The organism is Micromonospora sp. DT201, from assembly GCF_049841575.1.
Classification (GTDB): domain Bacteria; phylum Actinomycetota; class Actinomycetes; order Mycobacteriales; family Micromonosporaceae; genus Micromonospora.
This window is the reverse complement of sequence record NZ_JBNCKP010000008.1, coordinates 1-57,671: the sequence shown is the minus strand read 5'-3', so window position 1 is coordinate 57,671 and position 57,671 is coordinate 1. Positions and strand designations below refer to the sequence as shown.

Below are 57,671 nucleotides of genomic sequence, written 5' to 3'. Positions count from 1 at the left end.
CTACGGTGATGTCGCCCCCCGGGAAGGAGATGTCATGACCGCAGCCTCGATCCTGCCGGAGCGGCACGAGTGGACGGTCGACGACCTCGGCGAACTGCCGAAGGACCTTCCGTACGAACTGATCAACGGACGGCTGATCGTGCCGTCCCCCACACCGCTGCATCAGTTCATCTGCGGTCGCGTCATGTTCGCCCTGGAACTCGCCTGCCCGGACGACTTCTTCGTCAGCATGGACCAGTCGCTGTCGATCGACCGCCGTAACGAGCCACGACCGGACGTGGTGGTCATCCGTGTCGAGCAGGCCAACCGGTCACCCGTGCCGGTGCAGGATGCCCTGCTCGCGGTCGAGGTGATCTCGCCGGACTCCACTATTCGTGACAGGCACGAGAAGGTTCGCATCTACGCCAACGCGGGCGTCGCCGCGTACTGGGTGATCGACCCGTTGCGGGAGAAGATCACTTTCACCGAGCTGCTGCTCAGCCCCAAGGGCGGTTACGAACCCAGCGTGGAGACCGATGGCCTTGTCACCATCGACCGCCCATGGAAGGTGATATTGGACCTGCCGGCGTGGACGCGCCGCCGACAGGAGGTCCTCGAACGGGCGAAGAGGTGATCGGGTAGGACTGTGCGCATGGCTCTTCATGTGCGCGGCGTGCTGCTCCCCGACGACGAGGTCCGGGATCTCTGGCTGGTCGGCGACCGGGTGACCTTCACCCCGGTGCCTGGTGCGGAGACTGTCGTGGACGACGGCTTCGTGCTGCCAGGGCTGGTCGACGCGCACTGCCACATCGGCATCGCCCGTGGCGGCGCCCCGATCACCTCCCTCGACCAGGCCCGCGAGTTGGCCCATCTTGACCGGGACGCCGGTGTGCTGGCGATCCGCGACGCCGGTTCGCCGTACCCGTACCCCGAACTCGACGACGAGCCGGACCTGCCGCGACTGGCCCGTGCCGGCCGGCACGTCGCACCGCCGAAGCGCTACCTGCGCGACATCGGGGTGGAGGTCGGCGCGGCCGAGGTCGCCGCGACGGTGGCCGCACAGGCGCGGGCCGGCAACGGCTGGGTGAAACTGGTTGGCGACTGGATCGACCGGGGCGTGGGCGACCTGGCGCCGGCGTGGGACGCCGACACCCTCACCGCGGCCGTGCGGGCCGCGCACGACGCCGGGGTACGCGCTGCCGTGCACACCTTCTCCGAGTCCGCTGTCGAGATCATGGTGCGGGCCGGGGTGGACTCGGTGGAGCACGGCACCGGGCTGAGCCTCGACCTGATCGACGAGATGGCCCGCCAGGGCACCGCGCTGATCCCCACGATGATCAATATCGCCACCTTCGGGCACATCGCCGATCAGGCGCGGGCCAAGTTCCCGGGGTACGCCGAGCACATGATCGCGCTACGCGACGGTTTCCCCGAGGTGGTGCGTGCCGCGTACGAGGCAGGCGTGCCTATCTACGTGGGCACCGACGCCGGTGGCGGCATCGACCACGGGCTGGCCGCAGAGGAGATGCTGCTGCTGCACGAGCAGGCCGGCATGGCGCCGATCGACGTGCTCGCCGCCGCGTCCTGGGGCGCCCGGGAGTGGCTCGGCTTCCCCGGGCTGGTCGAGGGCGGCCTCGCCGACCTGACCGTCTACCCCGAGGACCCCCGCCGCGACCTGCGCGTCGTCCGCGCCCCCACCCGCACGATCCTGCGCGGCCAAGTAATCCGCTGAAGCTGCCCCGGGTCTGGCCTGTGCCCGGGTCTGGCCTGTGCCCGGGTCTGGCCTGTGCCCGGGTCTGGCCTGCCTTCCTTCGTCCTGCCCCCGCGCCTGCCCTGCCCTACGCCCTGCCCTACGCCCTGCCCCGTCCCCGCCCGCTGAGTGATCCACTCCGCTTCGCCGATGTGGCGGTCTCTCGCCCACACGGATACCGCCACATCGGCGACGTGGAGTCGATCACGCCCGAGTCGCCCCCTCGACGACCCTGGGGCGAGCCCAGGGAGGCGACCTGCCCCACCCCCAGGGAACAAACCGGACAGGATCGCGTTCGATCCATGGCTGTAGTGGTATCGACGACATGGGATGCCACTACAGCCAGGTTCGAGCGCGATCTTGCTGCCTGCGCCGCGTGCGTGCGTACGCGTCGGCCCGTACGTCGGCGCCGTGTGCGACGAGCGCGGCACGGACGTTGCCGACAAACCGTTCCGCCTCGGCGCGGGCGAGCGCCTCGGCCAGCCCCGCCTTGCTGCCGAACTCGTTGTAGACGGTCTGCCGGCTCACCCCGGCCGTGGTGGCCACTCCGCCCATCCGGACCGGATTTCGCCCGACGGCGCTGGTCCGGGCATGGGCCGCGTCCACGAGCGTGTCCCGCAGCCGCTGGTGCGAGGAGGGGGCGGCGCAGCGCACGAGCGGGTCGCGACACACGACGGCGACTCCCGGACGCGATGGCCGCACGCATGGCGCATAGGATGTGCGGTCATGGCTCGCGTGCTCACTCCCCGTGCGGAGGATTTCCCCCGCTGGTACCAGGACCTGATCGCCAAGGCAAAGCTGGCCGACAACGGCCCTGTCCGCGGCACCATGGTCATCCGACCGGCCGGCTACGCCATCTGGGAGCGTATGCAGGCTGAGATGGACGCCCGGATCAAGGCGGCGGGTGCGGAGAACGCGTACTTCCCGCTGTTCATCCCGGAGAGCTATCTCAAGCGCGAAGCCCAGCACGTCGAGGGCTTCTCGCCGGAGCTGGCGGTCGTCACCCACGGTGGCGGCAAGCCGCTCGCCGAGCCGGTGGTGGTACGCCCCACCAGTGAGACGGTCATCGGCGAGTTCATGGCCAAGTGGATCGACTCGTACCGGGATCTGCCGCTGCTGCTCAACCAGTGGGCCAACGTGGTCCGGTGGGAGCTGCGCCCGCGGATCTTCCTGCGTACCAGCGAGTTCCTCTGGCAGGAGGGGCACACCGCGCACGCCACCCGCGAGGACGCCCGGGCGTACGCGCGGCGGATCCTGCACGAGGCGTACGAGGACCTGATGGTCAACGTGATCGGCATTCCGGTCGTGGTGGGCCTGAAGACGACGCGTGAGCGGTTTGCCGGCGCGACCGCCACGTACACGTGCGAAGGCATGATGGGTGACGGCAAGGCGTTGCAGTTGGGCACCAGCCACGAGCTGGGCCAGAACTTCGCCAAGGCGTTCGACATCAGCTACTCCTCCAAGGAGGGTGGCCGGGAGCACGCCTGGACCACCTCCTGGGGCACGTCCACCCGGATGCTCGGTGGCCTGATCATGGCGCACGGCGACGACAACGGCCTGCGCGTGCCGCCGAAGCTGGCGCCGATCCAGGCGTACGTCATGGTGGTCAAGGACGGCGACGGCGTGGGCGAGGCGGCGGCCAAGCTGCGCGACGGCCTGCGCGATGCCGGTGTCCGGGTCGCGCTCGACGACCGGACCGACACCCCGTTCGGCCGCCGGGCCGTCGACGCCGAGCTGCGCGGCTATCCGGTACGCGTCGAGGTGGGCCCCCGCGACCTGGCCGTCGGTAACGCGGTGGTGGTGCGGCGGACGGACGGCTCGAAGTCCCCGACGCCGGTGGCCGATGTGGTCGGTGCGGTGCTGGCCGCTCTGGAGACCGACCAGCAGGTGCTGCACGACCAGGCGCTGGCCAACCGCGAGTCGCGCACGGTGGAGGTGGCGACCCTCGCCGAGGCGATCGAGGCAGCCGCGACCGGCTGGGCCCGGGTGCCGTGGTCGGCGGTCGGCGTGGCCGGCGAGGCCGAGGCGAACGGTCAGGGCGTCACGGTGCGCTGCCTGCTGCGCGCCGACGGCTCGGTGCCGGACTCCGAGGACGAGCCCGACCTGATCGCCATTCTCGCCCGCGCCTACTGAGGTTTTCACCAGCCGGAAGGTGGCTGCGGTGCGCTTCGAGCCCGGTCGGCTGATCATGCATCGGAACGTGCGGCACGGTCGGATCGGCTGGGTCCGACCGTGCCGGGTGGTCAGCGACGACGAGCGGGGCCTGCTGGTGTGGGTCGCCCGGGACTCGCCGGTGGCTCACGAGGTGACCGAGGCTGGCCTCGGGATGCGGGCGATGCCGTTCGCCCAGTGGATCTCGTCGACGTACCGGCTGGCGCGTGGGCGCTGGAATGGCCCGCCGTTGCTGAAGTTCCTGCCCACCGGGGCGGCCCACTCGGTCTGGTGGTTCCGTGATGGGCAGGGGCGCTTCCTGAACTGGTACGTCAACCTGGAGGAGCCGGGCGTCCGGTGGGACGACGGGCCGGTGGCCGGGGTGGACGTGGTGGACCAGGACCTGGACGTGGTCGTCCACCCGGACCTCAGTTGGCAGTGGAAGGACGAGGACGAGTTCGTCGAGCGGCTCGCCTTTCCGGAGGACTACTGGGTCACCGACGAGGCTGCGGTACGCGCCGAGGGAAAGCGGGTGATCGGCCTCGCCGAGGCGGGCGTGTTCCCGTTCGACGGCACCTGGTGTGACTACGCCCCGCCGCCGGACTGGGGCGTACCGGACGGGCTGCCCGCCGGATGGGACCGCCCACCAGTCCGCTGACCTGTGTTGATTACTCTGTGTCGTCCTGCGGACATAGTGAGTGCGTGAGCGGTCTGGCGGCCTAGGGTTCAGGCAACGTCACCCCCAGTAATGGGAGGCCCGATGGCCGACCAGATCAACACCTTCTCCGACCTGCAGGCCCGCGCGGGCGTGATCCTCGCCCGGCTGAATGCCGCTCCCGCCGTCGCGATAGCGGCAGCCACGAACCCGCTGCTCGCCGTCGAGCACCTCGGCTACGAGTTCAACCCCGACACCCGTACCGGCATCGGCGACCGCATCCGGCTCGGACCCACCGCCGCCGAGAAGCTTGCCGAGCTGCGTACCGCTATCGCCCGGCTTGTCGATCGCCAGGTCGACCCCGATGACGGCCCCGCCGTCCGCAGGCTCCTGATCGACCTGGGCGTGCTCCCGTGCTCCGACGGCGAGGAGCCGGACACCGACCCGCCGCGCTGGCAGCCCGGCGGTGCCGGCCCCGACCCGCTGGAACCGTTACGGGACCGGCACCCGGTCATGGATCCGCTGCTGGAATACCGACGGATCTCCGCCCGCCGGCCGCGGTTCGCGCCCCCGCAAGCCTTCGCCGCGATCCTCAGCGGTGCGGTGACCACACCGCTGACGGCCGTGACTGGCCGACTCCAGTCGCCAGCGCCGGACCCGGAACCCGACACCCACCCCCGCTGACCAACGGGCGGCCCGTCGCGCGGCGACGGCCCCGAGCACCTCCTGACGTCCGGCCCGGCATCCGGCCGTCCACACCCTCCGGCCTCCACCACACCGGCCCCGAAGGGGGACCAATGGCCGACACCCATGGCTTCGAGGTCGTCATCGAGGCGACCCCGCCCGTTCTCCGCAAGGCCCTACAGGGTGCCTGGAAGTCGGCCGAATGCGGCGACACCAGCACCGACGAGGGACGTATCCCGCAATACCTGCCGGTCCCGGCCGGCCTCGGGATCGGCGGGTTCACCACGGCCGGCGGCCAGGTGGAGATCCCCCGCGACCAGCTCGACGCCACCCCACGACCCGACATCGACGGTTGTGAACTCACCTTCGGCCTGATCATCCAGGTGACCGTCGCCGACCCGCCGGTGCCCTCCGCGCAACTGCTGGACCTCACCGCCACCGCGCACGCCGCCGTGCCGATCGGAGTGCTGCCCGACTCGAAGAATGTGGGGTTGCGCTTCGACAGCCTGCCCCGCAGCGCGGTCACCGCGACCCTGACCAGCGGCGACCCTCTCGCCCCGAAGCTCGTCCAGATCCTCGGCGAATACATCCATTTCGCGTACGAGAACGGCGGCCCCGGGGGCGTGCTGCATCCCGGGATCCCGGCGATCCCACACGAGCAGGACGACACCGGGGTGGTCCTGGGTCTCGGCGTCGGCAGTTACACCCTCGACACCCACCTGGAGATCTACGACGACCAGGCCGACCCCGCCCACCGGATCGACGTCAGTCAGCCCGATCCGGGGCACGTCCTCATCAGCATGCCGATCTACCTGCGGATGTTCCACATCGTGGGCAGTGGTGCGGCACCCGCGCTGGCCGACCCGATGGCTGTGGAAACGCGGCTCGCCATCACGGTGCCGCTGGAGACCCCGCCGGGGGCGTACACGTTGCGCTTCGACACCGCGACCGTGGTCGCGGGGCCGATCAACCCGGCGCCCGGCATCGAGGGCACCCACTTCACCACCAACAACGCCACCCTCTTCGGGTTCCTCGACAACGCGCTGCAAGCCCAGCTGAATCAGCAGGGGGTGGCGCTGGTGCACGGCTTCGGGTCGCAGAGCGTCGTGGTGCCCACCGTGGCGCAGATCGAGACGGCAATCGGCGACCTGCTCTTCAACGACCTGGCCGGGCGGGGCTTCCTGGCCCTGTGGACGCCGGAGGTCGGTGGCGAGGTGTTCGAGGCCGAGAACGTCGCCAGCCGGGTCTTCGCCGATCTACTGGTGATCGCGATCAACGCCGGCGAGGGCGCCGACATCGGGGCGATGACCAACGTCGTACCGGCCGGTCGGGACTTCGCCATCCTGCTCGACGGAACGATCGTGCAGGAGAACATCGACTCCGCCCGGGTCACCAACGGTTGGGCGGACAGCGACCTGCCGCGCCGCGTCGACCAGGGCGACGACAAGGCGGACGTCCGCGAGTTGGACGTCGTACTGCGCGACGGGTCGATCCGGATGACCGGCGAGCTGACAGTCATCGACGCGATCCTCGGCAGCATCGACGTCGACGCCAGCTTCCGGGCCGACGTGGGACTGCACTGGACCCCGAGCGGCGACCTCAACCCCGACGGCGTCCAGCGGATGGACAACCACCTGATCGGCGAACCGGACGTCGACCCCGAGGAGTCGGTCCTGTTCTGGGTCATCGCCATCATCTTGGCGATCATCAGCTTCGGCGCCGGGAGCATCCTGATCGCGATCATCATCATCGTGGTCGCCGCGGTCATCACGGCCGTGGTCAACAACATCGGCGGGTCACGCCTCGTCGATCCGATCACCGGAGCGGTCAGCGGCATCACCGGCTGGCCGCCCGAGCTGGCCCGGATCGGGCGGGTCAGGGCCGTCTTCTTCGACCCGGTCGTGATCAACGCCGACGGGCTCGTCCTCGCCGGTGACCTGGAGGTGCTCAGCTCCTGTGAGAGCACCGAGGTGCTCGCCGCCCGCAGCAGCGGACCGTACACCGGGACGGCCCAGTCGGCCCTGCTGTTGGCCGCCGGGCACACCAGCGCCGCGGCCGGCTACACCTGGCTGACCGGCGACGGCGCGGCACCGGCCGCCACCGCGGACGTCAACCACGTCTACGCGGCCAGCGGCACCTATCTGGCGGCGCACTCGTTGACGATCAACCAGCCCGGCGGCGCCACCAGCCGTCACTTCGCTCTGGTGTACGTCGCCAACGTGCCGCCCACGGTCGACGCCGGCCCGGATCTCACCGTCGACGAGGGTGAGGTGGTCACGCTCGTCGGCCGGTTCAGTGACGTCGAGTACGCCGACACCCACGAGACCACCTGGAACTTCGGCGACGCCCAACCCACCGAGTCGGGCACGGTCGTGGAAACCAACACCCCGCCCCGAGCTGAGGGCACCAGCACGGTCGAGCACGCCTGGTGCGACAACGGTGTGTACGAGGTGACCCTGCGGGTCCGGGACCAGAACGGTGGGATGGCGACGGACACCCGGACCGTGACGGTGCGCAACGTCCCGCCGGTGGTCGATGCCGGCCCCGACCTGTTCACCTACCCCTGCACAGTCCTCACTCTCACCGCCCGGTTCACCGATCCAGGCTGGTGCGACACGCACACCGCGGTCTGGGATTTCGGCGACTGCACCCCGCCGCTGCCGGCCGTGGTCGACGAGACGCACGAGCCGCCGGTCGGCCGGGGGACCGCCGTGCTGTCCCACCGTTACCCGGACTGCGGCACGTTCCTGACCCGGTGCACGGTGACCGACGACGACGGCGGGACAGGGTTCGACGAGTTGGTGGTCCGGGCCGTCGACGTGGTCAACCGGCATTTCGAGGACGGGTTCGCCCAGCGCACCACCGGGCAGGTCGCCAACGGCTGGGAGCCGTACGTGCTGGCCGGCTCGACGTCCGGCGGCACCGGCCAACACGCCGCGAGCAACTTCGTGGTGCACGGTGGTCGCCGCGCTCAGGGGCTGGTGCCTGGTCCGCAGCAGCGGGTCGGTGTCCGTCAGCAGATCGGGGCCAACCCGGGCTGGGCCTACCAGCTCACCGCCTGGTACGACCTCGACCAGGCCGACCCGGCGACGGCGCGGCTCGGCGTCGACCCCACCGGCGGCACCGACCCGACGTCCGCCGCCGTCGTCTGGAGCGACGGCACGAGCGCCCAGCTGTGGAACCCGCTGACGGTACGCGTCGCCGCGCAGGCCGCCGCGGTGACCGTCTTCCTGGAGGCGGCGGCCGACGGGCGTGAACCCCGAAGGGGCGGCGGACGGGTGTGGTTCGACGACGTGGACCTGCTGGCCGTGCAGCCGTACTGCCCGACGGAGCCGCCGCCGCCAAGGCCGCGCGACTGCCTCGACTTCGCCGACCGCCAGCCCGGCACGCAGTACCCCGCGGAGTGGACGGACCACGAGTTCCTCATCCGTTCCCTGGACGGCGCCGGCCGGGTGGTCGTCGAGGTCGGGCCGCCCACCGGCGGTGCGGCCCTCCAACTCGGCGCCGGCGTCGAGGTCGCCCTGCCCCACCCGGCGGACCGGGTCGTCGTCACCCTGGCCAACCAGGGCGGCAAACCGGTCGAGCTGACCGCGTTCGACGACGACGGTACGCAGCTCGACCGCGTGGACGTGCCGGCGAACTCGCCGCCGGGCCCGGCGACGGTGACGCTCACCGGTCCCGGCATCGTCGCCGTCCGGATCGTCGGGCGGTCGGCGGAGGGGCTGCTGGTCCGGCTCTGCGCCGAGTACGCCGACGACTCCGAGCCCGACGACGACTCCGGGCCCGACGACGACTCCGGGCCCGCCGACGACTCCGAGCCCGACGACGACTCCGCTGACGAACACGGTGACCCCACGTCGCACCCGGTTCCGATCGACCCCGGTGTCAGCGGCCCGACGCGCCGTTCCGAATCGCCGTTCCGTGGTGGCTGCTGTGGCTGAACCCAACTCGCTCGACGCCGTCCGTGCCGTGCTGGCCACGCACCGCGCTGATCTCACCCGGCGGTTCGCCGCCGTCGGCACCGGCATCGGCCGGCCCGACCCGGCCGGCCCGTACGTCATCACCGTCTACGTCACCGACCCCGTGTTGGTGGCCCTCACCAGCGAGCGCGTCGACGGTGTCGCGCTGCGCTTCGTGCTCACCGGGCCGTTCGAGGCCCGCCGAACCTGATCCATCACCCCGTTCCATCCGTCAGGAGGCGGCCATGTCCAATCCGAACGACGACAGTTACGTCAAGGCCCGGGCCTTGGCTCGGGCGGCTCGTCAAGGGCCACTGGCCGGGCTGCTCGGCGACCCGAACGTCAGTGGGCTCGCCTACGGCCGACGGGAGGTCAGTGGCCGCCGCACGGACGAGCCGGCGCTGGTGGTGTACGTGGTGCGCAAGGTGCCGAGGCAGTTCCTACCCACCACCCGGCTGCTGCCACGGCGGGTCTACTTCGGGCCCGACTTCGTCGAGGTCGACGTGGTGGAGACTGGCCCGTTCTTCGCCCAGGAGTTCACCGCGCGGGAACGTCCGGCGCCCAACGGGGTGAGCGTCGCGCACATCGACGTCACGGCCGGCACGCTTGGCGCGCTGGTCACCGACAACACCGACGGTTCGCTCTGCATCCTGAGCAACAACCACGTGCTTGCCAATTCCAACGCCGGGGCGATCGGCGACGCGATCGTGCAACCCGGCTCGTACGACGGCGGCACCGCTCCGGCCGACACCATCGCCACGCTCAAGCGATTCGTCATGATCAACCCGGCGGGCAACCGGGTGGACTGCGCGATCGGCCAGGTCTCCCAGCCCAACGACGTGATCGACCAGGTCAAGGACAACATCTTCCCGGTGGCCAACAGTGACCATCCGGCGATCGGTCTGCTCTTCGCCGGCTCGTGCAACCGGACTTTGATCAACCCCATCGACGAGGTGCTGCGCCAGCTCGACGTGACCTTCCTGGGCGGCGCGGGTGCCATCGCCGGCGTCGACATCGGCAGCAACGTGGAGAAGGTCGGCCGGACCACGGAGTACACCACCTCCACGGTGACCGAGTTGGACGTCAGCGCGAGCATCGACTACGGCCCCGGCGTCGGTGTGGCCACCTTCGAGAATCAGATCGCCACGGCCCACCTGTCCGAGGGTGGCGACTCCGGGTCGGTGGTCTACCTGGGCGGCGAGGGTGGCAACGAGAGTGCCTGCGGCTGCGCTTCCAGCAGCACCGCCCGCCGGGTCCTGGACCGTGACGTCGACCTCGACGTGGCGGTCGAGAAGGAGTTCCGGCAGCGCTACCTGCAGCAGACCCGGGTCGGCCGGTTCGCTGTCGACACCTACTTCGCCAACGAGGATCGGCTGGTGGCCCGGGCTCGGGCGTCGAAGCTCTCCGACGCCGACCGGCGGCACCTGCAGAAGCTCTACGACACCTACGCCGAGACGGCCCGCGCGGCACTGCTCCAGCCGCAGCGCTCCGAGGCGACACTCACCGCCGAGCACCTCGACGAGGCCCGCAAGACGCTGCGCCGCTTCGCGGACCGGTTGACCGCCGAGGAGCTCTCCGCTGCCGAGGAGGTGCTGGCGCTGGCGAACGACGCCGTCGGTCGTACTCCGGTGGAGATCCTGCGGATGCTCGACGACGAGCAACTGCTGCACAAGGCCCAGGAGTTGGTCGAGCGGGTGCCCACTCTGTGCGCTCCGGGCAGTGGACGACGCGGCGACGGTGGCTGTGGCTGCGGTGGCGGTGCGAGCGGCGGTGACGTCGGCCAACCGTCGGCTGACAAGCCCACCAAGCCGAAGCCGAAGCGGAAGCGGTGACGGTGGGCAACGCAACCGACCCGGACTGGCTGGCCAGCGCGCGTACCCGGGAGGCGCTGGCCGGCCTGGACCGGCGGATGCGGGAGGCCGTTGCTGCGTCGGACCCGGCGTTGTGGGCGATGGCGACGGCACTGCAACGCCGGGGCGGCAAGCGGATCCGGCCCGCGCTGCTGCTGGTCGCGGCTGAATTCGGCACCGTCCGTCCGGCGCACCTGCTCGACGCCGCCGCGGCGTTGGAGTTGCTGCACCTCGCCTCGCTCTACCACGACGACGTGATGGACCGGGCCGTCACGCGCCGGCACGGCCCCAGCGTCAACGCCGAATGGGGCGAGCCGGCGGCCGTGGTCGCCGGGACCTTCCTGGTGGCCCGGGCGATCGCCCTGCTCGCCGCCTTCGACGACCGGTACGGCCGGGAGGCGGCCGCCGCGCTGGTCGCGCTCTGCACAGGCCAGCTCCGCGAGACGGAGAACGCGTTCTACCTCGGCCTGACCGAGGCGGAGCACCTGGAGATCATCGCCGGCAAGACGGCGACCCTGTTCGAGTTGCCCTGCCGGTTGGGTGCGCTGCTCGCCGGGGCGCCGCCGGCGACCGTCGAGGCGCTGGCCGGGTACGGCCACGACCTCGGAGTCGCCTTCCAGCTCACCGACGACGCGCTCGACGTGCGCGGCAGCTACGCGGCACTCGGCAAACGGCCGCTGACGGACGTGCGGGAAGGGGTGTACACCATGTCGGTGCTGCGGCTGCTGGCCCGCGACACTTCGGAGGCCGGGCGGGTGCGCGACCTCCTGGAGGTACGCGAACCGACCCCGGCGGAGCTGGCCGAGGTGGCTGAGCTGGTCGTCGCCTCGGGTGCCGTGGACGAGGTCCTCGCCGAGGCCCGGAGCCGGGCCGCCCAGGCAGCCCGGCGGCTGGACCCACTGCCGCCCGGCCCAGCCCGGGACTCGCTGGTCCGACTCGCCGACTACGCCGTCACGCGGGCGGGTTGAGATGGTCACCCCGGACACGCCGACTCCGACGATGGTCCCGGACCGGCTCGACGGCTTCGACGCGGTCGTGGTGGGCGCCGGTCCGGGCGGTGCGGCCGCGGCGTACCGGCTGGCAGTGCTGGGCCGCCGGGTTCTGCTGATCGACCGCCGCGAGTTCCCCCGCGACAAGTGCTGCGGCGACGGCCTGACCCGCAGCGCCGTGCGGCTGCTCGCGGACATGGAGGTGCTCGACGAGTTGACGGGTGCCCAGCGGGTCGGCGGGGTGCGGATCCGGATGCGCGGGCGGGGCGGTCGCGACTTCCACTACGAGGACCTCGACGGCACCGGGTACGGCATGGTGGTGCCCCGGCTGGAGTTGGACGCGGTGCTGTGCCGGCGAGCGGTGCGCGCCGGTGCGGTGCTCTGGACCGGAGCCCGCGCGACCCGGCTGCTCGGCGGCGCCGCCGGGGTCCACGGCGTGCAGGTGGAGTACGAGGGCCACCGGTTCGCGCTGCGTGCACCGGCGGTGGTCGCCGCCGACGGGGCCTCCTCGCGGCTGGCTCACCAGGCCGGGTTGCGGAGCCCGGACCGGGAGTGGACCGGGTTCGCCGCTCGGGGCTACTTCACTCAGGTGACGGACCTCGACGAGTTGCTGGAGATCCACCTTCCGCTGGCGGACGTCACGGACCGGCGGGTGCTGCCCTCCTACGGCTGGGTGTTCCCGGTCGGCGACGGGACGGCAAACGTCGGCGTGGGCCTGTTCGACCCGGCCCACCGGGAGAACGTCCGATTGCTGTACGAGCGTTTCGTCACCGAACTGGCGGCGACCGACCACCGGTTCCGGGCGGCCCGTCCGGCCGGACCGATGACCGGTGCGCCGCTGCGGCTGGACTTCGACCCGTCCCGGTGTGGTGTGCCGGGGCTGCTGCTGGTCGGCGACGCGGCGGGGCTGGTGAGCCCGTTCACCGGCGAGGGCATCAGCTTCGCCCTGGAGTCGGGCCTGCTCGCCGCCGACCGGATCGACACAGCACTTCGCCGCGCCGAAACGGGACCGGTGGATCCAGCCCCGTACGCCCGGCAGTTGGCGGCCCGGCAGGCCGGCTACTTCGAGACCGGCCGGTACTCGGTGCGCCGCTACCTGCTGGCCTGGCGGGTCCTCGACGCCACCTTCGACGACGACCGCCCACTGTTCGCCCTCTGCCGCCGGCTGGCGCTCTTTCCGGACGGGGCGCGGGCGGGTGTCCTGCTGGACCCGCTGCCCCAGCCGGCTCCGGACCTCGCCCGCGACCTGCGGCGGGATCTCATGGCGGTGGGAGAGTTGCTGGCCGGCTGCGTTCGGGAGGACTGGCCGATGTTCGTCCGGCTCGGCGGGGTGGACGAGGACCTGTCGACCCTCTCGCTGCGTCCGGCGGTGCTGCTGCTGGTCGCCGCAGCGGTCGGGGGCCGTGAGCATCCGCTTCGGCACGCCCTCGCCGCAGCGGTGGACCTGGGTCTGCTCGCCGGGTTGGCGGTGGACAGCGCCCGGGAGGAGCCCAGGTCGACCGGGCCCCGACCGACGCCCTGGGGCAACCGGTTCGCCGTCCTGGTCGCGGACTTCCTGTTGGCCCGCGCGTACGAGTTCGCCGCGCAGGGCGGTGGCCCGGTGGTCGCCGAGTTCGCCGAGGCGCTGACGGTGGCCTGTGAGGGGCGGGCTCTGGAGTTGCGCGACGACCCACCGTCGGGCGGGGGTGCCGGTGGTGCCGTCCTGGTCGGGCGTGCCGCCATCGCGTTCGAGTTGCCGTGTCGGCTCGGCGGCCGGCTCGGAGGGGCCCGGGCACCGGTGGTGAACGCGCTCGCCACGTACGGTCGTGAGGTTGGCGCGGCCTACGCCCTCGGCGAGCAGCTTCGGGAGTTGGCCGGGGCGTCCCGGTGGGGTGGGTCGGCGCAGCCCGGGACGGTTGCGCGCGACGACCCACGGGTGGTCGGGCTGCTCGGCCTGGTCGCCGAGCATGCCCAACGGGCGCGAGAGGCGCTGCGGGTGGTGCCCGCCGGACCGGCCCGCGAGCTGCTGGCTCGGCTGGCCACCCCCGGGCTGCCGGGCCCCGTGGACCCCGAAAGCAGGGTGATGTCGGTCACGTAGCGACATCGGGCGGGCCTGCCGGGGGCTCCGGTGCGAGTGATCGGCGCTCCATCTGGCAGAATGGGTCGCTGGTATCCGGCGCGCGTCCGGCGCCCTCTAACCCGGGCACGTCGCTAGTCCACCGAGTAGTCTCCGGCCCAACCCCACGGGCCCGGTCGGCGCTCACCCATGCACACCGCCCGCACGGGCCGGTGAGATCGCAACAGGAGCGAAACAACTGTGGCCGTAAAGATCCGGCTCCTGCGGATGGGCAAGATCCGCAACCCGCAGTACCGCATCGTCATCGCCGACTCGCGCACCAAGCGCGACGGCCGGGCGATCGAGTTCGTCGGGGTTTACCAGCCCAAGGAAGACCCCTCGATCATCGAGGTCAAGTCGGAGCGGGTCCAGTACTGGCTGTCCGTCGGCGCTCAGCCGAGCGAGGCGGTGCAGCGGCTGCTGGAGCTGACCGGTGACTGGCAGAAGTACAAGGGCCTGCCGGCCCCGCCGCCGCTCCTGGTTGCCCCCGAGCGGGCCGACCGCAAGGCGGCGTACGAGGCTGAGGCGAAGGCCGCCGCCGGGCTCGCCCCGGAGACCCCGGCCAAGCCGGCCAAGAAGGCCGCCAAGGCTGCCGAGGCTGCGAAGACCGAGGCTCCGGCCGAGGCGCCGAAGACCGAGGCTCCGGCCGAGGCTCCCGCCGCTGCCGACGCCGGTGAGCAGGCCTGACATGCCTCTGCGTCCGGCGTTGGAGCACCTGGTCAAGGGCATCGTCGACCACCCGGACGACGTCCGGGTGCGGATGGTCGATTCCCGTCGGGGCAAGCGGCTTGAAGTCCGCGTGCACCCCGAGGACCTCGGCACTGTGATTGGGCGGTCCGGTCGGACCGCCAAGGCGCTGCGCCAGGTGATCGGCTCCATCGGCGGGCGCGGTGTACGCGTCGACATCGTCGACTCGTACTGATGCAGCTCGTCATCGGCAGGATCGGCAAGCCGCACGGTGTCCGCGGTGAGGTCACCGTGGAAGTGCGGACCGACGAGCCCGAAGCGCGGTTCGCCCCCGGCACAGTGCTGCGCACTGAGCCGGGGGCGACGCCCCCGCCTGCATCCCCGCGCAGCCCCGTGCTGCGCACTGAGCCGGGGGCGACGCCCCCACCTGCGACCCCGCGCAGCAGCACTGAGCCGGGGGCGACGCCCGCTCCTGCGGCTGGGCCCGGGGTGCTGTTCCGGGTTCCGGCGGCGCTGACCATCGAGGAAGCCCGCTTCCACCAGGGGCGGATGCTCGTCGCCTTCGAGGGGATCCTGGACCGCAATGGTGCCGAGGCACTGCGCGGGACCCTGCTCGTGGTGGACAGCGCTGACGTGGAGCCTCCGGAGGACCCGGAGGAGTTCCACGACCACCAACTGGTCGGGTTGGCTGTGGTGACCCCGGCCGGCGAACGGCTGGGCGAGGTGGTCCGCATCGACCACGCGCCCTCCTCCGACCTGCTGGTGCTGCGACGCCCCGAGGGGCGTACCGCGTTGATCCCGTTCGTCCGGGCGATCGTTCCGGAGGTCGACCTCGCCGGTGGACGGGTGATCGTCGACCCGCCGGCCGGACTGCTCGATCTTTAGGACCGCCCCCATGCGCGTCGACGTCGTGTCGATCTTTCCGGAATACTTCGCCCCGCTGGACCTGTCGCTGATCGGGCGGGCGCGGGCCAACGGCGTACTCCAGCTTGCCGTGCACGACCTGCGGACCTGGACCCACGACGTGCACCGCACGGTCGACGACACCCCCTACGGCGGTGGGCCGGGGATGGTGATGCGCCCGGAGCCGTGGGGGGAGGCGCTGGACGCGCTCGCGCCAGCCGAGGCCCCGCCGCCCCGGCTGCTGGTGCCGTCGCCGGCCGGTGCGCCGTTCACGCAGGCCATGGCGTACGAGTTGGCCGCCGAGTCGCATCTGCTCTTCGCCTGCGGCCGCTACGAGGGGATCGACCAGCGCGTGCTGGCGCACGCCGCCACCCGGATGCCGGTCACCGAGGTTTCGCTCGGTGACTACGTGCTGTTCGGCGGCGAGGTCGCGGTCCTGGTGATGCTGGAGGCGGTCACCCGGCTACTGCCGGGGGTGCTGGGCAACGCGGGCTCGTTGGACGAGGAGTCGCACGCCCACGGGCTGCTGGAGGCCCCGATCTACACCAAGCCGCCGAGCTGGCGTGGGCACGACGTGCCGGAGGTGCTCCGCTCCGGTGACCACGGCAAGATCGCCCGCTGGCGGCGCGAGGAGGGTCTGCTGCGCACCGCGGCCCGGCGCCCGGACCTGCTCGCCGCACTGCCCGCCGAACGGCTCGACAAACGGGACATCGCGGCTCTGGACCGGGCCGGATTTCAGCAGCCACCGGGGGATGTGGCAAAGTAGGGGGGTTGCCGCATCCGTCCGCGCCCGCGGGCGGCTGCGAGGATCCCCGACCGGGGTCGGCTCGCCGACCATCACCCGGGGATCAGAATCACCCACCCGCGCACCGAGTGACGGTGCGCCGTGAGCCTTACGAGGACGCAGCGATGAACATCCTGGACGCCCTTGACGCCCAGTCGAAGCGGACCGACCTTCCCGACTTCCGGGCCGGTGACACCGTCAAGGTGCACGCCCGCGTCGTCGAGGGCAACCGGTCCCGTGTCCAGATCTTCCAGGGCGTCGTGATCCGTCGCCAGGGTGACGGTCTGCGCGAGACCTTCTCGGTCCGCAAGGTCAGCTTCGGTGTCGGTGTCGAGCGGACCTACCCGCTCAACGGCCCGGGCATCGACCGGATCGAGATCGTGACCCGCGGTGACGTGCGTCGCGCCAAGCTGTACTACCTGCGCGAGCTGCGCGGCAAGAAGGCCAAGATCAAGGAGAAGCGGGAGAAGCAGCCCAGCTGACTTCCCGCTCGCCACGCCGCCTGAGCTGCGCGTATGCCGTAACGACCAGACCGCATTACCCTGGTCGTCACGGGCGCAGCAAGGCGGCGGGTCCGCCCACGGGGCGGGCAGCCGTCCACTACCGCCCGTGGAGCCTCGACGAGGCTCCCGGGCGGTAGTGTTTCTGTGGACCGGGGAGTGGCGTGTGCAGACGCTTGACGAGGACGGCACCGTAGATCCGTGGCGCCGGCGGGCCCGCCGCACCCGGCGGCAGATGCCCCTCTGGCAGGAGCTTCCGCTGCTGCTGGTCGTCGCGTTCTGCCTCGCGGTGCTGATCCGCACCTTCCTGCTCCAGGCGTTCTTCATCCCGTCCGGCTCGATGGAGGACACCCTCCTCATCGGGGACCGGGTGCTGGTCAACAAGGTCGTCTACGACGTCCGTGACCCGGTCCGCGGCGAGGTGGTGGTCTTCCGGGGCACCGACCGCTGGGCACCGCAGGTCGACGAGCAGCCGGAGCCGGGCTTCGCCGGCAAACTGACACGGACCGTCGGCGATTTGGTCGGAGTGAGCCGCCCCGGTGAGAAGGACTTCATCAAGCGGGTGATCGGCCTCCCCGGCGACCGCGTCAAGTGCTGCGACAGCCAGGGTCGGGTGACCGTCAACGGCACACCGCTCGACGAGCCGTACGTCCTGCGCGACTCTCCACTCGACCTGCCGCCCAACCCGTCGGAGTGCCGCTCCCGGCGCTTCGACGAGGTCGTCGTACCGCCCGGTCAGATCTTCGTGATGGGCGACCACCGCGAGGTCTCCCAGGACGCACGCTGCCAGGGCCCGGTGCCGATCGACAACGTGGTCGGCCGGGCCTTCATGGTGGTCTGGCCCTCCTCGCGGTGGGACTCGCTGCCGGTGCCGTCGACCTTCGACGACGTGTCCGGGCCGGCTGCGGCATCCTCGGGCACGCCCCCGGTGCGACCGACCCCGCAGGGCGGTGTGCTGCTGATTCTCCCGCTGGCAGCCGCACTACGTGGTTCCCGCGCGTTCCGGGCGATGACGTCCAGTTCGGCAACGTAGGCTCCTTGGCGTGATTGACGAGCAGACCGACAAGCCGCGCAGCTCCTTCTGGAAGGAACTGCCGATCCTGCTGGGTGTGGCGATCCTGGTCGCGGTGCTGGTCCGCGCCTTTGTGCTGCAGACCTTCTTCATCCCCTCCCCCTCCATGGAGAACACTCTCAAGATCGATGACCGGGTGCTGGTCAACAAGCTGGTCTACGACTTCCGCTCGCCGCACCGTGGCGAGGTGATCGTTTTCAAGGCTCCGATCGAGTGGAGCGGCAACCCCGACGGTGAGGACTTCATCAAGCGGGTTATCGGCACCCCCGGCGACCACGTGGTCTGCTGCGACCCGCAGGAACGGCTGATGATCAACGGCAAGTCGCTGGACGAGCCGTACATCTTCTCGATGGATGGGATCCGCGACAAGCCGGCCGACCAGGAGTTCGACATCACCGTGCCGAAGGGCCGGCTGTGGGTGATGGGTGACCACCGCTCGGCCTCCGGTGACTCGTTGGAGCACTGGCAGCAGTCCGGGCAGAACATCACCGAGGCCACGATCCCCGAAGACGACGTGGTCGGCCGGGCGTTCACCGTCTTCTGGCCGGTCAATCGGGCCACCTGGCTGACGGTGCCCGATGAGTTCGACGGCATTCCCAAGCCGTAGACCGACGGGGCGTGGGCGATCCACCGTCGGTCTGGCAGGCTGGGGCGGTGACCGTGAGCGCGAGGAGTGAGCTTGCGAGCCCCGCAGGCGAGAACAGTGCCAACCGTGTCTACACCCCTCGACGCGCGGCCCGCGTGCTGCTCGTCGACGCGGCCGGCCAGGTCCTCCTGTTCGAGGGCCTCGACCCGGCTCGACCAGGGCACCGCTACTGGTTCACCCCGGGCGGCGGGCTCGATCCGGGGGAGTCCCCGGCGGCGGGCGCAGCCCGGGAGTTGGCTGAGGAGACCGGGCTTCGGCCCGACCCGGCCGAGTTGGGCGAGCCGGTCTGGTCCGACACGACCGAGTTCTCCTTCGACGGCGTGTGGTATCGCCAGGAGCAGGACTTCTTCCTCCTCCGGGTGCAGGCCTGGCAGGTGGACACGGCCGGTTTCGACGACATCGAGCAGCGCAGCATTGCCGGCCACCGCTGGTGGCTTCCCGACGAGCTGGCGGCCAGCGGTGAGCGGTTCTACCCCGCGGAGCTAACCGCCCTGCTGGCCCGGCTGGGGCAGCAGGGCGCCACCGGCCGGGGCGAGGCGCCGTGCTGACCCCACCTCGTACCGTCGTGCGCCGTGAGGCCGGGTTGTACGCCCTGGAACGGGCGCTGCAACGGCGCGGCTTCCGGCACGTCGCCGGAGCCGACGAGGCGGGCCGGGGCGCCTGCGCCGGTCCCCTGGTCGCCGCCGCCGCGGTGCTGCCCGAAGGCCGGCGCGGCGAGATCGAAGGGCTGGCCGACTCGAAGCTGCTCACCCCGGCCAGCCGGGAACGGGTGTACGCGGAGGTCGTGGACCGCGCACTCGCGTACGCCGTGGTGGTCATCCCCGCTGAGGAGGTCGACGCCCGAGGGCTGCACGTGTGCAACCTGGCCGCGATGCGCCGGGCGCTCGCCTCGCTCACCACGCGACCGGAATACGTGCTGACCGACGGCTTTGGGGTGGACGGCCTGGGGGCGCCGGGGCTGGCGGTGTGGAAGGGCGACCGGGTTGCCGCATGCGTGGCGGCGGCCAGCGTGCTCGCCAAGGTCACCAGGGACCGGCTCATGGTGGAGATGGACGGGGTGTTCCCGGCGTACGGCTTCGCCGAGCACAAGGGCTACATCACCCCGGAGCACTCTGCGGCGCTGCGCGAGCACGGGCCGTGCCGGGAGCACCGGTTCTCGTACGTCAATGTCGCCGCGGTCTCGGGCCGCGACGGCCGACCGCCGCGCGCCCGACGGCCCGGCGGTAACGGCCCGGATGAGCCGATGGAGCGCGCCTGGGCGTCAGGGGGTACCGTCGGCGTGGCGTCGGGCGAGCAGCCTCGGCCTACGGCGCCGGTGGGGGAAGATGTGGCCATGGAAGGCGGAGTGCGATGAGCGCGGAAGATCTCGAGAAGTACGAGACCGAGATGGAGCTGCAGCTCTACCGGGAGTACCGCGACATTGTCCGCCAATTCTCGTACGTGGTGGAGACAGAGCGTCGGTTCTACCTGGCCAACCAGGTCGACCTGCACGTGCGCAACTCTGACGGCGAGGTCTACTTCGAGGTCGAGATGCACGACGCCTGGGTATGGGACATGTACCGTCCTGCCCGCTTCGTGAAGAACGTCCGGGTGATGACCTTCAAGGACGTCAACGTCGAGGAGCTGGAGAAGCCCGACATCTCGCTCCCCGCCGACTCCGGCTTCGGCGGCTGACCGCGGCCGTGCCGCCCAGCCGCACCACGGGCCCCCCACCCGTGGTGTAGCACCCGCCGGCGATCACTCGGCCGGCACCACGACCTCGACCCGCTGCACCAGATTGTTGGCGAAGCCGCCACGGTTCCACGGCTGCTCGACCGGCTGGGTCCGCCCGGACGCGTCGGTCGCCCGCGCGCCGAGCACGTACCGACCGGGTGTCGCGACCCACTCGTGCCGCCAGCGCCGCCAGGCGAAATCCCCGCCGTCCGCCGGGTCCAGCTCGGCGGGGGCCCAGCTCTCCCCGCCGTCGGTGGTCACCTCCACGGCCACCACCGGCGCATGCCCCGACCAGGCCCGACCATCCAGCGTGCACGGACCGGGCCGCACCACCCGGCGACGGGACATGAAGTCGGGAAAGCCGGGCGGTCGGACCAGCGCCCGCGGCTCGATCCGGGTGACCGCCACGCCCGGGTCGTCGGCGTCACGGCGCACCCGGTAGGCCACCGCGTTCTGGTAACCCTCGAACGCTTCGGTCCGGACCTCGATGGAGTGGACCCACTTGACGTGCGCCATCCCGTACCAGCCTGGCACGATCAGCCGCAGCGGCGCACCGTGCTGCGGCAGCAGGGGAGCGCCGTTCATCTCGTACGCCAGCAGCACCTCCTCGCGCAGCGCGTCGGCGACCGGCAGCGCCCGCTGGTAATCCTGCTCGACTCCGCGTTCGACTCCGTGATCAGCGCCGGTGAAGACGACATCCACCGCGTCCGGCCCGAGGCCCGCCTCGCGCAGCAGCGGTGCGAGGGGGGTGCCGGTCCACTCGGCGTTACCGACGGCCTCGACCAGCCAGGGCTGGCTCACCGGCCGGGGGTGCAGCAGGGCTCGACCGTTGCCGGCGCACTCCAGGGTCACCTGGTGAGTGACCCGCGGTCGCTCGCGCAGCTCGTCGAGAGTGACCGTCAGCGGCTTGTCCACCGCGCCGCCGATGGTCAGCGTGTGCGTCGCCGGGTCAACCTCCGGGATGTCGTAGTGGATCAGCAGATAGTGCAGCCCGGCCGGAGTGACGTCGTAGCGCAGCGCCTCCAACGGGATGCCGTGGTTGCGGGCGGCGAGCTGCAACTCCTCGGCGCTGATCGCCTCGTCCGGCTCGGCGAGGCGGGACGGCCCGCTCACCTCGGCCACCGTCGGCCCGTTGGGGGGCTGCGTCCGGTCGTCGACACTGGTCATGCGGGCCTCCCCGGTCCTAACGGCGGCACCCGCCGTACGCGGCCCAGCCTAGGCCCTCCGCGTCGGCCCGAACACGACGCGGGCGGCAGCGGCCGGGGGCGGCCGAGGTGCCGATGTACGCAGACACCCGCCTTGAGCTGACCGAACCGCTCCTGCTGGGCAGCGTCCACCAACCCGGGGCATAACAGATCATCGACGACTCTGGTTCGTCGTCCACAGCACCTCCGGTTATCCACAGCTGGGTCGGCCGGCCTGGCGGACGACCCGGCCTCGGCACGAGGCTGCCGTCATGAGAACGCCATCCGCCCCGCGTATCGGGTCCATCAGCCACACCGTGCTGCGCTGCGCCGCGTTCCCACTCGCGCTGACCGTTCTGCTCTGCGGGCTGGCCGTGCTGGTCGCGGCGGTGCCCGGGCAACCACCGTCGCGAGCAGTGCCGGTGGCGGCGCTGGAGCCCGCCCCGGTGGCTGTCCCGGTGCCTGCTGCGGTGCCCGCCTCGGTGGCTGCCTCGGCAGGTGACGGGCCGGGGCGGTTCCGCTGGCCGGTCGACGGCCCGCCCCGCCCGGTGCGCCGGTTCGACCCGCCGCCCCAGCCGTGGCTGGCCGGGCACCGGGGCGTCGACCTCGCCGCGCCGGCCGGAGCGGTGATCCGCAGCGCCGGGCCTGGCACCGTGCTCTTCGCCGGCCTGGTCGCCGGCCGACCGGTGATCACCGTGGGGCACGCCGACGGGCTGCGGACCACCCACGAGCCGGTCCGACCAGCCGTACGCCCCGGCCAGCCGGTCACCGCCGGTGCGCCGCTGGGCGAGCTACTGCCCGGGCATCCAGGTTGCCCGGCCGAAGCGTGCCTGCACTGGGGCCTGCGCCGGGGCACGGATTACCTGGACCCGCTGGCCCTGCTCGGCCTCGGCCCGGTGCGACTGCTCCCGGTCGACAGAGTCGGCGTCGGTGGTGTCAGCGCTGGGCGAGCAGTGCCGGCAGCCGCACGGCCAGCCGTTCGTACTCGTCGGCGGTGTTGTAGACCTGACCGGCGAGCCGCAGCCACCCCCGGCCGTCCCAGCTCATCACCGCGACCTCGGTGGCGAGCCGCTCACCGATCCGCGTCTGCAACGCCCGCGCCGCGTCGATGGTGGCGGCCGTCCCGCCCGGCAGCGGGATGAGGCGCAGAGACACCCCCGGCCCGCCCGGGTCGGGCAGTTGGGCGGGAGGCACCCCCAGAGCGTCCCCCACCACCCGCTGGCCGTACGCGGCGAGCGCGGCGTTGTGCGCCCGCACCCGGTCGACACCGAGGGTGCGCAGCGTGAACAACCCCGCCGGGGCGGCCAACCAGGACGTGTAGTCGAGAGTCGCCTGCCACTCGATCCGGGCCGGGAAACCCGACTCCTGCTCCCAGGAGACCACCAGCGGCTCGATCCGGTCCCGCCACTGCGGTGCCACCGCCAGCAGGGCGGTCCCGCGCGGGGCGTACGCCCACTTGTGCAGGTTGCCAGCCCAGAAGTCGGCGCCGATGCTGCTCACCGCGGTGCCCAGCATGCCCGGGGCGTGCGCGGCGTCCACCAGGACCGGCACGCCGTGTTCGTGGGCCACCCCGACGATGGCGGCGGCCGGGAAGAGCCTCGCGGTCGCCGAGGTGAGCTGGTCGACGATGAGCAGCCGGGTCCGTCCGGGGCGCAGGCCGGCGCGGATGGTCTGCACGATCTGCTCGTCGGTGGCGGCCAACGGGATCGACAGGACGCGGCTGACCGCCCCGGTACGGCGGCATTCGCGCTGGATGGACAGGCTCACGGCCCCGTACCCGTGGTCGGTGCTGAGCACCTCGTCACCGGGTTGCAGACCCAGCGACTGGAGCACCACGGCGACGCCGGTGGTGGTGTTGCCCACCATGGCGCTGCCGTCGGGGTCAGCACCCAGGAACCCGGCGAGGTGCCGACGGGTGTGCGCGATGCGGTCGACCAACCCCTGGGTGAAGAAGCGCAGGGGGTTGGCCTCCATCTCGTCGCGCAGCCGCTGCTGGGCTCGCTGCACACCGACCGGGACCGCGCCGAACGAGCCGTGGTTGAGATGGCTGACCGCCGGGTCCAGGGAGAAGAGCAGGCGGGCGCCCGGGATCGGCTCAGGGGGTTGCGGGACGCTCACTTGATGATCGTAACCGGGGTCCCTCGCCCTCCGGCGCTTGATCAGGCGCGCGGGTGCGCCTGCCGGTAGGCGGCGCGCAGCCGCTCCACCGAGACGTGCGTGTAGATCTGGGTGCTGGCCAACGACGAGTGGCCCAGCAGCTCCTGCACGGCGCGCAGATCCGCACCACCCTCCAACAGGTGGGTGGCGGCGGAGTGGCGCAGGCCGTGCGGGCTGGTCCGGGGTAGGCCTGCGGCCTCGGCGTACCCGCCAACGATCTGCCGCGCGGTCGTCGGGTTGAGCCGGCCGCCGCGCGCGCCGAGCAGCAGTGCGTCTCCCGAACGGTCGGCAACAAGCGTTGGTCGACCCTGTCGCAGCCAGTCGTCCAGCGCCCTCTGCGCGGGCACCCCGTACGGCACCGACCGCTCGCGCCCACCCTTGCCGAACACCCGGATCACCCGCCGGCCGTGGTCGACGTCACCGACATCCAGCCCGCAGGCCTCGCTGATCCGCACCCCGGTGGCGTAGAGCAGCTCCAACAGCACCCGGTCACGCAGCGGCACCGCCTCGGTCGCGGGCTCTTTCGCTGCGCCCGATGCCGACCCGTCTGGTGGTGGGTCCGCGGCCGGTGCCTGCCGGGCCGGCGCCTCGACCAGAGCGGCGGCCTGGTCGGCGCGCAGCACGCTGGGCAGCTCCCGGTGCGCCCGAGGGCTGGCCAGCGCGGCACCCACGTCGGCGGGGAGCAGCCCGGCCCGGTGCGCCCAGGCGCTGAACGCCCGCGCCGACGCGGCCCGCCGGGCCAACGACGTGCGGGCCGCACCGACGGTGCGCTGTCGCGCCAGCCAGCTGCGCAGCACCGACAGGTCCACGTCGGCCAGGTCGACGCAGCCCATCCGCACGGCGTGGTCGAGCAGCGAGACGAGATCCGTGACGTACGCGCGGACGGTGTGCGCCGAGCGGTTACGAACCCGGGACAGGTGCTCGGCGAAATCGTCGACCGCGTCGCGCAGCGCTGGCGGTAGCGCCTGGTGCATGGCCCGGGTGCCCCGCTCCGGCCGGCTCATCGCAGCCGCTGTTGTCGCGTCGGCGCGCCGCCCGGTCGATCGGCCCGGGCAACCCCAATGACAGCTGGCACGGCACCAGCCTACGGCCGATCGTCGTCCGTTACCGGCCACGATGATGCCGGTGTTCGGCGACCCTCGACTAGCGGCGGTTGGTCTTCTTGGCCAGGAGCGCGATCAGACCGCCAACGAGTGCGATGGATGCGACGAGGCAAAACAGGACGGCGATGTGCCACGGCTTGATAGCAATCATGACCGCGCACAGTACCGGCAGTATCGGGCTGGCTGGGAGCCCGAACAGCTACCGCGGGTGATCGGCTCCGGACGATCACCAAACCGGCCTGCCGCGACGCGTCCGTCTGCGGCCCTTAATCCGACGCGTCCGTTTCCGTCGCCGCTGTAGCCGGTTTCTCGCGCTTCGGTTTGGCGGGCGGGGCGAGGGCATAGCCGTCGTCGCGACGGACCACCATGGACAACTCCTCCAGCAGGGACAGCTTGCGCAACGCCGTCCGCACGTCGACACCAGCTCGGGAAGCGAGCCGGTCCACGCCCATCGCCCCTCGGCGGGGCAGCGCCTCCAGCAGCGACCGCGCGTCGTCGTCGAGCCCATCGGCGGGCCGCTGCGGGCCACGCGCCAGCGGGGCCAGGTCCGCGCCGATCCGGCCAACCTCCTCAAGCACGTGCGCCACCCCGGTGACCAGCCGCGCCTTGGCGGGGAACTCGCGGAGCAACTCGTGCGCGCCGACGGACATCGCCGAGGTCACCGGCCCGGGCACCACCATCGCCACCCGATTGGTGTAGATGGCCCGCCGAGCGGTCTGCGTCGCACCACTGCGGGCTGACGCCTCCACCACGACGGTGCCCAGGGTGCCTCCGGCGATCACCCGGTTGCGGATCAGGAACCGGGGCCGCAACGGTTCGGCGCCGGGCGGCCACTCACTGACCAGCAGCCCGGTGTCAGCGATCCGGTCGAAGAGCGCGGCGTTGCCCATCGGGTACGGCCTGTCCAGCCCACAGGCGAGCACAGAGACGGTCAGGCCGCCCGCGTTGAGGGCACCCCGGTGGGCTGCAGCATCTATGCCGAACGCGCCACCGGAGACGACCGTCCAGTCCCGTTCAGCCAGCCCGTACCCCAGCTCGGTCGCGACGTGCTGGCCGTAGCTGGTGGCCGCCCGCGCTCCGACCACGGCCACCGAGCGCTCCAGGGCCTCGCCCAGCGGCCAGCTCCCGCGTACCCAGAAGCAGAGCGGAGGGGCGGTCTCACCGTCCACCCGGCGGGTGACGTCCGGCAGGTGCAGTGTGGCCAGGCCGGCCACCCGCGCCGGCCACTCCTCGTCGTCCGGTGTGACCAGCCGGGCACCCAGCCGCTCCGCTCGGTCCAACGCCTCGGCCGCCACCGCCCGTGCGTCGCCGGCCGCCGACCGGGCGGCCACCGTGGTGTGCAACCAGCCGTCCGGGCTGCCGCCGTCGAGCAGCAGGTCCAGGGTCGCCACCGGGCCGAGCCGTTCGACCAGTCGGTGCACCGCGCGGGTGCCCGGCTCGGCCAACCAGGTCAGTGCGACCCGGGCCAGCCTGCGTTCCTCGTCGGCGCTCACGTCGCCTCCCCTGTCCGTAGTTGAAGCGCTTCCCGAACGTCGTCGAGGTCCGGCCGGTCCCGGCCGTCCAGGTCGGCGATGGTCCAGGCCATCCGGATCACCCGGTCGAAGCCACGTGCCGACAGCGAGCCGGAGTCGAGCCGGCCACGAAGCTCGGCGGTGACCCGGGCGGGCAGCCGCCACGGCGGTCGGCGCAGGTGCGGGCCTTCCACCTCGGCGTTGAGCCGCCGGCCGAGTCCGGCCCAGCGGGTGGCAGCCGCCTGCCGGGCCGCCGCCACCCGGGCGGCGACCGTCGCCGAGGGCTCGGCCTCGCCGCCGGGTGCCATCAGCTCCGCCGCCCGCACCGGCATCAACCGCACCTGTACGTCGATGCGGTCGAGCAGCGGCCCGCTGAGCCGGCCCAGGTAGCGGCGGCGGGCCAGCGGGGTGCACTCGCAGTGCGCATCCCCGGACGGCTTGGCGCACGGGCAAGGGTTGGCGGCCAGCACCAATTGGGTACGGGCCGGGTAGACGGTGCCGCCCCCGCTGCGACTCAGCTGGATGCGGCCCTGCTCCAGCGGCTGGCGCAGCGCCTCCAATGCCCCCTTGCTGAACTCGGGGGCTTCGTCCAGGAAGAGCACACCGCGGTGCGCCAACGACACCGCGCCGGGTCGGGCCAACCCCGAGCCGCCACCGACCAGCGACGGCACGGTCGCGGTGTGGTGCGGTGCCTGAAACGGTGGGCGGCGCAGCAGTCGACCGCCCGGCGGCAGCAGCCCGGCGACCGAGTGCAGCGCGGTGACTTCCAGTGCCGAGTCGTCATCCAGCTCGGGCAGGATCGACGGCAGCCGTTCGGCGAGCATCGTCTTGCCTGCGCCCGGAGGACCCAGTAGTGCCACGTGGTGCCCGCCGGCGGCGGCCACCTCCAACGCGCGCCGGCCCATCTGCTGCCCGGCGACCTCGGCGAGATCCGGCCCGTCGGCGGCCGGTGCCGGGGTGGCCGTCGGCGGCTCGATCAGCGGGGTGCCGTCGCGAACGAAGGCGACCAGCCGGTGCAGGGTGTCCACCGCTCGCACTCGTACCCCGGGGATGACCGCGGCCTCGGCGGCGTTGCCGACCGGGACGATCACCCGGCTGACGCCGGCCTGGGCTGCCGCGGCGACCATCGGGAGCACACCGCGCACCGGCCGGACCGTCCCGTCGAGCCCCAGCTCGCCGAGGACCACCACCCCGTCCAGGGGAAGCAGCGGCAGCTCACCCGAGCCGCCCAGTAGCGCTGCGGCGATGGCCAGATCGAAGGCCGAGCCGAACTTCGGCAGCGTCGCGGGCAGCAGGTTGAGGGTGATCCGCCGGTTGGGCCAGCGCTGGCCGGAGTTGACCACGGCCGCGCGGACGCGGTCACGGGCCTCGTGCAGGGCGGTGTCCGGCAGGCCGGAGATCACCACCGCCGGTAGGCCTGCGGCGAGGTCGGCCTCCACCTCGACCAGATGGCCGGTGACCCCGACCAGCCCCACGCAGAGCACTTTCGCGTAGCTCATGGCGCGTCACCGATCCTTCGGGGTGCGCATCTCAGAACGCACCCTTGAGGTGGTCCACCTGGGCCGGACCGGCGTCGGGCAGCCGCACCGACAGCACATCGAAACGCACCTCGTCAGCGGTCGTGCCGGTCTCGCTCAGCCAACGCGCGGCGAGCCCCCGCAGCCGGCGGGCCTTCGCCGGCACGACCGCCTCGGCCGGGGTGCCGAAGTCGTCACTCCGCCGGGTCTTCACCTCACAGAAGGCGAGCACCGGGCCGTCCCACGCGATGATGTCGATCTCCCCGGTCGAGCAGCGCCAGTTTCGGGCGATCGGGCGCAGCCCTGCCTCGGTCAGGTGCCGGGCGGCGCACCGCTCGCCGTACGCGCCGACCGCCTGGTTCCGCTTTGTCATGGCCGGCACGGTGCCTGCCGCCGTACCAACTCCGCGACCCCGGTGATGGCCGGTCTGTGGACAACGGGTGTGCTGTGGACAACCGGACGATCATGCCCGTGCTGTGTTAATGGCGCCGGTGTTGGCGGACGGCCGGGCTGAAATGGCGCGGGCGCAGTCGGTCGCATACGGTGCCTGCCGTGGACGGACGACGGAGCTTTCCGGAAGATCAGGAGTCGCGCTGGTACCCCGACGAGCAGGGTCGCGGTTACGGCGAGTCGGAGTGGCGTGGCGCGGGCGACCCGCGGTACCGGGAGGGCGAGATCCCCGAGCAGCGCGGCACCGACGAGGGCCGCTCCGCTGACGACACCGGCGTTGGCCGACGCCGGGAGCCGGACTCCGGCCGCTTCGGCGCGGTCGATGCGGGTCGCTTCGGCGGTACGCCCGAATCCGACTCGGGGCGCCTGAGCGCGGTGGACCTTGGTCGCTTCAACTCGCCCGAACCGGATTCCGGTCGCTTCGGCGCCCTGGATGCCCAGCCCGGCCGGTTCGGTGCGAGCGAGGCCGACTCCGGACGGTTCGGCGCGGTGGACCCCTTGAGTGACGCACGGCCGGAGGCCGACGGTTACCGGGCGACGCGTTCACGGCAGACGGACCGGGACCCCTCGGAGATCTCCGGTGAGCTGCCCGGACGCCGGGCCGCCCGGGAGACAACCGGGACGGGTTCCCCGTTGAGCACCGGCGCGTCGGAGGCCACCCGTGACGCCTCGCTGGCGGCCGACCCGTCGGCTGGTGTGCTCGCCGACCAGACCCGCCCGGCGCCGCTCGGTGGGTATCCGATCATCGAGCCGACCCGGGGCAGCGGTCAGGCGGCGCACCCGCTGGAGATGCCGACCGGCCCGATGCCGGAGATCGGCCCCCGTCCGGACCTGCCCGCAGCAGCGCCGACGGTGTACCCGCCAGCCGCCGACGGCGTCTACCGGACCCGCCGGCCCGTGTTGGCCGTACTCTTCGCCCTGCTGGTGTTGATCTTCGAGATTCCCGCGTTGCGAGTGCTGCTGGCGGGCACGACCGGTGACCCGGTGGACGCCGGGAACGTGGTGGTGGGCATCGCCCTGGTCGCTGGTCTGCCGATCTTCGCGACCGGGCTGTACGGGCTACGAACCGGCGGTTTGGCGCTCTCCGACGGTGGGCGGGGCTGGCTGCGCCCGCCGACGGCCTATCTGACCGTCGGCCTGGTGCTCTTCGTGGCCGCCGCGCTCGCCGCCAACTGACCCGCGCTCGCCGCCAACTGACCCGCGCTCGCCGCCAACTGACCCGCGCTCGCCGCCAACTGACCCGCGCTCGCAGCCGGCTGGCCTGCGCTCGCCGCCAACTGACCTGCCGACGGCCCGTCGCAGGGTTGATCAACTCCGTATCGGCGTTGTGGCGGTAACGCGCCGCCCGGATACCCCAACATCGGCGATGTTGAGTCGATCAGCCCCGCGACGGGTGGTCTGGCGATGAAGCGGACGGCACGCGTGGGTGCTCTGTCCGGTATCGGGCGCTCTGGCCGCTGACCGGCGGCACCCGTGGCCCGGTAATCCCGGCGCGATCACGCGGGGGGAGCGGGGGAGCGGGGGCAGCGGCACCTCGCGCGTACCCCGGGGCGGCTGAACGGGTGAGGGGCGTACACTGGCCAACTGGCGACCGCCTCGTGCGGTCGACCTCGCGCGCCCTCTTCACGAAATCGTCGTGGAGCGACGGCCTCCCTGGTCCCGATCTTGATCGGGTCCACCATGGGTCGGCGACCAAGCGCCAGGACGCCCGGCCACCGGCCGGGCGTGACAACCAGGGATCTTGAGGAGTACCCCAATCATGGCCGTCGTGACCATGCGTCAGCTGCTGGAGAGCGGTGTCCACTTCGGGCACCAGACCCGGCGCTGGAACCCGAAGATGAAGCGCTTCATCATGACCGAGCGCAACGGCATCTACATCATCGACCTGCGCCAGACCCTCGAATACATCGAGAAGGCGTACGAGTTCGTGCGTGGGACCGTCGCCGAGGGTGGCAGCATCCTGTTCGTCGGCACCAAGAAGCAGGCCCAGGAGGCTATCGCCGAGCAGGCGACCCGGGTCGGCCAGCCGTACGTCAACCACCGCTGGCTCGGTGGCATGCTGACCAACTTCCAGACGGTGTACAAGCGGCTCCAGCGGATGAAGGAGCTGGAGGGCCTGGGCGACCTCAGCGGCACCGCCGCCGGTTACACCAAGAAGGAGACCCTGCAGCTCTCCCGCGAGAAGATCAAGCTGACCCGCACCCTCGGTGGTCTGCGGGACATGCAGAAGCTTCCGGCCGCGGTCTGGATCGTCGACACCAAGAAGGAGCACATCGCCGTCGACGAGGCCCGCAAGCTGGGCATCCCGGTGATCGCGGTCCTGGACACCAACTGTGACCCGGACGAGGTCGACTTCCCGATCCCGGGCAACGACGACGCGATCCGTTCGGCCGAGCTGCTGACCAAGGTCGTCGCCGCTGCCGTGGCGGATGGTCTGATCGCGCGTTCCGGCCGTCGCCGGGGCAACGACGAGAAGCCCGAGGGTGTCGCGAGCGACGAGCCGCTGACCGAGTGGGAGCGCGAGCTGCTCGAGCCGAAGAAGGCTGACGAGTCGGCCGCCCCGGCCGAGCAGCCCGCCGCCGCCGAGCAGCCCGCCGCCGCCGCCACCGAGCAGCCGGCGCAGGCCGCCACCGAGCAGCCGGCGGCCGCTACCGCGGAGTGATCGCACCGTCGCTGCCCCACCGTCCGTTTTCGGAAACCGGGGGGCAGCGACGGTACGCCGGGCACAATCCGCCCGGATCCGGGTAACCGGCACCTCTGACCATCCACACGCCGTCTCAACATCGAAGAGAGAGCCATGTCCCAAATCACCGCCGCGGACGTCAAGAAGCTCCGCGACCTCACCGGCGCCGGCATGATGGACAGCAAGAAGGCGCTGACCGAGGCCGAGGGCGACTTCGACAAGGCCATCGAGATCCTGCGCGTCAAGGGCGCCAAGGACGTCGGCAAGCGGGCCGGCCGTACGGCCGCCAACGGCCTGGTCGCCCACTCCGGCAAGGCACTGCTCGAGCTCAACTGCGAGACCGACTTCGTCGCCAAGACCGAGTCGTTCATCGCGCTGGGCCAGCAGCTGGTCGAGCACGGCGAGCGCGCCGGCGTGAACTCCGCCGAGGAGCTGCTCGCCACCGAGCTCGACGGCAAGGTCGTCGCGGACCTGATCCAGGAGCAGTCCGCCAAGATCGGCGAGAAGCTGGTGCTCAACCGGTTCGCCCGGGTTGAGGGCACCACTGCCGTCTACCTGCACCGCAAGGCTCAGGACCTGCCGCCGGCCGTTGGTGTGCTGGTGTCGTACACCGGCAAGACCGACGAGGCGGGCGACGCCGACGCCCGTGGTGTGGCTATGCAGATCGCCGCGATGCGGCCGAAGTACCTCACCCGGGACGAGGTTCCGGCTGAGGTCGTCGAGTCCGAGCGGCGCATCGCCGAGCAGACCGCCCGCGAGGAGAACAAGCCCGAGGCGGCCCTGCCGAAGATCATCGAGGGGCGGGTGAACTCCTTCTTCAAGGACTACGTCCTGATCGAGCAGGCGTCCGTCTCCGACAACAAGAAGTCCGTGAAGCAGGCGCTGGCTGAGGCTGGCATCGAGGTCACCCGCTTCGTGCGGTTCGAGGTCGGCCAGGCCTGAGCCGCCACCGGGCGCCGCGAGCGCCCGTGGGCAGGAGACGTCAACGAGGAGGCCGCCGGTGTACGTGACAGGCACCGCGGCCTCCTCGTCACATAGGGTCGGCAGCGGCAGGTTCGCGGTACGCGCCGCACGGGGCGTGCGCGTGGGGAAGGGCGGGGCGGATGACGCAGGTTGTGAGTGACCGAACGCTGGCGGTGGACGATCCGACGGCACCGCCGCCGGGGCGTGCCCGCCGGGTGGTGCTGAAGCTCTCCGGTGAGGTGTTCGGCGGCGGCGCGATCGGTGTCGACCCGGACGTCGTCCAGGCCATCGCCCGGCAGATCGCCACCGTGGTCCGCCGCGGCGTGCAGGTCTCCGTGGTGGTCGGGGGCGGCAACTTCTTCCGCGGCGCGGAGCTGCAGAAGCGCGGGATGGACCGGGCCCGTGCCGACTACATGGGCATGCTCGGCACCGTGATGAACTGCCTCGCGCTGCAGGACTTCCTGGAGAAGGAAGGCATCGAGACCCGGGTGCAGAGCGCCATCACCATGGCCCAGGTCGCCGAGCCGTACATTCCGCTGCGGGCGATCCGGCACCTGGAGAAGGGCCGTGTGGTCATCTTCGGCGCAGGCGCGGGGATGCCGTATTTCTCCACCGACACGGTGGCCGCTCAGCGGGCTCTGGAGATCCGGGCCGACGTGGTGCTGATGAGCAAGAACGGCGTGGACGGCGTCTACACCGCCGACCCCCGGATCGACCCCACCGCCAGCAAGCTCGACTCGATCACCTTCTCCGAGGTGCTCCGCCGCAACCTGCGGGTGGCGGACGCTGCGGCGTTCAGCCTCTGCATGGAGAACGGCCTGCCGATGCTGGTCTTCGGTGCGCAGGGTGACGACACCATCATCCGCGCGGTCGGTGGCGACAAGATCGGCACCCTGATCACCGCCTGAGTCTCGCCGACGGCGACGGCAGCGGCGGTCTGACGACTTTCAGCAGAGCCCACGACGAGCACAGAAGGAGGCGAGGAGACCGGTGATCGACGACACCCTCCTCGAGGCCGAGGAAAAGATGGACCGTGCGGTTGAGCACGCCAAGGAAGAGTTCGGCGCCATCCGTACCGGTCGCGCCAACGCCGCCATGTTCTCCAAGGTCATCATCGACTACTACGGCACGCCCACGCCGCTGACCCAGATGGCGTCCATCGCGGTGCCCGAGCCGCGGATGGCCATCATCAAGCCGTACGACAACTCGCAGATCAATGCGATGGAGAAGGCGATCCGCGACTCGGACCTCGGGGTGAACCCGAACAACGAGGGCAACCAGTTGCGCATCCTGCTCCCGCAGATGACCGAGGAGCGCCGCCGCGACATGATCAAGGTGGCCAAGAACAAGGGCGAGGAGGCCAAGGTGGCGATCCGCAACGTCCGCCGCCGTGGCAAGGAGGAGCTGGACCGGATCGTCAAGGACGGCGAGGCCGGCGAGGACGACGGTCGCCGCGCCGAGAAGGAACTCGACGACCTGACCCAGCGCTACGTGGCCAACATCGACGACCTGGTCAAGCACAAGGAAACCGAACTGCTCGAGGTGTGATCGTCTGCCCGCTGAGCGGGTGAGGTGCTCCGAGGCCCGACCCCCACGCGGGGGGCGGGCCTCGTGCCGTACGCCAGCAGGGGATCCGGACGGTCCTGGTGCTCTCTGCCAAACTGCTCGCCGCTGTACGGGTCGCGCAGCGAAAAGCGCCCGGGTGCAGCGGCCCAGTGATCCGGGAAAAGGCCATCCCGCGCTGAGCGGACCTTGTCTGGTGCGGCCGGCTCAGCATCTGAGTGGCCGGGGCGACGTCCGTCGCCAGGCCTCGTCCGCAATGGCGGTGCAGCCGGTGCAGTAGGCTCTGCAGGATTCCCGGCCACCGGGCGGTGAACACCGGGAATCGACCGACCGTCGGGGCGGTCAATCGGAGGAACATCGCGCGTGTAGGGGATGCTTGTGGTCTTGCGTCATGTGGTGGTTCTCGTGCCGCGTCGCGGTGCGTGATGTCCCACCCCGACCCCTACGGCAGTGAGCCCCGCAACTGGGACCGTCCGGAGCACCCAGTGGCGTTGCCCTGGCCCGACCAGGACCTGGACGCCGGCCAGTGGAGCCGCCGCCCAGCCGCCGGCCCTGAGCTGTACGCCGACCCGCACACCCGGCCGCATGCCGACCCGCAACCGACGGACCCGTACGACGATCGTGGTCGCGCGGTCCGCCCGGACGACCGGGACCGTTTCGACGACCGCGACCGGCGCGATCGTTTCGACGACCGCGACCGGTACGAGGACGACCGGAACCAGCCCGACCGGTACGACGACCGGGGTCGCGGGGGCCGTTACCTCGACCGCCTGCCCGCTGCTGACGACGGGCCGAGGAGCTTCGACGGCCCGGACCGGGGGCACTTTGACGGGCCGAGGAGCTTCGACGGCCCGGACCGGGAGCACTTTGACGGGCCGAGGAGCTTCGACGGCCCGGAGCACCCGGAGCAGGGCACTCCTGCCCACTTCGACGACCCGGGGTATCCGACCGAGCAACTCGCGCCCGTACGGGCCGAGGTGGCACCGGACGAGGCTCCCGCGCCGACCGGTCGACGGCCGAAGGGCCGACGCCGGGCCAGCGCCGACCGACCGGCTACCCAGCAGGTGGGCAACGGGCGGGCCGGCCGCAATCTTCCGGCGGCGATCGGGGTTGGGCTCGGCCTCGGCGCGCTGATCGTGGTGCCGCTGACCTTCTTCCCGTTGGCGTTCCTGCCGGTGATCGCCGCCGCCATCGGCATCGGCATTTGGGAGATGGCCCGGGCGGTCCGGCGCAGCGGCGCCCATCCGCCACTCGTGCCGCTGCTCGCTGGTGGTGTGCTGACAGTGGGTCTGGCCTGGTTCGCCGGCCCGGACGCGCTCAGCCTGGGGCTGCTGGTCACCGTGCTGGGCACCATGATCTGGAGGCTGGGCGACGGTCCGGCCGGCTTCCAGCGGGATCTCACCGCGGCCACCCTGATCACCGTCTACGTGCCGTTCCTCGGCGGTTTCGCGGCCCTGCTGGCGGCGGCACCCGACGACGGCCCACGGCGCGTCCTGGCCACGCTGATCGCGGTGGTCCTCTCCGACACCGGCGGGTACGCGGCCGGCGTCTCCTTCGGTCGCCACCCGATGGCGCCGTCGATCAGCCCGAAGAAGTCCTGGGAGGGTTTCGCCGGCTCGGTCACCGCCGCGGCCCTGGGTAGCGCACTGCTGCTGTGGCTGATGCTCGACGTGGCCCCGTGGTGGGGTGCCCTGTTCGGGGTGGCTGTCTCCTGCGCGGCGGTCCTCGGCGACCTGGCCGAGTCGATGATCAAGCGGGATCTTGGCGTGAAGGACATGAGCAACCTGCTGCCCGGCCACGGCGGTCTGATGGACCGACTGGACTCCATCCTGTTCGCGGTGCCGACCGCCTACCTGCTGCTGGCGATCTTCGTGCCGGTGGTGAACTGAGGCATGAATCACGGCGTCCCGGTCATCCGGCTTCAACGGTCAGGGCCCGTTCGGCACCTCCGGATCGGCAGTTGCCGCCGAGGGCGTGACACACTGGACCAGCCATGACGAGCCTGCCGTTGATTCCCGCCCTCTCGGACGCCCCCGCCGCGCGCCGTGCGTCCATGCCGCCGAAGCACCTTGCCGACCTGGACCTGGCCGGCCGCCAGGCGCTGGTCACCGAGTTGGGGGAGCCGGCGTTCCGCGCCAAGCAGGTCTCCAACCACTATTTCGGGCGGCTCGTACGCGACCCGCAGGCCATGACCGACCTGCCCGCGGCAACCCGGGAACGGCTGGCCGATCAGCTGCTGCCCAACCTGCTCACCGCAGTGCGTGAGCTGGCGTGTGACGACGGCGCGACCCGCAAGGCGCTGTGGCGGCTGCACGACGGTGCGCTTGTGGAGAGCGTGCTGATGGGCTATCCGGACCGGGTGACCGTCTGCATCTCCAGCCAGGCGGGCTGTGGCATGGCCTGCCCGTTCTGCGCGACCGGCCAGGCCGGGCTGACCCGCAACCTGTCCACCGCCGAGATCGTCGACCAGGCGGTGTATCTGGCCGGCGTGGCGGCCTCCGGCGCGGTCGCCGGCTCCCCGCCGCGGTTGTCACACGTCGTGTTCATGGGCATGGGTGAGCCGCTGGCCAACTACTCCCGGGTCATCGCGGCCATCCGCCGCCTGGTCAGCCCAGCTCCGGAGGGGCTCGGCCTGTCGCAGCGGCACATCACCGTTTCCACGGTCGGCCTGGTTCCGGCCATCCGCCGACTGGCCAGCGAAGACCTCTCAGTGACCCTTGCGCTGTCGTTGCACGCCCCCGATGATGATCTGCGCGACGAACTCGTGCCGGTAAACCAGCGCTGGAAGGTTGCTGAGGTGCTGGACGCAGCGTGGGACTACGCCGCCCGGACGGGCCGTCGCGTGTCGATCGAGTACGCGATGATCAAGGACGTGAACGACCAGCCGTGGCGAGCCGACCTGCTCGGGCGGCTGCTGGCCGGCAAACTGGCCCACGTGAACCTCATCCCGCTCAATCCGACGCCGGGCAGCCGCTGGGACGCGAGCCCGAAGCCGGTTGAGCGGGAGTTCGTTCGGCGGTTGCGCGAGGCCGGGGTGTCCACCACCGTTCGGGACACCCGAGGTCGCGAGATCGACGGCGCGTGTGGTCAGCTCGCCGCCGCTGAGGACAACGACACCTTCACCGACCGCGCCGGAGAAGCACCGGCGTGACCGGGCGTGGCGAACGAGACCAGGAGACATAGTGGCGAGTCAGGGTCAGCGTTTCCGGCGCAAGGCGCTCCGCCGGGGATACAAGGTCGACGAGGTGGATGCCTTCCTCGACCGGGTCGAGGCGACGCTCGACGGCCGACAGGTCGGCGCGCCGGTGGCCTCGCAGGAGGTCCACGACGTCGTCTTCCGGGTTCGCTTCAACGGCTACGACGAGTGGCAGGTCGACCTTCACCTGGACCGGGTCGAGCGGCAGCTGGCCGAGCTTGAGGAGCGCACCAGCGCCGGGCGCGGCGGCGACCCTCGGATGGGTGACCGGATGGGCCCACCGGACCGCATGGGGCCACCGATGCGCGATGACCGGGGCATGGTTCCGCAGCCGATGCCGCCCCGGCCGATGCCTGCGCAGGCCGGCCCGCCCGCCGACCGCTACGGCCGCTACGACGAGCCGACCGGTGCCTTCGCCGGTGGATACGACGCCCCCCGCGGCGGTTACGACGCGCCGCGAGGCCCGGCCGGTCCCGGCCCGATGGGCCCCGGCGGCCCGATGGGTCCCGGCCCGATGGGCGGCCACGGTCTTCCGCCGCGCAGCCTGCCCGCCGGTCCCACTGGTTACGGCCCCGACGACCAGCGCATGCCCGGTGGGTTCGGCCCGGACGACCAGCGCATGCCCGGTGGGTTCGGCCCGGACGACCAGCGCATGCCCGGTGGGTTCGGCCCGGACGGCCAGCGTTCGCCCGGCGGGTTCGGCCCGGACGACCAGCGCATGCCCGGCGGGTTCGGCCCGGACGACCAGCGCATGCCCGGCGGGTTCGGCCCCGATGACCAGCGCTCGCCCGGTGGCTACCCGCCGGAGGAGCCGCGCTTCGACGGCTTCGAGGCCGGGCGGCACGGCCGCACCGACATGACCGCCGAGATCCGGATGCCGGAGCGGGACCTGCGCGACATGCGCCGGGGCCCTGCCGGTCCGCCCCCGATGCCGCAGCAGGGCCTCGGTGGCCCGCCGATGGCCGGTCCGCCCGCCCTCGCCGGCCCGCCGATGGGTGGTCCGCCGATGGGTGGCCCTCCGATGGCGGGGCCGCCCGGCAGTGACCTCTACCGGGTCGACCAGATCCGCCGTAGCTTCCAGGCGCGCCGGTTCGGCAGCGGGTACGACCCCGACCAGGTGGACCGGTTCTTCGACACCCTGCTCGGTGGCATGCAGCGCCGCAATCCGATGCCGGTCGACCCGAAGGACCTGGACACGCTCCGGTTCGGCCTGGTGCCCGGTGGCTACTTCGAGGCTGAGGTCGACGCCGCGCTCAAGGACGTGCAGGACATCCTGTTCGGGCGCTGACCTCGACGCGTATACGGACGAGGGCCCGTCCCCCGGGTGGGGGCGGGCCCTCGGCGTACGTCTGCCAGTCGTCCGGCGGGAGGTCGGGTCAGGAACGCAGACCGTTGCGCCGCAGCACGACGTCGCCGATCACGATGATCAGCAGCAGCGCGGCCAGGCTGACCAGCCAGATGTCCTCGACCCTGCCCTCGTGGTTGCCGCAGACCATCGCCACCAGCGCCAGCGCGGACAGCACCGCGCCGATCCGCCCGAGCTTCCGTTGCCCCGGCTTGTGCTGGTCTGGCGACGTTACCGGCTCGCTTCCTGCCACTGTCGGTCCTTCCCTCGCGATCGGATCTTTGGTTAGTCTGGCACGCCTCCTGCGCGGCGCGGTGCGGTGGGGGTTTCCCGACGATCTGCTGTCCCCACCTGGGCCGAACGACACTGCCGGCGTCGAGGGGTGGCGGTCAGACTCACTCCGGTAGCGTTTGGCGTACACCTGATTGTCTGTTTGAGGGGGACTGTGCGGTGCGAGTGACCGGAACCGGGCACGCCAGCATGCGGATCGACACTGCCGCAGGCAGCATCCTGTGCGACCCGTGGGTCAATCCGGCCTACTTCGCCTCGTGGTTCCCGTTCCCGGACAATTCCCTGCTCGACTGGGGGAGCCTGGGTCAGGTCGACTACCTGTACGTCTCCCACCTGCACCGGGACCACTTCGACGCGAAGCACCTGCGGGACTTCGTCTCCAAGGACGCGACCGTCCTGCTCCCCGAGTTCCCCACCTCGGAGATGGAGGACGAGTTCCGGGCGCTGGGCTTCACCAAGTTCCTGAAGGCGCCCAACGAGCAGGTGGTGGAGCTGCCCGGCGGCCTGAAGATCATGATTCAGGCGTTGACCAGCCCGACCGACGGGCCGATCGGTGACTCCTCGCTCTGGGTGGAGTACGACGGGGTGCGCCTGCTCAATCAGAACGACGCCCGCCCGACCGACCTGAGCGTTTTCGCCGAGCTGGGGCACGTGCACGCGCACCTGCTCCAGTTCTCCGGCGCGATCTGGTACCCGATGGTCTACGAGCTGCCGCAGGCGGCGAAGACCGCGTTCGGCAAGCAGAAGCGCGACCGGCAGTTCGACCGGACCTGGCGCTACATCGACGACCTGAAGGCCGACCACGTCTTCCCGATCGCCGGCCCGCCGTGCTTCCTCGACGACGCGCTGTGGCAGTTCAACGACATCCACGGCGACGAGGGCAACATCTTCCCCGACCAGTCCGTCTTCCTGTCGGAGTACGCCAAGGTCGGCGGCACCAACGGCATCGTGCTGCTGCCGGGCAGCGTCGCCGAGGTCACCACCGAAGGCGCGAGCACCACGCACCCGGTGCCGGTCGACGAGTTCTTTGCCAACAAGGTCGCTCACCTGGAGGAGATGCGGGAGCGCAAGCGTCCCGTCATCGAGGCGGAGAAGGCGTCCTGGCGGCACCCCGAGGTGGACGTGCTCGGCCAGATGAAGAGCCGGATCGAGCCACTGCTCGACGAGTCGATCTACCTGGCCAAGGGTGTGGGTGGCCCGGTCCGCTTCGATCTGGTGGGGTATGACGGCGAGAGTGTCGAGTCGATCGTGGTGGACTTCCCCGGCAAGGAGGTCCGGCCGTACGCCGACGAGAAGGTGCGCTACCGGTTCCGTACCGAGCGGGCGCTGATCGAGCACCTGCTCTTCATCGACGAGGTGGACTGGGTCAACTCGCTCTTCCTGTCCTGCCGGTTCTCGGCGGCCCGGATCGGCCAGTACAACGAGTTCGTCTACGCGTTCTTCAAGTGCCTCTCCGAGGAGCGGCTCCAGTACGCCGAGGGCTGGTACGACGAGCACGAGCGCAGCACCGACGCCGAGGACATCACCCTGGGCGACTGGGTGGTGCAGCGGCGCTGCCCGCACCTGAAGGCTGACCTGACCCGCTTCGGCATCGTCGAGGGTGACCAGCTCACCTGCCAGTTGCACGGTTGGCGCTTCGACCTGCCCAGCGGCCGTTGCCTGACGAGCGTCGGCCACAAGGTGCGCGCCCACCGCGTAGACGCAGAAACCCCCGCCCCAGCAGGCGAAGCCCTGAGCTAACCCCACCCTCACCCCCACCCCACCCCCACCCCCACCCCCGCGCGATCTTGCACTTTCTGTCGTGACAAAAAGGGCATAGGCCCCAAAGCTGCGACCGAAAGTGCAAGATCGCGGGAGTGGGAGTGGGGGTGGGGGTGGGGGTGGGGGTGGGAGTGGGAGTGGGAGTGGGAGTGGGGGTTAGCGCGCTAGGTCCGTCAGGATCTTGCGGGCGGCGTTGTGGCCTGCTGCGCCGATCACGCTGCCGGCCGGGTGGCAGCCGGCGCTGCCGGCGTACACGCCGTCGATTCCGGTGGCGTAGGGCATCCGGTCGGTGAACGAGACCGTGTTGTCGACGTGGTGGATGTGCCCGCCGGTGATGCCGAAGTGTTCCTCGATGCCGGGTGGGGGCAGCGGCACCGCGTCGGCGATCAGGTCGCCGGTGCCGGGGGCGTACCGCTCGACGATCTCGATGAGCCGGTCGACGTAGCCGGGCAGTGCCGCGTCCCAGGTGGTGCCCGCCAGTTCGTAGGGGACCGACTGGACGAAGAGCGCCGACGAGTGGTGCCCGGCGGCGTCGGAGAGCGACGGGTCGACTGTGGTGTGCAGGTACCACTCGATGGTCGGCTCCGCCGGCAGCCGCCCGGCCTGCACGTCCGCCCACATTGCGCGCAGCGCCGTCATCGGCGAGGTGGTGTCCCCGCCGACAAGCGATGCGGAGCCGGGCAGCAGGTGGATGGTCGAGCCGAACGGGCTGGGCGTGCCGGCCGGTAGGCAGGCGAACTGTGGCAGCCCGGTGAGCGCCAGGTTGAGTTTGAGGGTGGTGCCGGGCCGGCGGACCGCCGCCATCCGTTCGCCGAGTGGCGCCGGAAGCGCGCCGTCGGGCAACAGGTCGATCAGCCGGTACGGGTCGCACGCGCCGAGCACCACCCGGGCGGCGACCTGTCGGCCATCGGCCAGCATCACTCCGCTGGCCGCGCCGCCGTCCAGGGTCACCGCACTCACCGGCGTACCGGTGCGGATGGTTGCCCCGGCGGCTCGGGCGGCCTCCGCGAACGTGCGCGAGACCGTGCCCATCCCGCCCTCGGCGATCATCCAGGTGCCGCCTGAGCCGGGCAGCCGGCACATGTTGTGCACCAGAAAGTTATGGCCCGTGCCGGGGTCGTCCGGGCCGGCGTTGAGCCCGGACAGGCCGTCGGTGACCGCGTACATGCTGACCAGCAGCTCGGAGCGGAACTCGAACCGGGCCAGATAGTCGGCGACGGAGCCCCGGACGAGGTCGACGAAGACCTGCCGCAGCGCGGGGCGCACGTGCCGCTCGGCGGTCTCCTGGACGCTCAGCGGCTCCGCCAGCCAGGCCGGGGCGAGATCTTCGCGCAGCGCGGCCAACTCGGCCTGCATGGCGTCGTCGGCGGCCACGTCGGCGGGGGAGAAGAACTCGGCGAGCTGCGCCCGGGTGGCGGCGGTGTCGCGGCCGTTGAGCAGGTACGGCGAGCCGAGGCCGCCGGACGTGGGGAGGAAGTAGTGCGGGTCGCGGCGCAGCACCGGGATCTGCACGTCGAGTGTGGCGAGTAGCTCCGGTGGCATGAGCCCGAGCAGGTACGAGCCGGTGGAGTGACGCAGGCCCGGCACCTTCGGGAACGGGTTCTCGGTGCGGGTGGCGCCGCCGATCACGTCGGCGGCCTCCAGCACCAGGACGTCCAGGCCGGCGCGGGCCAGGAGGACTGCGGAGACCAGACCGTTGTGCCCGGCACCGACGATCACGACGTCGGCGCGGGTCGGAATCTCACTGCTCATGCCGCCGCAGCCTAGTCCGCCCCACCGCCAGGCCCTCGGTGATCAAGAGGTTCGCGTCACCCGGACGCCATCTGCTGACGCAAACCTCTTGATCAACTCGCCTGGGCCCGCCAGCGGGAGAGGGCGAGGGTGGCGGAGTAGCCGGCCAGGACGATCACGTGGAACACGTAGAGCCAGAGGAGCACGGCCACGCCTGCGCCGATCTCGTCGAAGCCACCGAACGGCACGCCAAGGTCCAGCGGAAGCGAGGCGAAGAGCACGAAGCCGTGCAGGAAGCCGGACAGGTTCGCCGCGGTGAACGACCCGATGGCGAGCGTGGAGAGCCAGTCCGGCGAGGCCCGCCCGACCACCCGGAACACCCACACCAGCACCGGCGTGAGCACCAGCCAGACCGCCAGGAACGACAGCACCACACCCAGGGTGCCGAGCCAGCCGCCCTGGCGCACGAGACGGGTGGTGAGCGGCAGCGCCAGCAGGATCGACAGCAGCAGCGCGGGGGCCGGCGCGAGCAGCGGCAGCAGCAGTAGTCGGCCTCGCCAGCCGACCAGATGTTCGTCGGAGCGGGGCGCGGCAACCGAGACGAACGCTCGGCGCAGCCCTTCGCCGTAGAGCGACGCGGGCAGCAGTGAGGCCAGCGCCAGCAGCGGGGTCAACTCCACCCCGGCGTTGACCAGCGCATCCACCGCCCGGGGCGCGCCGATCGCGGTGGGCAGAGCTTCCACGGCGTACGAGGTGAGTCGGCGTACCCGGTCGGCCCCGGCCAGCAGCGAGGTGAGCCAGATCGCCAGCAGCGCGACCGGCACGACCGCGATCGCGCCGTAGAAGGTGATCGCGGCGGCGTGCAGTGACAGGTCCCGGCCGCGTACCGGGCGGAACGCGGCGCTGGTGAGCCGCTTCGCCCGCTGCCATCCGTTGCCCACCGAGGTCTCTTTCCCCATCGTCGGAGCCGTCACTCCCTAAGATCGCCGGTCATGACTGTTCTCACCACCGAACGCCTGATCCTGCGCGACTGGACCGACGATCCGGCCGACCTGGCCCGGATCTACGACATCTACTCCCGCCCCGACATCACCCGCTGGCTGGCCGTGTCTCCGGGCCTGCCGATGACCGACCCGGCCCAGGCCGTCGAACGGCTGCGTTTCTGGCAGGACCGGCACGCCGCCGACGGCGGCCGGTACGGCACCTGGGCGATCGAGGTACGCGAGACCGGCCTGGTGGCGGGCACGGTGTTGCTCAAGCCGCTGCCAGGAACGCCGGAAACGCAGCTCACCGAGGACATCGAGACGGGCTGGCACCTGCACCCGGATTCGTGGGGTCACGGCTACGCCACCGAGGCGGCCCGTGCGCTCCTCGCGCGGGAGTTCGCCACCGGCACACCGGAGGTCTACGCGCTCGTGTCGCCGGGCAACGAGCCGTCGATGGCGGTCTGTCGGCGGCTCGGCATGGCCCACGTGGGCCTGCGCACCGACTGGTACGGCGGCGAGGAGTTGGAGACCTTCGTCCTGGCGGCGCCGGCACCCGCAGGTTGAACGTCCAGGCACTCGGCCGCTCCGCGCGAGACGCCCTGTGCCCCGAGGAGCCGTATACCTCAGGGTCATATTTATGACTCTGAGGTATATGGCTCAGAGCCGCGGCTGGACCTCGCCGCGCGCGCACATGACGACGGGCCCCGCCGGGCATCCCCGGCGCAAGGATGGCCATCAATAGTCAAGTCGGTCGAAGTGTTGACGCTCCCGTAGCACGTCAGTAACCTTTGGTCAAAGTCGCGCAAGATTTCGACAAAGACGTGCAGGTTTTCGTGCACGTGACCGGAAGATTCAGCTCACACCCCTGGTCCAGCCGCCTGCGGCAACCGTCCCCCAACGACAGGACTGTGATGAGACGAAGGAATCTGTTCAGGACGGTGGCGGCGACAGCCGCGGCCACGCTGTTCGCCACGGCAGGGGTCACCGCCCTCGCGAACCCGGCCGGCGCCGCCCGCCCCGACGGCGCGGCAGCCGCGCCGAGCAGCGGCTTCGCCCCGGCGGCCACCAACCTCGCACTGGGTCGTCCCACCCAGGAGAGTGGCCACGCCGACGTCTACGACTCGTCGAAGGTCGTCGACGGCAACGCGGGCAGCTACTGGGAGAGCGTCAACAACTCGTTCCCCGAGTGGGTGCAGGTCGATCTTGGCTCATCGCAGAACGTCAACCAGGTTGTGCTGAAGCTGCCGACCGCCGGTTGGGGGACCCGTACGCAGACGTTGAGCGTGCAGGGCAGCGCCAACGGTTCGTCGTTCACCGACCTCGTCGGGTCGCAGACCTACACCTTCAACCCGGCGAGCGGCAGCACCGTCACGATCAACTTCAGTCAGACCGCAACCCGCTACGTGCGGATCAACGTCACCGCCAACAGCAGCTGGCCGGCCGGCCAGTTCTCTGAGCTGGAGGTGTACGGCAGCGGCGGCACCACCCCCGACACCACCGCGCCGAGCGTCCCGGGGACGCTGTCGCACAGCACGTCGGGCAGCACGATCACGCTCAGCTGGGGCGCCTCCACCGACTCCGGTGGCAGCGGTCTCGCCGGCTACAACGTCTACCGCGGCGGCAGCCTGATCGCGACCCTGGGCACCGTCCTCACCTACCAGGACACCCAGCCGGCGACGGCAACCGTGTCGTACTACGTCCGCGCCCGCGACGGTGCGGGCAACCTGTCCGGCAACAGCAACACCGTCACCCGGACCGGCAGCAATCCGCCCGCCTGCACCAACGTCGCGCAGGGCAAGAGCATGACGGCGACCGGCTCCACCTTCAGCTTCACCCCCGACAAGGCGAACGACGGGCAGCTCACCACCTACTGGGAAGGCGCGGCGAGCTACCCGCAGAACCTGACCGTGGCGCTTGGTGCCAACCACTCCATCTCCGGCGTCACCGTCAAGCTCAACCCGGACCTGGCCTGGGGCACGCGTACCCAGACCATCCAGATCCTCGGCCGCGACCAGGCCTCGTCCACGTACACCAACCTGGTGTCAGCGGCGACCTACCAGTTCAACCAGGGCACCAACGTGGTGAGCATCCCGGTCAGCGCGACCACCGCGGACGTGCAGTTGCGGTTCACCGGCAACACCGGTGCCCCGTCCGGCCAGGTGGCCGAGCTTGAGGTCTGCGGGACGCCGGCACCCAACCCGGACCTGGTCATAGGCTCGGTAACCTGGTCGCCCACGTCGCCCAGCGAGGTCTCCCCGGTCACCCTCTCGGCCGTGGTGCAGAACATCGGGTCCGCCGCCGCCGGTGCGACCACTGTGAACTTCAGCCTGGCCGGCGCGGTCGTCGGCAGCGCCACGGTGGGCGCGCTCAGCGCGGGCGCCTCGACCACCGTGTCGTTCAACGCCGGTACGCGACCGATGGGCAGCTACGCCGTCTCAGCGGTGGTGGACCCGACGAACACGATCGTCGAGCAGAACAACGGCAACAACAGCTTCACCGCTGCCGCCCCGCTGGTGGTCGTGCAGGCTCCCGGGCCTGACCTTCAGGTCCTCGGCATCACCTCCAACCCGCCGAACCCGGCCGTCGGGGCGTCCGTCACCTTCACCGTGGCGGTCCGCAACCGTGGCACCACCGCGACCGGTGCCACCACGATCACCCGGCTGGTGGTGGGCAGCACCACGCTCAACACCAACACCGCCTCGATCGCGGCCGGCGCGACGGTCAACGTGGCCGTCACCGGCAGCTGGACCGCCACCAGCGGCGGAGCCACCATCACGGCGACCGCCGACGCCACCAACGCGGTCAGCGAGACCAACGAGACCAACAACGCGTTCAGCCAGTCGATCGTGGTCGGGCGTGGCGCGGCGGTCCCGTACGTCTCCTACGAGGCCGAGGCCGCCCGCTACCAGGGCACGCTGCTGGAGCCCGATGCGCTGCGCACCTTCGGCCACACCAACTTCGCCACCGAGTCCTCGGGCCGCAAATCGGTACGGCTCAACAGCACCGGCCAGTTCGTCGAGTTCACGTCAGCCAACCAGGCCAACTCGATCGTGGTGCGAAACTCCATCCCGGACGCGCCTGGTGGTGGCGGCATCGAGGCGACCATCAGCCTCTACGTCAACGACGTCTTCTCCCGGAAGCTGACCCTGTCGTCGCGGCACAGCTGGCTCTACGGCAACACCGACGGGCCGGAGGCGCTGACCAACACCCCACAGGCCGACGCTCGGCGGCTGTTCGACGAGTCGAGCGCGCTGCTGGCGCAGTCGTACCCGGCCGGCACCCGGTTCAAGTTGCAGCGCGACTCCGGCGACTCGGCCTCGTTCTACGTCATCGACATGATCGACCTGGAGCAGGTGGCACCGGCGGCGAGCCAACCGGCGGGCTGCACCTCGATCACCTCGTACGGTGCGGTCCCGAACGACGGCCTCGACGACACCGCTGCCATCCAACGTGCGGTGACCGACGACCAGAACGGCGTGATCAGCTGCGTCTGGATCCCCGCCGGGCAGTGGCGGCAGGAGCAGAAGATCCTGACCGACGACCCGCTGAACCGGGGTACGCACAACCAGGTCGGCATCAGCAACGTCACCATCCGGGGCGCCGGCATGTGGCATTCGCAGCTCTACACGCTGACCGAGCCGCAGAACGTGGTGGGCGGCATCAACCACCCGCACGAGGGCAACTTCGGCTTCGACATCGACAAGAACACCCAGATCTCCGACATCGCCATCTTCGGCTCGGGCCGGATCCGTGGTGGTGACGGCAACGCCGAGGGCGGCGTGGGTCTGAACGGTCGCTTCGGCGCCGGCACCCGGATCAGCAACGTCTGGATCGAGCACGCCAATGTGGGCGTCTGGGTGGGCCGCGACTACGACAACATCCCCGACCTCTGGGGGCCGGCCGACGGGCTGGAGTTCAGTGGCATGCGGATCCGCAACACGTACGCCGACGGCATCAACTTCAGCAACGGCACGCGCAACTCGCGGGTGTTCAACTCGTCCTTCCGCACCACCGGAGACGACGCGCTCGCCGTCTGGGCCAACCCGTACGTCAAGGACCGCAACGTCGACATCGCCCACGACAACCACTTCGTCAACAACACCATCCAGTTGCCCTGGCGGGCGAACGGCGTCGCCATCTACGGCGGCTACGACAACTCGATCGAGAACAACCTGATCTACGACACCATGAACTACCCGGGCATCATGCTGGCGACCGACCACGACCCGCTGCCCTTCTCCGGGACGACGTTGATCGCCAACAACGGGCTGTACCGGGCCGGTGGCGTCTTCTGGAACGAGGATCAGGAGTTCGGTGCCATCACGATCTTCCCCGCCACCAGGGACATCACCGGGGTCACGATCCGGGACACCGACATCTACGACTCGACGTACGACGGCATCCAGTTCAAGAACGGCGGCGGCAACATGCCGAACGTCGCGATCACCAATGTGCGGATCGACAAGTCCAACAACGGTGCCGGCATCCTCGCGATGAGCGGTGCCCGTGGTAACGCCAACCTGACGAATGTGACCATCACGAACTCGGCCGACGGCAACATCGTCATCCAGCCGGGCTCGCAGTTCGTCATCAACGGCGGCTGATCCTGGTGCTCGCCTGACCCGTGCTCCCTCGGTGCCCCGGCACCGGGGGAGCACGCCCCATTTGCCGGGTCACGGCCGCGTGATCGACACCGTTTCGCCGATGTGGGGGTGTCCGACTGCCGGGGACACCCCCATGTCGGCGACGTGGAGTCGATCAGCGTCGGGCACGGTCCCGCAGGGTCCGTCGTGGTCGTCGCTTCGCTGGCAGCGGCCCGCGCCGTCGATCCTGGCGTCACAAAACACTCGGGTACGCAGGAACTGCGCATCTTCCTCGCTGAGCGTGGTCTCGCCGAAGTCGATGACGGTGAGGTGACCGAGCGAGTCGCACAGGGCCACGGCCAGGGTCGTGACCTCTTCGAGGCTGGTCAGCGTGGTCGGCAGATGGATGATCCACCGTGCTGCGGTCAGCACGACCGCCGACTGTGCGGTGCCGTCGGGCCACGATGGCGGCAGGCGGTCCCCGGTCGCGCAGCTCATCGCAGTGCCACCGTCCCTCCAGCAATGAGCGTCTGGACCTCCCCGTCGGTCAGGCCGCGCAGCTTGAGAACGCGACGACCCCAGCGGTGCAGCCGGCAGGGGTGCGGAGCCTCGTCTTTGCGGCAACGCTCGCCGTCGGGTCGTTGCTCGGCAGCGTGCACGACGACGGCCCTCAGCGCGAACACGACGTCCTCTTTGGTCACGTACGGCGGCAGCGGCAGGTCATCGCTGATTTCGCCAACCGAGTCCATGGTCCTCCTTCGGTCGATGCTCGCTTTTGGTCGGTCATCAACGAGAGTCATTGTGAGGCTGGTCTAGCGCAATCTTTCGCGGCAGAATGCGGACCAAGGGACGAGGTGTCTTACGCGACGACAGCCAGGGAGATGACGTGGACGACTCCGGCAGTACAGTCCCACGGAGGCAACTCGGCAGATATCTGAGAGAGCTTCGCGAAAACGCGTATGTGACGGTTACCGCGGCGGCCAAGGAATTGGAATGGTCGGCACCTCGGATCTGGCGATACGAAACCGGCCAGGTCCCCATGCACCCGAACGACGTGGCGGCCATGTGCCGGGTCTACGGCGCGTCCCCGGAGACGATCGAGACGATGCGGGCGCTGGCCCGGGAGACCAAGGCGCACGGCTGGTGGCACAGCTACGGCGAAGCGATCAAGGACTGGTTCAAGCTGTACGTCGGCCTGGAAGCCGCCGCCACCCGCATCCGCCACTACGAGGCGAACCTCGTCCCCGGCCTGTTGCAGACGGTCGAGTACATGACCGAGGTGATCACCACCGACCACCCGCAGATGGGTGAGCAGCAACGTCAGGCGAAGGTCGAGGTGCGGCTTCGCCGCCAACGCCTGCTGGCTCGGGCGATACCTCGCGCTCCGCGCCTCGACGTCATCCTGAGCGAGGCGGTGCTGCGCCGCCCGCTGCGCGATGGTGCGGCGATGGCCCGGCAACTGGAGTCGCTGGTGGTGTCGTCGCGGCAGCACAACATCGGCCTCCGGGTGTTGCCACTCGATGCGGGGCTGGTGCGCTGGGCGCAGGCCGGCACGTTCACGATGCTCGACTTCCCGTCCGAGGTGCGCGAGCCGGAGCCGACGACGATCTACATGGACGGTCCGTGCGGCGCGGTCTACCTTGACAAGACCCACGAGATCGAGATCTACGAAGACGCGTGGCGCTCTCTCGGCGAGCGGACGCTGAGCGCCGACGAGTCCCGTGAGCTGATGGCGGCGATAGCGAAGGAGATGACCGATGGTGCGTGACGGAGTTTGGCGCAAGTCGTCCCGGTCCGGCGGCGAGGGCAACTGCGTCGAGGTGGCGGGGTTCGTCGACGCGGTCGGGGTACGCGACAGCAAGGACCGGCAGGGCCCGGAGCTGATCTTCACCCCCTCGGTCTGGGCCGCCTTCGTTGGGGCTACCCGGGCGGGACAGTTGAACAACCAGCCCTGACGCAGCCGAGCCGGGCTCCGGTGCCGGCTTTCTTCCAGCACCAGCCTGCGGTCTGACAGAGCTCTCCCGAGCAGCCGTGGCCTGGGGAACGCCGGACCTCTGGTCCGTCGGTCTGGAGATGGGCCCTGGCAGTGTCACGCCGTGCCCCCGAAGTCCTTCGACGTGTTAAGCCGCCGCAGCGATGCGTGGACGGCGAGCGCCGCGCTCGACCTTCTGCCCGAGAACAGCGGTCCAAGGGTGGAGGTGCTGCGCGGGTGCATCGTCGTTACGCCGGTTTCCGGCCTTGACCGTCGGACGGCTCAGAGGGAACTCGGCTACCCGCTGAAGCAGGCGGCGCGCAAGGCGAGACTGTGGCTCTATCAGGAGGTGAATGTCGTCTCAGGCGACGACCTGTTCATTCCGGATATCGCCGTGCTGCGTGTTCCCGGCGGCGGGCGAGCAGCGATGAACGTCGGCCAGGTCGTTCTGTTGGGGGAGATCGTGGCGTCGGGCAGCCGGAGTGTGGGCGTGATTGACAGGCCCCAGGAGTACGCCGATGCCGGGGTGCCGTTCTTCCTCCGTGTGGACATGCGTAACCGTGTGCCGACCATTGCCCTGTTCGAGTTGGTCAGTGGGGAGTACCGGCCGCTGGTCGCGGCGGTGGCCGGAACCGTCTTCGCTATGCGGGAGCCGTTCGAGTTTGCCATCGACCCGGCTGAACTGCTCGACGAGGAGGGTCCGTCCTCGGACATGACCAGCGCCAACTCGGCCGCAGGTGGCAAGGCTTGATCGACCCCGTTTCGGCGATGTGGCGGTGTACGAGTGCCGGGGATACCCCCATGTCGGCGACCTGGAGTTGATCAATCGCCCGGGGCGCGCGGCGGAAGAGCCGCAGGTGGGCGGGAGGGCTGAGGCTCCCAGCGGGCGTACAGCGGGGGTGGGGAAGAATAGGCGGGTGACTTCCCCCCGCGACCTCGTCCTGCTCGGGTCCACCGGTTCGATCGGCACGCAGGCCATCGACATCGTCCGGCGCAACCCGGACCGGTTCCGGGTGGTCGCCGTGGGCGCGGGCGGCGGCAACGTCGAGCTGCTCGCCGCGCAGGCCCTCGAGTTGGGCGTCGAGGCGGTCGGGGTCGCGAAGGCGTCCGCCGCGCAGGACCTCCAGCTCGCGTTCTACGCCGAGGCGAGCCGGCGCGGGTGGGCCACCGGAGACTTCAAGCTTCCCAAGATCGTGGCCGGTCCGGACGCGATGACCGAGCTGGCCCAGTGGCCGTGCGAGATCGTGCTCAACGGGGTGGTCGGCTCGCTGGGCCTCGCTCCTACGCTGGCCGCGCTGCGTGGTGGTCGTACTCTCGCGTTGGCCAACAAGGAGTCGCTCGTGGCCGGCGGCCCGTTGGTCAAGGCCGCGGTGACGCGGCCGGGGCAGATCGTCCCGGTCGACTCGGAGCACTCGGCGCTGGCCCAGTGCCTGCGCAGCGGAACGCGCGGCGAGGTGCGCCGGCTGATCGTCACGGCCAGCGGCGGCCCGTTCCGGGGTCGGCGGCGCGACGAGTTGACGCAGGTCACGCCCCAGCAGGCGCTGGCGCACCCCACCTGGAACATGGGCCCGGTCGTCACGATCAACTCGGCGACCATGGTCAACAAGGCGCTTGAGGTGATCGAGGCGCACGAACTGTTCGACGTGCCGTACGCCGACATCGCGGTCATGGTGCACCCACAGTCGGTGATCCACTCGATGGTCGAGTTCGTCGACGGGTCGACGATCGCCCAGGCCAGCCCGCCGGATATGCGGCTGCCCATCGCACTGGGCATCGGCTGGCCGGACCGGGTGCCCGGGGCGGCCACCGCCGTCGACTGGACGGCCTCGCACACCTGGGAGTTCGCCCCGCTCGACGACGAGGCGTTCCCGGCGGTCGCGCTGGCCAAGGCCGCAGGGGAGGCCGGGCGCTGCCGACCGGCGATCTACAACGCGGCGAACGAGGAGTGCGTGGCGGCGTTCGTGGCGGGCCGACTGCCGTTCCTCGGCATTGTCGACACACTCGAACGCGTGTTGGAGGAGGCTCCGGACTTCGGCGAACCAGGTACCGTCGAGGACGTGCTCGCGGCCGAGTCGTGGGCACGCGCGCACGCGCAGGAGATCATCGCGGGTCCGGTGGAAGGAAATTGATGGCAAACCTGCTCGGGGTGGCGATCTTCGCCTTGGCCATCCTCATCTCGGTGAGCCTGCACGAGGCGGGGCACATGCTCACCGCCAAGGCATTCGGGATGAAGGTCACGAAATACTTCGTCGGCTTCGGCCCCACCGTCTGGTCGTTCAAGCGGGGTGAGACGGAGTACGGCCTCAAGGGGATTCCGCTCGGCGGCTTCTGCAAGATCGTCGGGATGACCGCGCAGGACGACGACGTCGACCCGGCCGACGAGCCGCGGGCGATGTGGCGCTTCCCGGTGTGGAAGCGCACGATCGTCATGTCCGCAGGCTCGATCACCCACTTCTTGCTGGCACTGGTCGCCATCTGGCTGGCGGCTGTCTCCCTCGGCCTGCCCAACCCGAAGTTCCCCACGAACGACGCGGAGGTCCGGCAGGAGCCGGCGGTCATCTCGATCTCCGACTGCGTGGTGCCGGACACCACCGCGCGCGCCTGCGCGCCGGGTGACGCGGCCAGCCCGGCGGCCCAGGCCCAGTTGCGGGACGGCGACCGGATCACCTCCCTCAACGGCAAGCCGATCAACAACTACGGCGAGATGCTCGCCAGCCTGCGAACCCTGAAGCCGGGCGAAACCGCGCAGATCGGGTACGTCCGCGATGGGCAGCCCGGCCAGACCAGCACGGTGCTGGCGCAGACCCAGCGTCCTCCGATCGACGACCCGAAGGGCACCGTCGGCCCGGTCGCCGCGCTCGGCGTCGCGCTCACCGTCACCACCCCGACCCGCGTGACGTACGGGCCGGTCGCCGCGTTCGGCGCCACCGGCGAATTCACCCGCGAGTTGGCCGCCGGCACCGTCCAGGCGTTGCAGCGACTGCCGCAGAAGGTCCCCGCCCTGTGGACCGCCATCACCGGCGGCGAACGTGACGTGGACACCCCGATCAGCGTCGTCGGCGCCAGCCGCCTCGGCGGTGAGGCGTTCGCCAACAAGGCATGGCTGCTGTTCGTGACGCTGTTCATCTCGCTGAACTTCTTCATCGGCGTGTTCAACCTGCTGCCACTGCTCCCGCTGGACGGCGGCCACATCGCCGTCGCCTGGTTCGAACGGGCACGCTCCTGGCTGTACGCGCGGATCGGCCGCGCCGACCCCGGCCGGGTCGACTACCTCAAACTGATGCCCTTCACGTACGTGGTGATCCTGATCGGTGGCGTGTTCACGCTGCTGACAATCACCGCGGACGTCGTCAACCCGATCACGCTCTTCCCAAGGTGAGTGCTGAAGTGACAGCTGTCCGTCTCGGTATCCCCGCCATGCCGCCCCCGCCGCTCGCTCCCCGCCGGGCCAGCCGCCAGATCATGGTCGGCTCGGTGCCGGTGGGTGGTGGTGCGCCGGTGTCCGTGCAGTCGATGACCACGACCCTTACCTCCGACATCAACGCCACGCTCCAGCAGATCGCCGAGCTGACCGCGTCCGGCTGCCAGATCGTCCGGGTGGCCGTGCCGTCGCAGGACGACGTCGAGGCGCTGCCCGCCATCGCCAAGAAGTCGCAGATCCCCGTGATCGCCGACATCCACTTCCAGCCGAAGTACGTCTTCGCCGCCATCGACGCCGGCTGCGCGGCCGTCCGGGTCAACCCGGGCAACATCCGCCAGTTCGACGACAAGGTGAAGGAGATCGCGGCAGCGGCCTCCGCCGCCGGTACGCCGATCCGGATCGGCGTCAACGCCGGGTCGCTCGACAAGCGGCTGCTGGCCAAGTACGGCAAGGCCACCGCCGAAGCGCTCGTCGAGTCGGCGCTGTGGGAGTGCTCGCTGTTCGAGGAGCACGGCTTCCGCGACATCAAGATCTCGGTCAAGCACAACGACCCGGTCGTGATGATCCGGGCGTACCGGCAGCTCGCCGAGCAGTGCGACTATCCGCTGCACCTCGGTGTCACCGAGGCCGGCCCGGCCTTCCAGGGCACCATCAAGTCGGCGGTCGCCTTCGGTGCTCTGCTCGCCGAGGGGATCGGCGACACCATCCGGGTGTCGCTGTCCGCCCCGCCGGTCGAGGAGATCAAGGTCGGCAACCAGATCCTGGAGTCGCTGGGCCTGCGCGAGCGGGGCCTGGAGATCGTCTCCTGCCCGTCCTGTGGACGAGCCCAGGTGGACGTCTACAAGCTTGCCGAAGAGGTCACCGCCGGTCTGGAAGGACTGCCGGTGCCGCTGCGGGTCGCCGTGATGGGCTGCGTCGTCAACGGTCCGGGCGAAGCTCGCGAGGCCGACCTCGGCGTCGCCTCCGGCAACGGCAAGGGCCAGATCTTCGTCAAGGGGCAGGTCGTCAAGACGGTGCCCGAGGCGCAGATCGTGGAGACGCTGATCGAGGAGGCGTTGCGAATCGCCGACGAGATGGGCGCCGAGCTTCCCGAGGAGCTGCGCGGGCTGGTCACCGGCCCGACCGTCACCGTGCACTGAGTTTCCCGGATGGAAGAAGCGGCCGTTCCCTGCGGGGAACGGCCGCTTTCGTTGTGTCCTGTCCTGCCGAGGCGCGGCGGGTAGGTGCTGTGGCGTACGGCGCTGCTGTGGTGCGGCGCGGTGTGCGGTGTGCCGTGTGCCGTGGTGCGGCCTTGCGTCACTCTGATTCGGCGAGGATCGCGTACAGCTTGCGACGGGTCTCGTCGAGCACCTGGGCGGCCCGCTCGCGCTGGTCGTCGGTGCCGTTCATCATCACCTGGCGCAGTGCGTTCATCGCCTGCGCGCCGGAGTCGCGGATGTCGTGCCAGCTGCTCACCGTGCCCTGGGCGACGTCCGCCCACGGCGGGGTCTGCGCGGCCTCGGTGGCCTCCGCCTGACCGGCCTCGGTGACCGTGAACCGCTTGCGCCCGCCGCCGGACTCCTCGGTGCTGGCGACGATCACGCCCTCGTCCTCCAGTAGCTGGAGGGTGGGGTAGATCGAGCCCGGGCTGGGCCGCCACGCACCGCCGGTGCGGGAGTCGATCTCCTGGATCATCTCGTAGCCGTGCATCGGCCGCTCGGTGAGCAGAGCCAGCACGGCACCCCGGACGTTGGGGCGTCGGCCCCGGCCCCGTCCACGGCCCCGGCCGCCCCAGGGGCCGCCGTGCTCGTGGCCATGGCCGCCGTGCGGGCCGGGCGGGATCGGCGGGAAGCCGAACCCCCGCATCCGTGCCTCGTGCATCGGGTGGTGTTGTCGATGGAATCTCATGGGGTTCTCCCTCTCTTCGTACTGTCGCTGATGCATCAACGATATATCGGCAATGCATCGCCGACAACCCTCTTTTTGAAAACCGTACGTACGTCTTGCTAAGGTGCCGACCATGCACCTGCTTCCCCCACCGGGTCCGGCCCGGGTCCTCACCATCGGCACCCTGGTCAAGACCGTCGGCCGGGGCCTCTGGCTCGTCGCGAGCGCGCTCTTCCTCACCCGCTCGGTCGGCCTGTCGGCAACCCAGGTGGGCATCGGGCTGACCATCTCGGCGCTGGTCGGTGTGCTGGCCAGCACCCCAAGCGGCTACCTGGCCGACCGCGTCGGCCCACGCGGCGTCCAGGTCGGCGCGTTGTTCGCCGCTGGCGTGTTGACCATCGGTCTGATCGCCGTCCGGTCATTCCCCACGTTCGTCCTGGTGGGGGCTGCCACCGCACTTGCCGACGCGGTCGAGCGCGGCGCCCGGGGTGCCCTGATCGCCGGAGCGATCCCGGCCGACCAGCGGGTACGCACCCGCGCCTACCTGCGGGCCACCACAAACGTCGGGATCTCCCTCGGTGCCGTCCTCGGCGGCTTCGCCATCGCCGCCGACACCCGAACCGGGTACGTCACGCTGATCCTGACCGCAGCGGGGGCGTCACTGGCCGCAGCCGCGGTCCTCGTCCGACTGCCCACCATCGCGCCAGTCGCCGCCCCGACACACGGCCCTCGGCTGATCGCCCTCCGGGACCGCCCATTCCTCGCCTTCACCCTGGTCGACGGGCTGATGTCCATGCACTTCAGCCTGCTCACCATCGCCCTGCCGCTGTGGATCGCCGACCACACCCAGGCACCCGCCTGGATGATCTCCGCGTTGACGCTTGTCAACACCGTGGTGGTGGTGCTCCTGCAGGTCCGCGCCTCGCGTACCGCCGCCACCCTGCCCGGAGCCGCCCACGCCGCCCGTCGAGCGGGCGTGGCCATCGCCCTGGCCTGCGTACTCTTCGCAGCCAGCGGCGCGCTGCCCACCGCCGGCGCGGTGGGCCTGCTCGGCGTCGGGGCGCTCGCCCACGTGACCGGGGAGCTGTGGCACTCCGCCGCCGGCTGGGCGATCTCCTTCGGGCTGGCGCCAGCGGACGCCCAGGGGCAGTACCAGGGGGCGTACGGCATGGGCTACGAACTGGGCAAGATGCTCGCACCCGTGGTGGTGACCACCCTCGCGCTCGGCTGGGGCGTACCGGGCTGGCTCGTGCTCGGTGCCCTGTTCCTCCTGCTCGGAGCACTGGTGCCCCCGGTCGTCCGCTGGGCCCTGCGGACCCGGCCGGTCAGCGAGCCCGCAGAGCTGACGACCGTCTGACCGCGGCATCGTCACTCGACCGGCGGAGCGGGGGGTCGATCTGGCAGGCTGGTAGTCGTGCTGACGGTGCCGGTACGGCAACTCGGGGAATCGGAGCGCCGCGCGGTCGAGCGACTGCTCGACCACGACCCGTTCGCGGGCGCGCAGGTCGCCGAGCGGATCGCCGCGCGCGGACTCTCCTGGTGGCGGGCCGAGGGCAGAATCCTGGGGTACGGCGCCCGGCGCAACCTCGAATCGCTCTGCTGGCTCGGCGGCAACCTGACCCCGGTGCTGGCGACCGACGCCGCAGTGGCTGCCTTCGCCGACCTGCTCGCGGGCGAGGAGCGTCTCTGCTCCTCCATCGTCGGCCGGGCTGATGCCGTCCTCGGGCTGTGGGACCGGCTCTCCGACACCTGGGGGCCAGCCCGAGACGTCCGCCCCAACCAGCCGCTGCTGGCCGCCGACACCCTGCCACCCGTACCCGCCGACCCGGAAGTACGCCAAGTCCGCTCCGGCGAAGTCGATCGGCTCTTCCCCGCGGCGGTGGCCATGTACACCGAAGAGGTTGGCGTCTCCCCACTGGCCGAGGACGGCGGGCGCAGTTACCGCCGACGGGTCAACGACCTCGTCCGGTCCGGCCGCGCGTACGCCCGCTTCGTCGACGGCAAAGTCGTGTTCAAAGCCGAGTTGGCCGTCGTCACCAAGCGGACGGCGCAGGTCCAGGGCGTCTGGGTGGCACCTGAGTGGCGGGGCCGGGGGATCGCCACAGCCGCCATGGCAGCCGTGGTCCGCGACGCACTGCTGCGGGTCGCCCCCACGGTCAGCCTGTACGTCAACGACTTCAACCTCCCGGCCCGCCGAGTCTACGAGCGCTGCGGGTTCCGGCCGATCGGCACTCTCGCCACGGTCCTCTTCTGACCGTTGGCCGGCTTGGGCTGCCTGCTGGTTACGGAAACTGTCCAAGACTGCCGAAGCTCGTGGCCCCAGAGTCGTGCCCGTGTGGCTGCAAAGCCGCGCGCCGCACGTCTGCCCTCGTCGATCAGGCAGTTGTGGGGGGGGACAAAGCCGCCCCCAGGCATCCTCGACCAGGCACTACAACTCCATGATCGGTGTGGGTCTGGGCGTGGGTCTGGGCGTGGGCGTGGGCGTGGGCGTGGGCGGTGGCGCGAGTGCCTGGGGGCGTGGGCGGTGGCGCGAGTGCGCCGCTGGCGCGGGGCATGGGCGGTGGCGCCCGTGCGGGGCGGGGGCGAGGCGCGAGCACGGGGGGCGGGGTCTCGGGGGGCGTGAGTCGGAGTCCGGGCGTGGGTGTAGGCGCAGTTGGGGTGTGGGTATGCCGGTGGCCGGCACCCCGGGTTGGGGGTGCCGGCCAGCGGTTGTCTTGCCGTTCGGGTGGTTTGGTGGTCAGCTGTTCCAGTACTGGCCAACCAGGTCAGCGGCCTGCTGTTCCCACTGGGCGTAGGCGTCGGGGTAAGCCGAGACCTGCACGGTCTGCGCGGCCTGGGTCAGGGGCATGTCCTGCCACCCGTCGACCTGCTTCAGACCCTTCAGGAACGCGGTCGTCGAGTACTCAGGGTTGGTGATCTGCTCCGGCGTACCCCAACCGCTGGAGGGGCGCTGCTGGAACAGGCCCAGCGA

52 protein-coding genes and 2 pseudogenes are annotated in these 57,671 nt (G+C 70.9%); 40 read left to right on the top strand and 14 right to left on the bottom strand.

Going from position 1 to position 57,671, the window contains the following annotated elements; genetic code table 11:
• Nucleotides 1–34: 34 nt before the first annotated feature.
• Together ACLQ28_RS15855 and ACLQ28_RS15850 are read left to right on the top strand one after the other, a co-directional pair.
• Entirely contained in the window at nt 35–613 is a 579-nt protein-coding gene (locus ACLQ28_RS15855; protein WP_425687030.1) for a Uma2 family endonuclease, read from the top strand.
• Between the two features lie 18 nt (nt 614–631).
• On the top strand, nt 632–1,711 hold the full coding sequence (locus tag ACLQ28_RS15850) for an amidohydrolase family protein (RefSeq protein ID WP_425687029.1): 1,080 nt from the start codon (nt 632–634) through the stop codon (nt 1,709–1,711).
• A 354-nt stretch (nt 1,712–2,065) separates the two neighbouring features.
• Here ACLQ28_RS15850 and ACLQ28_RS15845 read toward each other — a convergent pair whose 3' ends face one another.
• Entirely contained in the window at nt 2,066–2,401 is a 336-nt protein-coding gene (locus ACLQ28_RS15845; protein ID WP_425687028.1) for a TetR family transcriptional regulator, read from the bottom strand.
• A 54-nt stretch (nt 2,402–2,455) separates the two neighbouring features.
• Between ACLQ28_RS15845 and proS the strand changes: the two genes are divergently transcribed.
• From proS to ACLQ28_RS15755, 18 genes are all read left to right on the top strand, one after another.
• Nucleotides 2,456–3,862 (top strand): proline--tRNA ligase, encoded by a 1,407-nt coding sequence (proS, locus tag ACLQ28_RS15840; protein WP_425687027.1) that lies wholly within the window; start codon nt 2,456–2,458, stop codon nt 3,860–3,862.
• A gap of 28 nt (nt 3,863–3,890) precedes the next feature.
• On the top strand, nt 3,891–4,538 hold the full coding sequence (locus ACLQ28_RS15835) for a DUF402 domain-containing protein (protein ID WP_425687026.1): 648 nt from the start codon (nt 3,891–3,893) through the stop codon (nt 4,536–4,538).
• Nucleotides 4,539–4,640: 102 nt separating this feature from the next.
• Nucleotides 4,641–5,219 (top strand): hypothetical protein, encoded by a 579-nt coding sequence (locus tag ACLQ28_RS15830; protein WP_425687025.1) that lies wholly within the window; start codon nt 4,641–4,643, stop codon nt 5,217–5,219.
• Nucleotides 5,220–5,332: 113 nt separating this feature from the next.
• Entirely contained in the window at nt 5,333–9,160 is a 3,828-nt protein-coding gene (locus ACLQ28_RS15825) for a PKD domain-containing protein (RefSeq protein WP_425687024.1), read from the top strand.
• Nucleotides 9,153–9,389, top strand: coding sequence for a hypothetical protein (locus ACLQ28_RS15820; RefSeq protein WP_425687023.1), 237 nt, complete (start codon nt 9,153–9,155; stop codon nt 9,387–9,389). The genes ACLQ28_RS15825 and ACLQ28_RS15820 overlap by 8 nt, the downstream gene beginning before the upstream one ends.
• A gap of 34 nt (nt 9,390–9,423) precedes the next feature.
• On the top strand, nt 9,424–11,010 hold the full coding sequence (locus ACLQ28_RS15815; RefSeq protein ID WP_425687022.1) for a hypothetical protein: 1,587 nt from the start codon (nt 9,424–9,426) through the stop codon (nt 11,008–11,010).
• Nucleotides 11,011–11,012: 2 nt separating this feature from the next.
• Nucleotides 11,013–11,996: a polyprenyl synthetase family protein gene (locus ACLQ28_RS15810; RefSeq protein ID WP_425687021.1), complete on the top strand. Its 984-nt coding sequence runs from the start codon at nt 11,013–11,015 to the stop codon at nt 11,994–11,996.
• A 1-nt stretch (nt 11,997) separates the two neighbouring features.
• Complete coding sequence (locus ACLQ28_RS15805) at nt 11,998–14,094, top strand: geranylgeranyl reductase family protein (protein ID WP_425687020.1); 2,097 nt, start codon at nt 11,998–12,000, stop codon at nt 14,092–14,094.
• 219 nt (nt 14,095–14,313) lie between these two features.
• On the top strand, nt 14,314–14,799 hold the full coding sequence (rpsP, locus tag ACLQ28_RS15800) for a 30S ribosomal protein S16 (RefSeq protein WP_425687019.1): 486 nt from the start codon (nt 14,314–14,316) through the stop codon (nt 14,797–14,799).
• Complete coding sequence (locus tag ACLQ28_RS15795) at nt 14,774–15,034, top strand: RNA-binding protein (RefSeq protein ID WP_172862164.1); 261 nt, start codon at nt 14,774–14,776, stop codon at nt 15,032–15,034. Before rpsP ends, ACLQ28_RS15795 begins: the two co-directional genes overlap by 26 nt.
• Nucleotides 15,034–15,684 (top strand): ribosome maturation factor RimM, encoded by a 651-nt coding sequence (gene rimM, locus ACLQ28_RS15790; protein ID WP_425687018.1) that lies wholly within the window; start codon nt 15,034–15,036, stop codon nt 15,682–15,684. The genes ACLQ28_RS15795 and rimM overlap by 1 nt, the downstream gene beginning before the upstream one ends.
• A 10-nt stretch (nt 15,685–15,694) precedes the next feature.
• Entirely contained in the window at nt 15,695–16,468 is a 774-nt protein-coding gene (gene trmD, locus ACLQ28_RS15785) for a tRNA (guanosine(37)-N1)-methyltransferase TrmD (RefSeq protein ID WP_425687017.1), read from the top strand.
• Between the two features lie 143 nt (nt 16,469–16,611).
• Nucleotides 16,612–16,968, top strand: a complete 357-nt coding sequence (rplS, locus tag ACLQ28_RS15780) for a 50S ribosomal protein L19 (protein ID WP_007456548.1) — start codon at nt 16,612–16,614, stop codon at nt 16,966–16,968.
• 184 nt (nt 16,969–17,152) lie between these two features.
• Nucleotides 17,153–18,019, top strand: a complete 867-nt coding sequence (gene lepB / locus ACLQ28_RS15775; protein ID WP_425687016.1) for a signal peptidase I — start codon at nt 17,153–17,155, stop codon at nt 18,017–18,019.
• Nucleotides 18,020–18,029: 10 nt separating this feature from the next.
• On the top strand, nt 18,030–18,665 hold the full coding sequence (gene lepB / locus ACLQ28_RS15770) for a signal peptidase I (RefSeq protein ID WP_425687015.1): 636 nt from the start codon (nt 18,030–18,032) through the stop codon (nt 18,663–18,665).
• 53 nt (nt 18,666–18,718) lie between these two features.
• Entirely contained in the window at nt 18,719–19,252 is a 534-nt protein-coding gene (locus ACLQ28_RS15765; protein WP_425687200.1) for an NUDIX hydrolase, read from the top strand.
• The gene (locus ACLQ28_RS15760) at nt 19,246–20,058 is read left to right on the top strand and encodes a ribonuclease HII (RefSeq protein WP_425687014.1); all 813 of its coding nucleotides are present in this window, start codon (nt 19,246–19,248) and stop codon (nt 20,056–20,058) included. Before ACLQ28_RS15765 ends, ACLQ28_RS15760 begins: the two co-directional genes overlap by 7 nt.
• The gene (locus tag ACLQ28_RS15755; protein WP_007075222.1) at nt 20,055–20,378 is read left to right on the top strand and encodes a DUF2469 domain-containing protein; all 324 of its coding nucleotides are present in this window, start codon (nt 20,055–20,057) and stop codon (nt 20,376–20,378) included. Before ACLQ28_RS15760 ends, ACLQ28_RS15755 begins: the two co-directional genes overlap by 4 nt.
• 63 nt (nt 20,379–20,441) lie before the next feature.
• Here the strand turns inward: ACLQ28_RS15755 and ACLQ28_RS15750 are convergent, their stop codons facing one another.
• Entirely contained in the window at nt 20,442–21,584 is a 1,143-nt protein-coding gene (locus tag ACLQ28_RS15750) for a sulfite oxidase (protein ID WP_425687013.1), read from the bottom strand.
• Nucleotides 21,585–21,873: 289 nt separating this feature from the next.
• On the opposite strand from ACLQ28_RS15750, the pseudogene ACLQ28_RS15745 reads away from it, so the two are divergent.
• A pseudogene (locus ACLQ28_RS15745) lies at nt 21,874–22,518 on the top strand (M23 family metallopeptidase); the annotation flags it as partial.
• 19 nt (nt 22,519–22,537) lie between these two features.
• Here ACLQ28_RS15745 and ACLQ28_RS15740 read toward each other — a convergent pair.
• The 5 genes from ACLQ28_RS15740 to ACLQ28_RS15720 all read right to left on the bottom strand — a co-directional run bounded on the left by ACLQ28_RS15740 (nt 22,538) and on the right by ACLQ28_RS15720 (nt 28,262).
• Nucleotides 22,538–23,719 (bottom strand): aminotransferase class V-fold PLP-dependent enzyme, encoded by a 1,182-nt coding sequence (locus tag ACLQ28_RS15740; protein WP_425687012.1) that lies wholly within the window; start codon nt 23,717–23,719, stop codon nt 22,538–22,540.
• A 41-nt stretch (nt 23,720–23,760) separates the two neighbouring features.
• The gene (locus ACLQ28_RS15735; protein ID WP_425687011.1) at nt 23,761–24,762 is read right to left on the bottom strand and encodes a tyrosine recombinase XerC; all 1,002 of its coding nucleotides are present in this window, start codon (nt 24,760–24,762) and stop codon (nt 23,761–23,763) included.
• A 365-nt stretch (nt 24,763–25,127) separates the two neighbouring features.
• Nucleotides 25,128–26,441 (bottom strand): DNA-processing protein DprA, encoded by a 1,314-nt coding sequence (locus tag ACLQ28_RS15730; protein WP_425687199.1) that lies wholly within the window; start codon nt 26,439–26,441, stop codon nt 25,128–25,130.
• Nucleotides 26,351–27,871, bottom strand: coding sequence for a YifB family Mg chelatase-like AAA ATPase (locus tag ACLQ28_RS15725; RefSeq protein WP_425687010.1), 1,521 nt, complete (start codon nt 27,869–27,871; stop codon nt 26,351–26,353). Before ACLQ28_RS15725 ends, ACLQ28_RS15730 begins: the two co-directional genes overlap by 91 nt.
• Before the next feature lie 31 nt (nt 27,872–27,902).
• Nucleotides 27,903–28,262, bottom strand: a complete 360-nt coding sequence (locus ACLQ28_RS15720; RefSeq protein ID WP_425687009.1) for a YraN family protein — start codon at nt 28,260–28,262, stop codon at nt 27,903–27,905.
• A 179-nt stretch (nt 28,263–28,441) separates the two neighbouring features.
• On the opposite strand from ACLQ28_RS15720, the gene ACLQ28_RS15715 reads away from it, so the two are divergent.
• The 8 genes from ACLQ28_RS15715 (at nt 28,442) to ACLQ28_RS15680 (ending at nt 38,032) form a co-directional block, all read left to right on the top strand.
• A complete protein-coding gene (locus tag ACLQ28_RS15715; RefSeq protein WP_425687008.1) occupies nt 28,442–29,515 on the top strand; it encodes a hypothetical protein in 1,074 nt (357 codons plus the stop codon).
• Nucleotides 29,516–30,098: 583 nt separating this feature from the next.
• Nucleotides 30,099–31,001 (top strand): 30S ribosomal protein S2, encoded by a 903-nt coding sequence (gene rpsB / locus ACLQ28_RS15710; protein WP_425687007.1) that lies wholly within the window; start codon nt 30,099–30,101, stop codon nt 30,999–31,001.
• A gap of 135 nt (nt 31,002–31,136) precedes the next feature.
• Nucleotides 31,137–31,964 carry a translation elongation factor Ts gene (tsf, locus tag ACLQ28_RS15705; protein ID WP_425687006.1) on the top strand — a complete coding sequence of 276 codons (828 nt, stop codon included), beginning with the start codon at nt 31,137–31,139 and terminating at the stop codon, nt 31,962–31,964.
• Between the two features lie 161 nt (nt 31,965–32,125).
• Nucleotides 32,126–32,893 (top strand): UMP kinase, encoded by a 768-nt coding sequence (pyrH, locus tag ACLQ28_RS15700; protein ID WP_151490294.1) that lies wholly within the window; start codon nt 32,126–32,128, stop codon nt 32,891–32,893.
• Between the two features lie 82 nt (nt 32,894–32,975).
• Nucleotides 32,976–33,533, top strand: coding sequence for a ribosome recycling factor (gene frr / locus ACLQ28_RS15695; protein WP_425687005.1), 558 nt, complete (start codon nt 32,976–32,978; stop codon nt 33,531–33,533).
• 440 nt (nt 33,534–33,973) lie between these two features.
• Complete coding sequence (locus tag ACLQ28_RS15690; RefSeq protein ID WP_425687004.1) at nt 33,974–35,437, top strand: phosphatidate cytidylyltransferase; 1,464 nt, start codon at nt 33,974–33,976, stop codon at nt 35,435–35,437.
• Between the two features lie 104 nt (nt 35,438–35,541).
• On the top strand, nt 35,542–36,699 hold the full coding sequence (rlmN, locus tag ACLQ28_RS15685; protein WP_425687003.1) for a 23S rRNA (adenine(2503)-C(2))-methyltransferase RlmN: 1,158 nt from the start codon (nt 35,542–35,544) through the stop codon (nt 36,697–36,699).
• Nucleotides 36,700–36,730: 31 nt separating this feature from the next.
• A complete protein-coding gene (locus tag ACLQ28_RS15680) occupies nt 36,731–38,032 on the top strand; it encodes a DivIVA domain-containing protein (protein ID WP_425687002.1) in 1,302 nt (433 codons plus the stop codon).
• A gap of 88 nt (nt 38,033–38,120) precedes the next feature.
• Here ACLQ28_RS15680 and ACLQ28_RS15675 read toward each other — a convergent pair whose 3' ends face one another.
• The gene (locus ACLQ28_RS15675; RefSeq protein ID WP_425687001.1) at nt 38,121–38,342 is read right to left on the bottom strand and encodes a DUF2631 domain-containing protein; all 222 of its coding nucleotides are present in this window, start codon (nt 38,340–38,342) and stop codon (nt 38,121–38,123) included.
• A gap of 197 nt (nt 38,343–38,539) precedes the next feature.
• On the opposite strand from ACLQ28_RS15675, the gene ACLQ28_RS15670 reads away from it, so the two are divergent.
• Nucleotides 38,540–40,120, top strand: a complete 1,581-nt coding sequence (locus ACLQ28_RS15670) for a Rieske 2Fe-2S domain-containing protein (RefSeq protein ID WP_425687000.1) — start codon at nt 38,540–38,542, stop codon at nt 40,118–40,120.
• 177 nt (nt 40,121–40,297) lie between these two features.
• Here ACLQ28_RS15670 and ACLQ28_RS15665 read toward each other — a convergent pair whose 3' ends face one another.
• Nucleotides 40,298–41,893, bottom strand: a complete 1,596-nt coding sequence (locus ACLQ28_RS15665; RefSeq protein ID WP_425686999.1) for a phytoene desaturase family protein — start codon at nt 41,891–41,893, stop codon at nt 40,298–40,300.
• Nucleotides 41,894–41,985: 92 nt separating this feature from the next.
• The gene (locus ACLQ28_RS15660; RefSeq protein WP_425687198.1) at nt 41,986–42,813 is read right to left on the bottom strand and encodes a YhjD/YihY/BrkB family envelope integrity protein; all 828 of its coding nucleotides are present in this window, start codon (nt 42,811–42,813) and stop codon (nt 41,986–41,988) included.
• A gap of 51 nt (nt 42,814–42,864) precedes the next feature.
• On the opposite strand from ACLQ28_RS15660, the gene ACLQ28_RS15655 reads away from it, so the two are divergent.
• Both ACLQ28_RS15655 and ACLQ28_RS15650 read left to right on the top strand, forming a co-directional pair.
• Complete coding sequence (locus ACLQ28_RS15655) at nt 42,865–43,422, top strand: GNAT family N-acetyltransferase (RefSeq protein ID WP_425686998.1); 558 nt, start codon at nt 42,865–42,867, stop codon at nt 43,420–43,422.
• Between the two features lie 347 nt (nt 43,423–43,769).
• Nucleotides 43,770–47,462: a CARDB domain-containing protein gene (locus tag ACLQ28_RS15650; RefSeq protein WP_425686997.1), complete on the top strand. Its 3,693-nt coding sequence runs from the start codon at nt 43,770–43,772 to the stop codon at nt 47,460–47,462.
• 69 nt (nt 47,463–47,531) lie between these two features.
• Here ACLQ28_RS15650 and ACLQ28_RS15645 read toward each other — a convergent pair whose 3' ends face one another.
• Both ACLQ28_RS15645 and ACLQ28_RS15640 read right to left on the bottom strand, forming a co-directional pair.
• Entirely contained in the window at nt 47,532–47,939 is a 408-nt protein-coding gene (locus ACLQ28_RS15645; RefSeq protein ID WP_425686996.1) for a hypothetical protein, read from the bottom strand.
• Nucleotides 47,936–48,190, bottom strand: coding sequence for a hypothetical protein (locus tag ACLQ28_RS15640; RefSeq protein WP_425686995.1), 255 nt, complete (start codon nt 48,188–48,190; stop codon nt 47,936–47,938). Before ACLQ28_RS15640 ends, ACLQ28_RS15645 begins: the two co-directional genes overlap by 4 nt.
• Before the next feature lie 137 nt (nt 48,191–48,327).
• On the opposite strand from ACLQ28_RS15640, the gene ACLQ28_RS15635 reads away from it, so the two are divergent.
• The 6 genes from ACLQ28_RS15635 (at nt 48,328) to ispG (ending at nt 53,973) form a co-directional block, all read left to right on the top strand.
• Entirely contained in the window at nt 48,328–49,209 is an 882-nt protein-coding gene (locus tag ACLQ28_RS15635; protein WP_425686994.1) for a helix-turn-helix domain-containing protein, read from the top strand.
• Nucleotides 49,199–49,396: a DUF397 domain-containing protein gene (locus ACLQ28_RS15630; protein ID WP_425686993.1), complete on the top strand. Its 198-nt coding sequence runs from the start codon at nt 49,199–49,201 to the stop codon at nt 49,394–49,396. The genes ACLQ28_RS15635 and ACLQ28_RS15630 overlap by 11 nt, the downstream gene beginning before the upstream one ends.
• 141 nt (nt 49,397–49,537) lie before the next feature.
• Entirely contained in the window at nt 49,538–50,164 is a 627-nt protein-coding gene (locus ACLQ28_RS15625) for a Uma2 family endonuclease (RefSeq protein WP_425686992.1), read from the top strand.
• 166 nt (nt 50,165–50,330) lie between these two features.
• Entirely contained in the window at nt 50,331–51,542 is a 1,212-nt protein-coding gene (gene dxr, locus ACLQ28_RS15620; RefSeq protein WP_425686991.1) for a 1-deoxy-D-xylulose-5-phosphate reductoisomerase, read from the top strand.
• The gene (locus ACLQ28_RS15615) at nt 51,542–52,792 is read left to right on the top strand and encodes a M50 family metallopeptidase (RefSeq protein WP_425686990.1); all 1,251 of its coding nucleotides are present in this window, start codon (nt 51,542–51,544) and stop codon (nt 52,790–52,792) included. The genes dxr and ACLQ28_RS15615 overlap by 1 nt, the downstream gene beginning before the upstream one ends.
• Nucleotides 52,793–52,800: 8 nt before the next feature.
• A complete protein-coding gene (ispG, locus tag ACLQ28_RS15610; protein WP_110562372.1) occupies nt 52,801–53,973 on the top strand; it encodes a flavodoxin-dependent (E)-4-hydroxy-3-methylbut-2-enyl-diphosphate synthase in 1,173 nt (390 codons plus the stop codon).
• A 157-nt stretch (nt 53,974–54,130) separates the two neighbouring features.
• On the opposite strand, the gene ACLQ28_RS15605 is transcribed toward ispG, so the two are convergent.
• Entirely contained in the window at nt 54,131–54,721 is a 591-nt protein-coding gene (locus ACLQ28_RS15605; RefSeq protein ID WP_425686989.1) for a PadR family transcriptional regulator, read from the bottom strand.
• A 112-nt stretch (nt 54,722–54,833) separates the two neighbouring features.
• Between ACLQ28_RS15605 and ACLQ28_RS15600 the strand changes: the two genes are divergently transcribed.
• Both ACLQ28_RS15600 and ACLQ28_RS15595 read left to right on the top strand, forming a co-directional pair.
• Nucleotides 54,834–56,057, top strand: a complete 1,224-nt coding sequence (locus ACLQ28_RS15600; RefSeq protein ID WP_425686988.1) for an MFS transporter — start codon at nt 54,834–54,836, stop codon at nt 56,055–56,057.
• A 57-nt stretch (nt 56,058–56,114) separates the two neighbouring features.
• The gene (locus ACLQ28_RS15595; RefSeq protein ID WP_425686987.1) at nt 56,115–56,954 is read left to right on the top strand and encodes a GNAT family N-acetyltransferase; all 840 of its coding nucleotides are present in this window, start codon (nt 56,115–56,117) and stop codon (nt 56,952–56,954) included.
• Nucleotides 56,955–57,437: 483 nt separating this feature from the next.
• Here the strand turns inward: ACLQ28_RS15595 and ACLQ28_RS15590 are convergent.
• Nucleotides 57,438–57,671 (bottom strand): annotated as a pseudogene (locus ACLQ28_RS15590) (hypothetical protein); the annotation flags it as partial.

Coding starts and splice junctions, on each gene's coding strand:
- ACLQ28_RS15855 (WP_425687030.1), top strand. CDS start 35: ATGACCGCAGCCTCGATCCTGCCGGAGCGGCACGAGTGGACGGTCGAC.
- ACLQ28_RS15850 (WP_425687029.1), top strand. CDS start 632: ATGGCTCTTCATGTGCGCGGCGTGCTGCTCCCCGACGACGAGGTCCGG.
- proS (WP_425687027.1), top strand. CDS start 2,456: ATGGCTCGCGTGCTCACTCCCCGTGCGGAGGATTTCCCCCGCTGGTAC.
- ACLQ28_RS15830 (WP_425687025.1), top strand. CDS start 4,641: ATGGCCGACCAGATCAACACCTTCTCCGACCTGCAGGCCCGCGCGGGC.
- ACLQ28_RS15825 (WP_425687024.1), top strand. CDS start 5,333: ATGGCCGACACCCATGGCTTCGAGGTCGTCATCGAGGCGACCCCGCCC.
- ACLQ28_RS15815 (WP_425687022.1), top strand. CDS start 9,424: ATGTCCAATCCGAACGACGACAGTTACGTCAAGGCCCGGGCCTTGGCT.
- ACLQ28_RS15805 (WP_425687020.1), top strand. CDS start 11,998: ATGGTCACCCCGGACACGCCGACTCCGACGATGGTCCCGGACCGGCTC.
- rimM (WP_425687018.1), top strand. CDS start 15,034: ATGCAGCTCGTCATCGGCAGGATCGGCAAGCCGCACGGTGTCCGCGGT.
- trmD (WP_425687017.1), top strand. CDS start 15,695: ATGCGCGTCGACGTCGTGTCGATCTTTCCGGAATACTTCGCCCCGCTG.
- rplS (WP_007456548.1), top strand. CDS start 16,612: ATGAACATCCTGGACGCCCTTGACGCCCAGTCGAAGCGGACCGACCTT.
- ACLQ28_RS15755 (WP_007075222.1), top strand. CDS start 20,055: ATGAGCGCGGAAGATCTCGAGAAGTACGAGACCGAGATGGAGCTGCAG.
- ACLQ28_RS15750 (WP_425687013.1), bottom strand. CDS start 21,584: ATGACCAGTGTCGACGACCGGACGCAGCCCCCCAACGGGCCGACGGTG.
- ACLQ28_RS15735 (WP_425687011.1), bottom strand. CDS start 24,762: ATGAGCCGGCCGGAGCGGGGCACCCGGGCCATGCACCAGGCGCTACCG.
- ACLQ28_RS15725 (WP_425687010.1), bottom strand. CDS start 27,871: ATGAGCTACGCGAAAGTGCTCTGCGTGGGGCTGGTCGGGGTCACCGGC.
- ACLQ28_RS15720 (WP_425687009.1), bottom strand. CDS start 28,262: ATGACAAAGCGGAACCAGGCGGTCGGCGCGTACGGCGAGCGGTGCGCC.
- rpsB (WP_425687007.1), top strand. CDS start 30,099: ATGGCCGTCGTGACCATGCGTCAGCTGCTGGAGAGCGGTGTCCACTTC.
- tsf (WP_425687006.1), top strand. CDS start 31,137: ATGTCCCAAATCACCGCCGCGGACGTCAAGAAGCTCCGCGACCTCACC.
- pyrH (WP_151490294.1), top strand. CDS start 32,126: ATGACGCAGGTTGTGAGTGACCGAACGCTGGCGGTGGACGATCCGACG.
- ACLQ28_RS15690 (WP_425687004.1), top strand. CDS start 33,974: ATGTCCCACCCCGACCCCTACGGCAGTGAGCCCCGCAACTGGGACCGT.
- rlmN (WP_425687003.1), top strand. CDS start 35,542: ATGACGAGCCTGCCGTTGATTCCCGCCCTCTCGGACGCCCCCGCCGCG.
- ACLQ28_RS15665 (WP_425686999.1), bottom strand. CDS start 41,893: ATGAGCAGTGAGATTCCGACCCGCGCCGACGTCGTGATCGTCGGTGCC.
- ACLQ28_RS15655 (WP_425686998.1), top strand. CDS start 42,865: ATGACTGTTCTCACCACCGAACGCCTGATCCTGCGCGACTGGACCGAC.
- ACLQ28_RS15650 (WP_425686997.1), top strand. CDS start 43,770: ATGAGACGAAGGAATCTGTTCAGGACGGTGGCGGCGACAGCCGCGGCC.
- ACLQ28_RS15645 (WP_425686996.1), bottom strand. CDS start 47,939: ATGAGCTGCGCGACCGGGGACCGCCTGCCGCCATCGTGGCCCGACGGC.
- ACLQ28_RS15640 (WP_425686995.1), bottom strand. CDS start 48,190: ATGGACTCGGTTGGCGAAATCAGCGATGACCTGCCGCTGCCGCCGTAC.
- ACLQ28_RS15630 (WP_425686993.1), top strand. CDS start 49,199: ATGGTGCGTGACGGAGTTTGGCGCAAGTCGTCCCGGTCCGGCGGCGAG.
- ACLQ28_RS15615 (WP_425686990.1), top strand. CDS start 51,542: ATGGCAAACCTGCTCGGGGTGGCGATCTTCGCCTTGGCCATCCTCATC.
- ACLQ28_RS15605 (WP_425686989.1), bottom strand. CDS start 54,721: ATGAGATTCCATCGACAACACCACCCGATGCACGAGGCACGGATGCGG.
- ACLQ28_RS15600 (WP_425686988.1), top strand. CDS start 54,834: ATGCACCTGCTTCCCCCACCGGGTCCGGCCCGGGTCCTCACCATCGGC.